Genomic DNA, 57,465 nt, shown 5'->3' with positions numbered 1-57,465 from the left:
TTTTATTCTTGCACAACATCATGGAGTTACTCATGAGGCGTAACACTCCCGTTACACAAAACGAGTATTTGCTTAACGATGGTTCGACGTTAATGTCGACCACCGATACAAAAAGTCATATTACCTATGCTAATTCCGCTTTTATTGAAGCCAGCGGATATAAAGAAGAACATCTTCTTGGTGAGCCGCATAACCTCATCCGCCATCCCGACATGCCTGCCGAAGCGTTTGGTGACATGTGGTTTACCCTGCAGCAGGGCGAGACCTGGACAGGGCTGGTGAAGAACCGTCGTCATAATGGCGATCACTACTGGGTGCGGGCCAACGTGACGCCGGTCTGGCAGGGTGGATCCCTGACGGGCTATATTTCGGTGCGAAATATCCCCGCACGGGAAGAGATCGCAGCCAGTGAAAAACTGTATGCAAAAGTGCGTAATAACGAATTAAAACATTATCGTTTTTATAAAGGACTGTTAGTTCGACGCGGTTTATTTTCCTTTATGTCGCTTTTTAAATGTCTCAGCACCTGTAAACGAATCCATCTTGGTATTGCAACGACAGCGTTACTCTCCTGCCTGGCGGTGTATTTCTTCCCTGATAAACTTGTGCAGTCGGGGAGTCTGGCGCTGCTCTTTTCTGCCCTTGCCTGTTATCTTCACGCGCAGATCGCACGGCCGGTAAAATCTATTGTTCAACAGATGCAGCGCGTGGTTTCAGGACGTAAAACGGACTATTACCATTTTGACAGGATCGATGACATCGGGCTGATGATGCGCCTGGTGAATCAATCAGGTTTGAACCTGAATTCGCTGGTTGACGATGTCGGGGCGCAAATCAGCGGGATTGGCACCATCAGCCAGCAGGTCGCGAAAGAAGGTGCGGCGCTGCAAACGCGCTCTGAAGAAACCGCAGACTTTCTGCAACAAACCGCATCTGCGGTGGAAGAGATCGCCAGCGCGGTGAAGCAGACGGCAGAAACCGCGAATGAAGCGATCCAGATGGCGGATCGCACCAGCGACAGCGCCCACTGCGGTGAAGCGATGATGAAAGAGACCATCGGTATGATGCAGTCCGTGTCGCAGGATAACGGCCAGATCGTCGATATTATCAGCGTTATCGATCGCATTGCCTTCCAGACCAATATTCTTGCGCTGAATGCCGCCGTGGAAGCGGCGCGCGCGGGTGAAGCCGGGCGCGGTTTTGCCGTGGTGGCGGCTGAGGTGCGCAATCTTGCGCAGCACTCCGCGACGGCGGCGAAAGAGATCAAAGCGCTGATCGAGAAAAACGTTGCCAGCGTCAACGCTGGCGTGGAGAAGGTGGTACAAACCGAATCACAGCTGACGGTCATGATCGACCATGTTCTGCAGGTTTCCACCTTGATTAAGGAGATCGGCCACGCCACGCAGGAACAAACCCAGGCGCTGACGCTGATCAACGCCTCCCTCTCCCGTATCGGCGCAATGACCCAGAGCAATACGGGGATGGTGGATAACGTCACTCACGCCGCGAATCACCTGACGCAGCGGACGACGCGCCTGCAGCACGCGATTGCAGTTTTTGGCGGTTAGCCGTTCGGGTACTGCTCGTCAGTCACTTTTTCCAGCCATGTTACCGGGCTGCCGTTTACCGCTTCGGCGATCGCAAGATGCGTCATCGCCGTTTGCGCATTTGCGCCGTGCCAGTGCTTCACGCCGGGTGGGATCCAGGCGATATCGCCCTGATTCAGGATTTCCGCCTCTTTGCCCCACTCCTGTAACCAGCCGCGCCCCTGCGTCACAATCAGCGTTTGTCCCAGGGGATGCGTATGCCAGGCCGTGCGCGCGCCCGGCTCAAAGGTTACGGTTGCCCCGTCGACGCTGGCAGGTTCGGTCGCCTGAAAGGGTGCGTCAATCCGAACAGTCCCGGTAAACCAGGCTTCCGGTCCTCGTACTGAAGGTATTGAACCGCTGCGGATAATTTTCATCTTTTGCTCCTCGTTGACTGTTGCGTTAACAGTAGCGCAAAGCACTCGGCAGCATTAGGGTGCATAATCAGATAGGACACATGACTGAAACTCATAAATAGAACCGCGATGCTAAAAGATAATTTCAACGATCTGCTCTCCTTTATGGTGGTGGCCCGCGAGCGTAGCTTTACGCGCGCAGCGGCGCAGCTGGGCGTCTCGCAATCGGCGCTGAGCCATGCGATGCGCAAGCTTGAGGCGCGATTAGACGTTCGCCTGTTAACCCGCACAACCCGCAGCGTGGTTCCGACACCCGCGGGTGAGCAGCTTTTTTCGCGCCTCAGCCCGCATCTGCTGGAGATCGAACAGGAACTCACGGCGCTTCGCAGCACCCGCGACAAACCCGCAGGCGCTATCCGCATCGTCGCCGGCGAGCACGCGATGGATGCCGTGCTCTGGCCGGTCCTGAAGGCTTTTATGCTGCAATATCCTGACATTAACGTCGAAGTGATGGTCGACAATGGCCTGACAGATATCGTAGATGGCCGCTTCGACGCAGGGGTTCGCCTGGGTGAACAGGTGGCAAAAGACATGATTGCGGTGCGGATTGCGCCGGACATGCGCATGGCGGTCGTCGGCTCCCCGGATTACCTGGCTCGTTTTGGCGTGCCGCTCGTGCCGGAGCAGCTGGGTGAACACCGCTGTATCAATCTCCGCCTGCCCACCCGAGGGGGATTGTATAACTGGGAATTTGAGCGCGACGGGCGCGAGCTTCGCGTGCGGGTTGACGGACAGCTTACGCTGAATAACCTGTCGCAGCGCATCGACGCCGCGGAGAATGGTCTCGGATTAGCCTACGTGCCCGAGTCCTCGGTTCTGGACGCTCTGAATCAGGGACGGCTGGTCAGGGTCCTTGAATCGTGGTGCCCCACGTTTGAAGGATACCACCTCTATTATCCGAGCCGCCGGCAGCACACAACCGCGTTCAGGTTACTTCTCGATGCCCTGCAGCAGCAAAAATTTATACCATCTGGTAATAATTAAGAGAATCTGATGATTAAATAATCAACCTCGCCATTGTTTTGACTAAAAACTCATCACGATTCAGCGTGTTGTGATCCCCGTCTGCTCTGACCACACGATTTCCTTCGACGTGCATCACTTTCGGCACGGTTATATTTTGCGTCGCTTATGAATTGCAGGTAGGATGCCTCGCCATGTTTCGCCTTATCCATACGCAGAATGACTGGGAAGGCGACATGTGTTTGCGCAGAAGCAATCGTTTGTATTGCTTTCTGCCAGGCAGGACTATCACGATAATGGTTCAGACAGGCAAACAGGTAACTCAATGAAAACAAGCAATAAAAGCGCAGCCGATCATCATGCTGCTAAACGTCGCTGGTTGAACTCTCACGAAGAGGGCTACCACAAAGCGATGGGCAACCGTCAGGTTCAAATGATCGCCATCGGCGGCGCTATCGGAACGGGTCTGTTTTTAGGTGCTGGTGCACGCCTGCAGATGGCTGGCCCGGCTCTCGCCCTGGTCTATCTGGTGTGCGGGATCTTCTCTTTCTTCATTCTCCGCGCGCTGGGCGAACTGGTACTGCATCGCCCTTCCAGCGGAAGCTTCGTCTCTTACGCCCGTGAATTCCTCGGTGAAAAAGCGGCTTACGTTGCGGGCTGGATGTACTTCGTCAACTGGGCGATGACGGGTATTGTCGATATCACCGCCGTTGCGCTGTATATGCACTACTGGGGCGCGTTTGGTGATGTGCCTCAGTGGGTGTTTGCGCTTGGTGCGCTGGCGATTGTCGGCACCATGAACATGATCGGCGTGAAGTGGTTCGCGGAGATGGAGTTCTGGTTTGCGCTGGTAAAAGTGCTGGCCATCGTGGTGTTCCTGGTCGTGGGTACCGTCTTCCTCGGCAGCGGTAAGCCGCTGGATGGCAATGCCACCGGCTTCCACCTGATAACCGATAACGGCGGATTCTTCCCGCACGGTCTGCTGCCTGCGCTGGTACTGGTTCAGGGCGTCGTGTTCGCCTTCGCCTCTATCGAACTGGTGGGCACCGCGGCAGGTGAATGTAAAGATCCGCAGACGATGGTGCCAAAAGCCATCAACAGCGTGATCTGGCGTATCGGTCTGTTCTACGTCGGTTCCGTGGTGCTGCTGGTGCTGCTGCTGCCATGGACTGCCTATCAGGCGGGCCAGAGTCCGTTCGTGACCTTCTTCTCTAAGCTGGGCGTGCCTTACGTGGGCAGCATCATGAACATCGTGGTCCTGACGGCGGCGCTCTCCAGCCTGAACTCCGGCCTTTACTCTACCGGTCGTATCCTGCGCTCCATGTCGATGGGCGGTTCCGCGCCGAAGTTCATGTCGAAGATGAGCAAGCAGCAGGTTCCCTATGCAGGGATTCTGGCCACGCTGGTGGTTTACGTCTTTGGCGTGTTCCTGAACTATCTGGTGCCGTCCCGCGTATTTGAGATCGTTCTGAACGTGGCTGCACTGGGGATTATCGCTTCCTGGGGCTTTATCGTGGTCTGCCAGATGCGTCTGCGCAAGGCGATTAAAGAAGGCAAAGCGGCTGATGTGAGCTTCAAGATGCCGGGCGCACCGGTGACCTCCTGGCTCACCCTGCTCTTCCTGTTCAGCGTGCTGGTGCTGATGGCGTTCGACTATCCGAACGGTACCTACACCATCGCGACGATTCCGCTGCTGGCGGTACTGCTGATTGCCGGCTGGTTCGGCGTGCGTAAGCGCGTTCACGAGATCCACAGCACCGCGCCGGTTCATCACGACGATGAAAAACACGACGCACCGCTGGTGGAAGAAACCTCGCGTTAAGCATCCAGAAAGCATTAAAAAGGGAAGGCAAATGCCTTCCCTTTTTTTATCTTACAGCGCGATACGAATGACATCGTCAGGCTGGGTGGCTTCCTGCTGGCGGGTGGATTTTTGTTTCACCGTCACATACAGCGTTTTACCATCGGCAGAAAGCGCCAGGCTGTTCGGGTAGACCGGCGTGTCGAACGTTTTAGTCACCTTATACGTTTTCGCATCAATCACGCTCACCTTGCCGGCTTCACGGTGGGTCACGTAGGCTTCGTTGCGGGCCGGGTTAAACAGGACCGCCAGGGATTCCGGCGCGGCGATTTTCTCGATCACGCTGCCGTCTTTCAGGCTCACTACCAGCACTTCCGGCTGTTTTGAATCAGTCAGGAACGCACGCTGACCGGCAGCGTCGAGGCTCAGGTTCAGATAGAAGTGCTCTTTCCCGTCGTCCTGCACTTTTTTACGGCTGATAATCTTGTTGCTGGCCGTATCAATCGTCACCAGTTCACCGTCCGCATTCGTGGTATAGAGACGTTTCGCCTGCGCATCCAGCGCCAGACCGGTGCTGTAGGTGCCAGTATTGGCAATGGTCTCTTTCAGCTTCAGCGTTGCGCCATCCACGACCCAAATCACGCTCTCTTTGCCGACACCAGTGATGTAAATCGTGTTGCTCGCGTCATCCGCCACCAGCTGGCGCGGCTGCAGCGGTTTGACGGTTTCGCTGCGTTGACGCCCGTCCAGCACCAGACGTCCTTTTACGTCGCCCGTTTTTGCATCAATCGCGGTTACCGCGCCGTTGATGGTGTTGCCAAACCACAGGGTTTGCGTCGCGCTGTCGAGAGTGGCACCAAAGGGTTTCAGATCGCTGTGAATCGCCTGCGTCACGTCCAGCGTGACCGGATCAAGACGGTAAACAACCCCGCCCTTATCGGTTTTGCGGCTTTGCGAGGTCGCCACCCACAGCGCATTCTCCTGCTGGCTCACGGCCATTTCATACGCCCCTTTGCCCACCGCTTTACGCAGCATCTCTTCGGCGGCATGCGCCTGGAACGTCCCGGCGAGCAGTAAAGTGGCAGACAGCAGTGACAGGCTCAGACGCGGCGAGCACAGATGACGTAAAGACATAACAATTCCTTTTCTGAAAAGAGGGGTTTGGGCTGACATCACTTCCTGCAGGCAACGTCATGGCATCGCCTTTTGATAATGAGAATAGTAATCATTAATCAACTAAATGTGGAGTTTTTCTTTCCCACACCACCTTTCATTAACGCAATGTGCGGTTATAGTTTTCAAAACATTTACAAAACCTTTAACATGTATGGACATGTTCCATTTGGTTCGTTTATACACCACAACCGGTTTTATTCATGAAAATCATTTCTGCCCGTAAGGCCTCTCTCCCGCTGCTGCTGGTTCCCGTTACTTTCGCGCCGCTTACCGCTATGAGCGCGGAGGAACAGACCATGATCGTCAGCGCCACGCCGCAAACCGTATCGGAGCTGGATACCCCGGCCGCGGTCAGCGTCGTCAATGGCGATGACATGCGCCACGCCGCGCCTCGCATCAACCTGTCTGAATCCCTCGGCAGCGTTCCGGGACTGCAAATTCAGAACCGCCAGAACTATGCTCAGGATCTCCAGCTTTCGATGCGTGGGTTTGGCGCCCGCTCAACGTTTGGCGTGCGCGGTATCCGTATGTACGTCGACGGTATCCCTGCCACCATGCCGGACGGACAGGGCCAGACCTCCAACATCGATCTCTCCAGCGTGGAGAGCGTTGAAGTGCTGCGCGGCCCCTTCTCTGCCCTGTACGGCAACGCCTCTGGCGGCGTGATTAACATCAACACCCAGACCGGGCAGCAGCCGCCAACCATTGAAGCCAGCAGCTATTACGGCAGCTACGGTACCTGGCGCTACGGCATGAAGGCCACCGGTGCGATGGGCGACGGCACCCACGCAGGTGATGTGGATTACACCGTTTCCACCACCCGTTTCACCACCCAGGGCTATCGCGACCACAGCGGCGCGCGGAAGAATCTGGCCAACGCCAAGCTGGGCGTGCGTATTGATGACGTCAGCAAGCTGACGCTAATCTTCAACAGCGTAGACATGAAGGCCAACGATCCGGGCGGTCTGAGCTATCAGGAGTGGCAGAATAATCCGCGTCAGTCTCCGCGTGGCGATCAGTACAACACCCGTAAGACCATCAAACAGACCCAAGCCGGCCTGCGCTACGATCGCCAGCTCAGCACCCAGGACGACCTCAGCGTGATGATGTACGCCGGCGAGCGTGAAATGACGCAGTACCAGTCGATTCAGGCGAAGTTTCAAAAACCTCCTACTCACTCCGGTGGCGTGATCGACATGCAGCGCCACTATCAGGGCGTGGATACCCGCTGGACGCACCGCGGCGAGCTGCTGGTGCCGGTGACCTTTACCACCGGTCTGAACTACGAAAACCTGAGTGAAGATCGTCGCGGCTACGAGAACTTCGTGATGAGCAACGGCGTGCCGGAATACGGCGTCAAAGGCGATAAACGTCGCGACGAACGCAACCTGATGTGGAACGTCGATCCTTATCTGCAGAGCAGCTGGCAGCTGACGCAGAAACTCTCTGTCGATGCGGGTGTTCGCTACAGTTCGGTCTGGTTTGATTCCAATGACCATTACGTTACGCGGGGCAACGGCGATGACAGCGGTGACGCGAGCTATCACAAGTGGCTCCCGGCGGGCGCCGTTAAGTATGCGGTGACTGACGGGTGGAACCTCTACGCTGCCGCAGGGCGTGGATTTGAAACTCCAACCATCAACGAACTCTCCTATCGTGCGGATAATCAGGGCGGTCTGAATATTGGCCTGAAGCCATCCACGAACAACACCTATGAAGTGGGCAGCAAAACCCGCATCGGCAACGGCCTGCTGACGGCGGCGTTGTTCCGCACCGATACGGATGATGAGATTGTGGTGGACTCCAGTTCCGGCGGCCGCACAACCTATAAAAATGCCGGGAAAACACGCCGTCAGGGTGTGGAAGTTTCTCTGGATCAGCAGTTCGCTGAGAACTGGAAGCTGAAGATGGCGTGGACGTACCTGGATGCCACCTACCGTACTAACGTCTGCAGTGACGCAGACTGTAACGGTAACCGCATGCCGGGGATTGCGCGCAACATGGGCTTTGCCTCGTTTGGCTGGCAGCCGGAGGAAGGCTGGTACGCGGGCACGGACGTGCGTTACATGAGCGACATCATGGCCGACGACGAAAACACCGCGAAAGCGCCGTCGTACACGGTAGTCGGGTTGAATACCGGGTATAAGTTTAACTACGGCAACTGGGGAATGGATGTCTTTGGCCGCGTCGATAACCTGTTCGATAAAGAGTACGCGGGCTCGGTTATTGTCAACGAGTCCAACGGCCGTTATTACGAACCTGCACCAGGCCGTAACTATGGCGTCGGGCTGTCGGTCTCTTATCGCTTCGAGTAAGAAAAAGAAAAGTTTATTTTATTAATGAAATAACCCTCCTGATGGCAATAAGCCATCAGGAGTTATTCACCAAATAAATAATTAGGCGCAGTATATAGTCGCTCTGTTAAATAATCTCTCAGTTAAAATATTGTCGCTGTAAAAGAAAATCCGCTTCATCAATCAACTTATCAATTGCCTTCTGGCTGGCATCCACATCTCTCCGCTCAAGGGCTGAAAGAAGCTCATCATAGTGATACGTTGACGTTTTGATGTCGTTAAGTTCCTGATGCAGGTAGTTCATACAGGGTCCGATGCGCACCCATAACTGTTCAATTAAGGCATTAAGCGTAGGCATTTCCGCATATTGATAAAGCGTAAACCGGAAGATGCGATTTGCATGCAATGCCTGCTGAACGTTTCCATTGCGCATAGCCTCATGGAAGGCCTCTGACATTTTGCGCAACGCCTCCAGCTTGCCGTCTGACATATTCTGGCATGCAGCAGCAACCGCCATCGGCTCAAGCTGTTTTCTGATGGCGTTAATCTCGTTATAACGCTCCAGCGTCACCTCAGGGACCAGAAATGCCTGCGCTGGCGTGGCGTGAAGCGCGCCTGAGGAGACCAGACGTAGCAGCGCTTCGCGGACCGGCGTAATACTGGTGCCTAATTTATCAGCAATCTCTTTCGTAATCAGTCGTGCTCCTGGTTTGAGGGAGCCTGTAATTAACGCCCCTTTCAAACTGTGTTCAACCTGCATGGTAAGGCTAACCCTTTGGGCTTTTTCTAAGTGATCCAAATCAAGCATGTGGAATTCCTGTAGCTAAAACTTAATGCTATTTTTAAACGCCAGTTTTAATAAAACGGCGCCGGTACGATATATCCTGTATCGTCATGCCTGGTGGTGGGAAGTACGTAAAACAGCCAAAAAAAGCAAACATCATTTTTTTATCGTTTTCGGCCTCATCCGGGATGATGGCGCGAAAAACCCTGTCCAGTAATTAAAGACAATATATCGTATCTTCACAAATAAATATGGCGGGAAACCCCGCCATTGTGCTCTTTATTTATTGTCACTCGCGACGCGAATCACGACTTTGCCGAAGTTTCGTCCTTCCAGCAGGCCAATCAGCGCCTCGGGGGCATTTTCCAGCCCGTCCGTCACCTGTTCGCGATAGTGGATTTTCCCCTCCTGCACCCAGCGCCCCATCGCCTCCTGGAACTCATGAATGCGGTGCCCGTAGTCCTGGCCGATGATAAAGCCCTGCATACGAATGCGTTTCTTCAGGATGGTCGCCATCAGGAGCGGGAGGCGATCTGGCCCTTCGGGCAAGCCCGTCGCATTGTAGCCGCTCACCAGACCACACACAGGCACGCGCGCAGAGGTATTCAGTAACGGCAGAACGGCGTCAAACACTTTCCCGCCGACGTTTTCATAATAGACATCAATACCGTTCGGACAGGCGTGTTTCAGCTGGTCGGCAAAATCCGCCGCATGGTGATCCAGACACAGGTCAAAGCCGAGAACCTCAACGGCATGGCGGCATTTCTCTGGGCCACCAGCCACGCCGACCACCCGGCAACCTTTGATTTTGCCGATCTGCCCTACTGTCGCGCCAACCGGGCCGGTCGCCGCAGCCACCACCAGCGTTTCACCCGCTTTCGGTTGCCCGATATCCAGCAGCCCCATATAGGCGGTAAAGCCCGGCATGCCCAGTACGCCCAGCGACCAGGAAGGATGAGACGGATTTTCGCCCAGCTTCACCAGGCCACTGCCGTCCGAAAGTTCATACTCCTGCCAGCCGCTGTAGCCCAGCACCCATTCACCGGCTTTGAAGTCTGGATGGTTTGACTGTTCAACGCGGCTGACCGTTCCCCCCACCATCACCGCACCGAGCTCAACCGGCGGTGAATAGGATGGCGCGTCGCTCATGCGACCCCGCATATAAGGATCCAGAGACAGCCAGACGGTACGAAGCAGAAGCTGCCCCGCACCCGGTTCCGGAACAGGCTGCGTTTCCAGACGAAAATTTTCCGCGACCGGTGCGCCCTGTGGACGAGAGGCCAGCACCCAGCGGCGGTTATGCGAAACAGAGTGATTCATCAGGATCTCCTTCTGGTACAAATGTCATTACAGCCTGGCTCACGTTCAGCGTTATCGCATTAGCATTACGAGCCAGACTGGTTGAGGCGTACAACCAGATAGATGCAGGTTTCATTCGTCTCGTTGATGAACCGGCAGTCATTCGGCGGCCCCAGCTCGAGACAGTCTCCGGCGTGCATCTCGTGGCGCGTATCGCCCTCCTGGAACACCAGCTCACCGGACTGCAGCCAGATAAGCTGACGTGCCAGCGCGTAAGAAGAGGCAGGCATAGGAACATCGCTGCCCGCAGGCAGTTCCACCTGAACCAGGTCGATGGGCAGATCGGTACGGGGAGAAACATGGCGGCGGAGGTAGTGCGTCTGCGGATCGCGCCAGACGGGCTGGTTTGCCAGGCGCAGCAGCTTGCCCTCCTGCATTTCGGCCCGGGCAATCAGCGTTGACATGCTGATGCCAAACGCGCCAGACAGGCGGGCAAGCAAGGTGGCCGTCGGGCTACTGTCTCCGCGTTCTATCTTGTGGATCATCGCGCGCGAGACCCCTGCCCGGTCAGCAAGCTCGGTGAGGGACCATCCGCGAGACTCGCGTTCAAGGCGAATTCTTGCGCTAATCCGTTGATTCATCGTGTCTGTTATGGTGTTCATGACGTCATACTATAGTGTATGAACGGCAATTCAATGGGCTTTTGATAACAAAAAAATATGGCTTATGCCGTAGCGATCGGGGGATACAGTTGTGTAATATCGTAGCGATAACGTAATACTATAGTGAACAACACACAGAGGCTTCATCATGATCGTTCGTCATGCCTGCAAAGAAGACTGCGCTGCGATAGGCGAGATTTACAACCACGCGGTGCTGCATACTGCCGCGATCTGGAACGATAAAACCGTCGATACCGATAACCGAATCGCGTGGTTTGAGGCGCGCACGTTGGCGGGTTATCCGGTTCTGGTGAGCGAAGAAGACGGTGTCATCACCGGTTACGCCTCTTTCGGCGACTGGCGCGCCTTTGACGGCTTCCGTCATACGGTTGAGCACTCGGTCTACGTCCATCCGGCCCATCAGGGTAAAGGGATTGGCCGCACGCTGATGAAGGCGCTGATTAACGAGGCCCGCGCCATCGGTAAACACGTGATGGTGGCCGGCATTGAAGCGCAAAACCATGCCTCGATTCATCTCCATGAGACGCTCGGCTTTGTGACGACCGGACAAATGCCGCAGGTGGGAACCAAGTTTGGCCGCTGGCTGGACTTAACCTTTATGCAGCTGCAGCTGGACGAGCGCAGCGATCCGGACGCTATCCCATGAATCAGTCACTGACGCTGGCGTTTCTGGTGGCGGCGGGCATCGGTCTGGTGGTGCAAAACACCCTGATGGTGCGTATCACCCAGTCCTCCTCCACCATTCTCATCGCGATGCTGCTGAATTCGCTGGTCGGCATTGTGCTGTTTGTCAGTATTCTGCTGCTGAAACAGGGCGTGGCCGGATTCAGCGAGCTGGCCGCAACGGTGCGCTGGTGGACGCTTATCCCGGGGCTGCTGGGGTCGTTTTTCGTGTTTGCCAGCATCAGCGGCTATCAGAACGTTGGCGCGGCGACGACCATCGCCGTGCTGGTCGCAAGCCAGCTGATTGGCGGGCTGGTGCTGGACGTGCTGAGGAGCCATGGTATTCCGCTTCGCGCCCTGATTGGCCCAGTGTGCGGCGCGGTGATGCTGGTCGTGGGGGCCTGGCTGGTGGCGCGACGCCAGTTTTGATCGTTACAGTATGGTGCCGCCTTTCGTCAGCTGTTCCTCACGCGCGTCCATCTCTTCTTTATGCTGCTTGCCGTGGTGCGAAATCGCGGTGCGCAGACGCTGCTGCTGGGTGTAGCGATCTTCACGGCTGAGCTCTGCATCATCGCTTAATTCAATCAGCAGCTCGTTCATATGGGTAATGACGCTCTCTTCGATAGCGGCATCGACGCGGGCGATAACTTCGTTTAAATGTGACATTGTCACTCCTTGTGAATTGCCGGGTGGCGGCTACGCCTTACCCGGCCTACAGGGGGAACCGTAGGCCCGGTAAGCGCAGCGCCACCGGGCACACGATCAGTTCAGCTTCGCTTTCGAGAAATCGCTGCCCATCAGGCTTACGCTGTACCCGGTCACGTTGCTGCGGGTCGCGTAGAACGTTTTCCCGTTGGCCAGCGCGATCCACGGCGCCTGCTGGTAGAAAATCTCCTGCGCCTGGCTATAGAGCTTCGCGCGCTCGGCCGGGCTGCTGGTCAGCTTCGCTTTTTGCACCAGGGCATCATACCCCTTATCGCACCAGCGCGCGGCGTTTGAGCCGGTTTTAATGCTGTTGCAGCCGAGCAGCACGTCGGCAAAGTTGTCCGGGTCGCCGTTGTCGGACATCCAGCCAAACAGCGCGGAGTCATGTTCGCCTTTACGCATTCCGGAGAGATATTCGCCCCACTCGTAGGAGACAATTTTGGCCTTCACGCCAACTTTGGCCCAGTCGCTCTGGATCATCTCCGCAATACGACGCGAGTTCGGGTTATACGGACGCTGAACCGGCATTGACCACAGCGTGACTTCCGCGCCCTTCTCCAGGCCCGCCTGCTTCAGCAGGGCTTTCGCTTTTTCAGGATCGTAGCTGTAGTCCTTCAGGTCTTTATTGAAGCCCAGCATATTTGGCGGGATCGGCGATTTTGCCACCGTGCCCGATCCCATAAAGACCGCATTAACGATGGCCTTCTTGTCGGTCGCGTAGTTAAGCGCCTGACGCACCAGCACGTTATCAAACGGTTTTTTCTCGGTGTTAAACGCCAGATAACCGACGTTCAGCGCATCGACCGAGTGCAGCGTCAGGTCTTTGTTGTTCTTGATGGCGTCAAACTGAACCGGGGACGGCGCAGGAATAATCTGGCACTCGTTGGTCTGCAGCTTCGCCAGGCGGGTTTCCACGTTTGGCGTAATGGAGAAGATGAGATGCTTCGTCGGCACTTCACCTTCCCAGTAGTTCGGGTTCGCAACGTAGCGGATCAGCGAATCCACTTTGTACTGCTGCAGCACGTAAGGCCCGGTACCAATCGGCCAGGTGTCCACGTTCTCAGGCGTGCCTTTTTTCAGCATCGCGTCGGCGTATTCAGCGGAGAGAATCGAGGCGAAATCCATCCCCCAGTCGGCCAGGAACGCGGCGTTGGGCTCGCTCAGGGTGAACTGAACGTGGTAATCATCGACCTTTTTAACGTCCTGGATCAGCTTATCGAGACCCACATCGTTAAAGTATTCGTAGTTGCCCTGCGACACGTTGTGGTACGGGTGTTTAGGGTCTTTCTGACGCATGACCGAGAAAATGACGTCATCAGCATTAAAGTCGCGCGTCGGTTTGAAGTATTTGTTGCTGTTGAACTTCACTCCTTTACGTAGGGTAAAGGTATAGGTCTTGCCGTCCGGTGAAATCGTCCAGGACTCCGCCAGCGACGGCACCGGAGTGTTTTTCACCGGGTCAAAATTGATCAGACGGTTATACAGCACCTGGGAGCTGGCCACAAAAGATGGGCCAGAGCTGGCGATTTGCGGGTTGAAGGACTCGGGAGACGCTTCAGAACAGTAAATAAGCGTATCGTTGTTTGCCGCCCATGCGGCACCGGCTGGTAACAGCGCGCTCAGCGCAAGGGCGAGCAGTGTTTTCCCTGTAGACATGGTTATAACCCTGACAGTTTTATTATATAGGACAGTAATAACAGCACAGGCGTTTTGACCTGGCAAATAACGAAACACTATCAGGTTATTCTAAAGCCGCGTTTTTTGCTGTTTTAACCGCCAGCGTCCAAAAAGGTGATTTGCCTTAAGGGCCATTATTCGTCAAGCACAACCGTCACTTTCTATGCCGCAAGAAATCGGCCCTTTTAGCGTCTCTTCCCCCGTTTGGTTGCTTCCTCGTTTCGTTAAAGTAATGGTGTGAAGAAGTATATGGGATCAAATCGTGGCAAAAACTCTTTTACGCAGCGGTAATCTGGATGACTTTCAGGCCGTTGGCGGCGGCGGACAAGCCGTTTTCGAATCAGCGTTACAAATCCGGGAAGCGCTCCGGTTGCGCAAACAACAGGCCATCGTCGACTGTCTGGCAATTCCTCAGGTCAACGACAGCGGTGACCGCGTGGACTGGTATTCCCCTGTCGAAGGGAGCGTAACCAGCTGGAAAGCGGCCGATGAAGATGACCGTTATCGCGCCCTGCGCTATCTGGAAAACACGCTCGCCAGCGTCGAGTCGTTGAGCAAGAAATGCCTGCAGTCGCCCAAAACCGCGCAGCAGCTTTTTGGTTCTCTGCTGTCGAAGGCGTTTCAGTTCCCGGGTGAAAACTTCCTCTTCCTGGTAGACGGAAAGCCGGTCATCAGCTTCTGGGGGTTTGTAAACCTGAACGAGAGTGCGCGCGACGACGTCCTCGACTGCCTGCGTGAATCGCTGGTCCCTGAGCCTGCTCCCGTTGTCATTGAAGATCCTGAACCGGAACCTGAGCCAGAACCGCTGGTGACCTTTGAACAGGCTGACGAGCCGCTGATCGCCCCTTCCACGGTGGTGCGCATTACGCCGGAAGATCTGTATGAGCCTGAACCGGCCCCGGTCGTGGCGCAAGTCGTTCAGGAAACGCCCCCGGCGATTGTCGCGAAAAAGCGCCGCGTCCCCCTGTGGACGCTGCCGGTTGCCGCCGTGATCGTCGCCGCCATTGCCGCTCCACTGCTGTGGCCAAAACAGTCGCCTTCCGCTGAGCCCGCTCCAGCGCCTGCACCAGAGCCCGTCGAGATTGCGCCAAAACCGATCAAAGCGGTTGAGCCACTGGCGATGAAATTACCGCTGCATCAGGCAGAGGTTGTGGCCAGCAAAGAAAAAGAAGCAGTTCCGGCGCCTGCACAAACAGCCGCTCCGGTGGTGATTGTCGCCATCCCGAAAGATGCCATGGTGATGGAAGCGAATCAGGTAAAAGCGGGATCGACGCGTTTCCTGAACGGCACCTGGCGTGCGGTTCTCGACGTGAAAGATCCGGTCACCGGCAAGCCGCCATCAATGCGCTATCAAATCCAGAACAATAAAGGTTTCGCCCGGGTTGTCCATGGCGATAACGTGGTCTGCCGTGCGGAGGTCTTTTCCGGGCTGCACAGCAATGGCGAGCTGATGATTAAAAGTCGCGGAACCGCCCGCTGCACCGACGGTTCCCGCTACCCAATGCCGGAAGTTGCCTGTAAAGCCGGCACCAGCGATATCGCGGAATGTCGCGCCCGTTATGATGCCAACACCGTCGTCCCACTGACGTTCAAGAAAGCAGGTGCCTGATCCTATGCTGGTTAATCTTTGCGACTATAAACAAAGCGTCACGCTTATTGCCAACAGCGGCGTGCAGTTCCTTGATTTCGGTCTGACGCCGCAGGACACCGCCAGCAACGGGCGCTTCGTACGTAAAACCGCGAACGGCCCGCTGTTGCGCCTCGATTTCGACCTGGTCAACGGTCGCTATACCCTGCCGGGAACGAACGGCGGGCAGCCTGAAGTGGTCAAACCGGAAACCACCATCCCGCTGCATCAGTCTCTGACGGTGCTGGACGGCGTCTGGCTTCCGGTTCCGTTCCTGCGCTTTAACCCACCGCGAACCTTTGTTGAGGGGCCGGATAACTGGGCACGCGTTCAGGTGCGCAGGCTTGATACGCCCGATACGGCAGGCAATACGCACCGCGTCACTCTCGCCCTTGACAGCCAGATCGCTGAACACGCCACGTCAGCCCTGTCCCCGGTTGAAAACGATATTCTCAACGGGACCCGTTTCGCGCTGGCCTGGCGCGATAACGAGGTAGAAAGTTTCCTCGATCAGACCTGGATTGACGGCTGGCTGCGCGAGGCCTTTACCCAGTATGCCGACGGCGTTGAAAACCGCTCAGAACGCGATCTCCAGCAGGCGATGCGCGGATTTGAGTATCAGGCCCACTGGCTCAACGTGCTGACCATGCTCGGTGAACAGCTCACCGTACCGGAAGTGAAATTTGTTACCCATACGCTCAGCACGCCAGCCATTCCGGTTGACCTGATCCTCGACGTGGGTAATACCCATACCTGCGGCGTCATTATTGAAGACCACGGCGATGCGAACGATGGGCTGCGCCAGACCGCCGAGCTGCAGGTTCGCTCGCTCAGCGAGCCGCAATTCCTGAACGAGCCGCTGTTCACCAGCCGTCTCGAGTTTTCGGAAGCGCGTTTTGGCAAGCAGCACTTCTCGGTTGAAAGCGGTCGCGAAGATGCCTTTGTCTGGCCGTCGATTGTGCGCGTCGGTGATGAAGCCCGCAAACTGGCGATGCAGCGTCTGGGAACCGAAGGCAACAGCGGTATCTCCAGCCCGCGTCGCTACCTGTGGGATGAAACCCCGGTCGTGCAGGACTGGCGCTTTAGCCAGATGAACAGCAAAACCCAGCGTGAACCGCTTGCCACCGCATTCCCGCTGATGAACCTGATGAACGATGACGGCGAGCCGCTCTTCACGCTGCCGCAGGACGAGCGCCTGCCGGTCTTCTCGCCGCAGTACAGCCGCAGCACCCTGATGACGCACATGCTGTGCGAGTTGCTGGCGCAGGCGCTGGGACAGATCAATAGCGTCGCCACACGCCTGCGTCTGGGCTTCCCGGCGTCGCCGCGCCAGCTGCGCACCCTGATCCTGACTCTGCCCTCGGCCATGCCAAAGCAGGAGCGCGAGATTTTCCGTCGCCGCATGTTTGAAGCCATCGCCATCGTCTGGAAAGCGATGGGCTGGCACCCGCAGGATGAGGATTTTGTCACCCGCAAACAGCAGGAAAAAAGCGTGGTGCCGGTACCTGAAATCCAGATGGAGTGGGATGAAGCCAGCTGCGGTCAGCTGGTCTGGCTGTATAACGAAGCCATCTCCCGCTTTGGCGGTCAGACCGAAGCCTTCTTCGCCTCCCTGGCCCGCCCGGACCGTGAGCCTGAGCCGGGTAGCCAGCCGGGACGCGCGCTGCGCGTCGCGTCCATCGACATTGGCGGCGGGACAACGGATATGGCGATCACTCATTACCAACTGGACGACGGTTCCGGCAATAACGTCAAAATCACCCCGCAGCTGCTGTTCCGTGAAGGCTTTAAGGTCGCGGGTGACGATACGCTTCTGGACGTGATTCAGCGCTACGTGTTGCCCGCTCTGCAAACGCAGCTGCAGAAATCCGGTATCGCGGATGCCTCGCTGCTGATGGCCTCGCTGTTCGGTGACTCCGGGCGCATTGATACCCAGGCCGTGCTGCGTCAGCAAACGGCGCTGCAGCTCTTTATGCCAATTGGCCATGCCATTCTTGCCGGATGGGAATCCAGCGACGTTGACGATCCGCTGGCCGGTCTGCATGCCACCTTTGGCGATCTGCTGCCTCAGAAGCCGACCCGCAACGTGATGAATTACCTGCAGCAGGCGATCGATCATGCCCTGCCTGCGGGTTCAGACGCTTTCGATCTGTTCGCGGTGCCGCTGCATGTGAACTTCCGCGAAATGCAGGATGCGATGCTGGCCGGGCAGTTTACGCTGGCCTCCCCGCTCCACGCGGTGTGTGAGGCGATTTCCCATTACAGCTGCGATATTCTGCTGATCACCGGACGCCCCGGCTGCCTGCCTGGGGTTCAGGCGCTCATTCGCCACCTGCAGCCGGTGCCGGTCAATCGCATCGTCTGGCTGGATAAATACCAGGTGCACGAGTGGTATCCGTTCAGCCAGCAGGGGCGCATTGGCAACCCTAAATCGACAGCCGCGGTGGGCGCCATGCTCTGCAGCCTGGCGCTCGATCTGCGTCTGCCGCGCTTCAACTTTAAAGCCGCGGACATTGGCGCGTATTCCACCGTGCGCTATCTCGGCGTGCTGGATAACACCGTCAATACCCTGCGCGAGGAAAACGTCTGGTATCAGGATATCGATCTCGATAAGCCCGGCGCGAAGCTTGACGCGCGTCTGCACTTCCCGCTGCGCGGTAACGTCACCCTCGGCTTCCGCCAGCTGGCGAACGCGCGCTGGCCTGCCACGCCGCTCTACACGCTCAGCATTAACTCGGCTGAACTGGCCAAAGCCATTGCCGGTGACGGCGTGCTGAACGTGCGGCTGAAACTCTGCGGCGGCAGCAAGCAGGAAGGCCCGGAGGCCTTCGAGCTGAGCGATGCCTGGCTGCAGGACGGCACGCCGGTTGCGCCTGACGCACTAACCTTCAAACTGAATACTTTGGCCGACCGCCGACACAGCGGCAGCCACTACTGGATCGACAGCGGGAGCGTATACCTGAAATGACAGCGACCACGACCACCACTCAGGCCTTAATCGGGTGGATTAATGAGACGCGCCTGAACGCCCCAGTGCTGGATAACGATGCTGACGCCCTGCTTGCTCGCATCAACGCGGTGCAGGCGCGGGAGCAGGCCATTGAACGCGCCATGACTCGCCAGAGCAGCATTGGGCTTTACGGTCATTCGCAGAGCGCGAAAGCGCACCTGCTGCTGTCTCTGTGCGGCAGCGGCAATGGACGCCTTAACGTAACGCCAGGCCAGCGCACCTTTGACTATTTTTCGCATATCAATCCGGGACATGCCCTGACCAACATGGCCGTCCGCTTCACCCGGGAAACCCCGGAGGTGGCTGATGAGGCGTTCCCGCTGCGTCTGCGTCTGGTCACCGAGGCCGAGCTGGTACAGCTGTTTATTGCCCGCACGACCCTGCACCCGCAGATGCGCGCGGTGGATAAGGCGGTCATTGAGACACGTCTGGAGAAATGGCGCGGGCTGCGCCAGCCGCAGGGCGTGCCCGGTATCACTGCTCAGGAGGTGGGAGCGATTGCCCGCTTCTGGCAAAGCACCGTACCCGCAGCGAAACAGCAAATTGATGATGCCCTCTGGTATGAGTTTGCCCAGCTGGTGCCATCGCTCGATCTCAGCACGCGGGCCAGCGTCTGGTCCCTGCTGTGGGGCGAGCAGCAGGAGTTGACCCAGCAGTGGTTAAAACTGGCCCACGTGCTGCACCAGACCAGCCATGTCAGCGATCTTGCTGCCCCGCTTAGCCTGCTGGTGGACAGCTTTGGGCTGCCGGGTGAAGGATTCCTGACGCACGACGGCACGTTAGACCTTCAGGACGCGCAGGAGACGCTGCTTCATCCGCTGAATGGCGGTGAAATGCTTAACGCCATCAGTATCCCCGTCGATGTGCTGGCCTTCCTGACCCGCGAGCTGGTGTTGCCGGTTGAGAACGGCGCGCTGGATAACGTCGATATTATTGATATTCCGGTTTTTGAAGATAACCGTGCCGACCCGCTACGCCAGGCGAAATCCCAGTGGCTGCTCGAGCATTACCGTCAACAGCTTCAACCTGATGTGCTGGTGATTTGTAACGCGACGGCGCAGCACGAACAGACGGCCAAAAAAGCAAAAGTGTTGATGAACTGGGTGAAGGAGACGCAGCCTGCTGAAGAGTCAGCCCTTCCAGGTCTGGTGTGGGCGATCACCCCGCATGACGCCCGCTTTACCACCCGGCAGAACCTCGACGAAGCCGTACAGCATCTGCTCGGTAAGCCGGGCTTACGCTGGGGCACGCTGCAGGCCCTGGACAGCCACAGCATGCAGCGCGTCATCGAGTGGCTGTCTCAGGCCACGCTGCCCGCGCAGCGACAGAAGCGTCTCAGCACGCTGAAAGGCCTGATGCGACAGGAGCTCTCATCGCTGATGCAAAGCTATCTGACGCCGCTGGTTGAGGAGCCGGGGACAAGACGTGCTCAGGCCGAAAACATGGTGCGCACGCTGCAAAGTAGCGCCGCCCGCCACGGCGAACTTCTTGAAGGCCTGCTGCCGCCACTGAAAGCCTTTGAAACGCTGCTCGCCGTTCAGCAGCCTCGCGAGGAGCAGGTGAACGGGTTGTTTACGGACACCATTGACCTGTTTGCCGAGAATGCACAGGAAAGCAACGGCCTGTTCCAGACAAAAGACAAAGCGCGACTGGCGCACAGAGTCTGGATAAATCATCTGCGCCAGTGGAGCCGCAATGAGGCCGCGGCCGTCCGTCTGGGGCTGGAACCTGCGGTGTTACAGCAAATCGCGGATGTGCTGGTGACCACCAGCTACCGGCTTGATCTGCCTCAACAGCTTCAGCGTATCGTCGAAGCGGATAAAAGTAGCGCTGCGCAACTGCATGCCGTGATGGGCAATTTCATTGGCTGGCTGGGTTACGACCAGACGCCCGTGGCGACGCGTCCGGCAAGCCGCATCCGCAAGGGCCAGGCCATCTTCGTCACGCCAGTGGTCAGTAGCGCCGAGCCTCGTCTGACGCGCCTGGGAGAACAGCCTGTGCATGCGGCCACCGCGTACGTTTACGACTGGCTGGTCGCCCTCTATAGCCGCGCGATAGAGAACATTGATTACCAGCATCCGCATGATGTTCAGCCTGACGCACGTCAGGCACTACAGGCTTTAATAAAGTAGCCGCCCTTCATGCCGGGTGGCGCTGCGCTTACCCGGCCTACATTTTGCAACGATAATAAATTGCACAACGATCACACCGTCATACACTCAGCTAACGTCTGTGCCAGCGCAGACGGGTTTTCCCACGACATTGAATGCCCCGCCGCAGGGATAATTTTTACCTCAACGCCCTTCTGCTCTAGATTTTCCACATCGTCATCCGGCAGAGATAGCTCGCCGAAAATCAGCGTCACAGGGCAAGGAAGTGACAGGAACTGCGCTTCCCATTCCGGTTCAACGCCCGCCACCAGGCTGGATGCACCGCGCCAGACGGCATAAGCGGCATTGCTCTGCAGGCACCCTGCCCACGCTGTTTTTTCTGCGCTGAGCATGGCGTCATAACCTTGCTCCAGAAACTGTTGCTCGGTTTGCGCTGCTATAGACCGGCTGAACATGCCCCCACCCGCGTGAAAATTGGGCTCTGACACCATCAGTCCCTTCACGCGCGTTGCCAGCAGCCCCGCCGTTTCGATAGCAATACTGCCGCCCATGCTGTGGCCGTATAACCAGAAGGCATCCAGTTCAAGATGGTCAATAAGCTCCGCGACGACGTGGGCCTGGTCAGTGGTTTTATAGCTGTAGTGCAGAGGCTTATCGCTGTAGCCGCTGCCGGGCAAGTCGATGAGAATCGCTCTGCGCGAGCCAAACAGCGGGTCACAAACGACGCGGGGATATTCATAGGAAGAGGCGCAGCCCAGCCCGTGAATGAACACCACGGGATCGCCGGTACCGGGCAAGTCGTGCCAGCGCACGGTGCAACCGGCCTGCTGCGAGTAAAAACTGTTCATAAGCACTCCTTTTATGATGCACTGTGTATTTATACAGTTATCACATCAGGAATGCTATGTTCATCTTTTAAAACTGGAAGCGTGCTTCAGAAAAGCGAGACCAGCAGCGCAACGGGAAAGCTCATTGGCCAGGTTGACCCCACCAGGAAAGCGCTGAGCAGGCGGATACGTTTGCGGTCTTTGGAGAGGAACCAGGTAATTAATGCGCAGATGGAAGCCATGATTGCGTAAAAAACCAACATCTTTTGATACAACGTCATTCTGTATACCAGAGCCGAAAAAATAACCGCACGCAATATGCGTCATATGTTGACACAGATCAAGTTTTTTCGTTACAGAATAACCACTTAAAAATTATGGCTAATAACAATTGAGTATCTTACGTAACACATGTGGCGGGCAAGGAGAGCGCCTGGCCGCAAATGCGACCAGGCTGAGCGGATTAGTGTTTGATCATCACATGCCGCACGACCGTATAATCCTCAAGCCCGTAGACCGACATATCTTTGCCGTAGCCGGATAATTTCATGCCGCCGTGCGGCATTTCGCTCACCAGCATAAAATGGGTATTCACCCAGGTGCAGCCGTACTGCAGGCGCGCGCTCAGGCGATGAGCGCGGCCCACGTCTTTCGTCCAGACCGATGACGCCAGGCCGTATTGCGAATCGTTCGCCCAGGCTAGCACCTGCGCCTCGTCGTCAAACTCGGTGACGCTCACCACCGGGCCAAACACCTCGCGCTGAACGATGGCATCGTCCTGTTTTGCCCCCGCCAGCAGGGTTGGCTGGAAGTAGTAGCCTGTCCCCTCTTTTTTGCTCCCGCCAGATACAACGCGGATATGGCCGAGCGCTTTCGCGTCATCGACGGCCTGACAGACGCGAGAAAGATGGGCGGCCGAGCTGAGAGGTCCCAGTTCGGTAGAGGCATCCTCCGGTGCCCCCATTTTAAGGCTGGCGACCGCTGCGCCCAGCTTTTCCACCAGCGCGGCATAAATGCCTCTCTGGGCATAAATACGACAGGCCGCCGTACAGTCCTGTCCGGCATTGTAGAAACCAAACGTCCGCACCCCTTCGACAACCGCATCCAGGTCGGCATCATCAAAGACAATAACCGGCGCTTTACCGCCCAGCTCCATGTGGGTGCGTTTAATGGAGGACGCCGTATGGCCGATGATATGTTCCCCGGTCGCAATCGAACCGGTCAGCGAAACCATGCGGACTTTTTCATGCCCGGTCAGCGGATCGCCGACCGTTTTCCCCCGCCCAAACAGCACGTTCAGAACGCCTGCCGGGAAGATATCTTTTGCCAGTTCTCCCAGCTTCAGCGCGGTCAGCGGGGTGATCTCTGAGGGCTTAATCACCACGCAGTTTCCTGCCGCCAGCGCGGGCGCGAGCTTCCACGCCGCCATCATTAGCGGATAGTTCCATGGCGCAATAGAGGCAACCACGCCCACCGGGTCACGGCGAATCATCGAGGTGTGTCCTTCAAGGTATTCCCCCGCTGCCATGCCGTTCAGGCAGCGGGCCGCCCCGGCAAAGAAGCGGAAAACGTCCACCACCGCCGGGATTTCATCACCCAGAGCGCAATGCAGCGGCTTGCCGCAGTTAAGGGATTCCAGCTTCGCGAAAGTGTCGGCATGTTCTTCGATGGCGTCAGCCAGTTTCAGTAAGCACTCTGCACGGGCTTTCGGGGTGGTTTGCCCCCACTCGATAAAGGCACGATCGGCAGCCCGAACGGCAGCATCGACCTGCGCGGCAGAGGCTTCAGCGATGTCCAGCAGCACTTCTCCGGTGGCGGGATTGTAAACCGGCTGCTTTTCCCCTTCGCCAGTAATCAGTTCACCATTAATCAGCAGTTGGTTTTGCATAGCGTTGTCCTGTTTAAATCGAAGTTATTTCCCGCCACCAGCGATGTTCTCGCCGTCGCGGGTGAGCCACCAGGCTCCCAGAATGGGGAGAGTTGTCACCAGCATCACCAGCAGAGCAACGACGTTGGTGACCGGCACGTCGCGTGGACGCCCGAGCTGATTGAGCAACCACAGCGGTAACGTGCGCTCGTGTCCCGCGGTAAATGTCGTGACGATGATCTCGTCAAACGACAGTGCAAACGCCAGCATTCCCCCGGCCAGCAGCGCGGAACCCAGATTGGGCAGCACCACATAGCGGAAGGTTTGCCATCCGTCGGCCCCGAGATCCATCGACGCTTCCACCAGGCTCCAGGAGGTGCGTCTGAATCGTGCAATCACGTTGTTAAACACCACTACCACGCAAAAGGTGGCGTGTCCGACCACGATGGTGAAAAACCCCGGCTCAAGGTTGATCGTTTTGAAGGCCGTCAGCAGCGCCAGGCCGGTGATGATCCCCGGTAATGCAATCGGCAACAGCAGCAGCAGAGAGATCGCATTCTTGCCAAAAAACTCGCTTCGCCACAGCGCCGCTGCAGCAAGCGTGCCAAGCACAAGGGCAATGGCGGTGGAAAGTGCGGCAATTTGAAGTGACAACGTCACGGATTCGATGATATCGCCGCGCCCCGCCGCCACGCTAAACCACTTCAGCGTCAGCCCCTGTGGCGGAAAGCTGAAGGCGGCGTCTTCGGTGTTGAAGGCATAGGTCGCGATAATCAGCAGCGGGAAGTGCAGGAAGATGACGCCTCCCCACGCTGCCACTTTCAGGAACAGCGGTGCGCGTTCAGAGTGCATCGAATGCTCCCAGACGTTTCACGAACGCCAGATAAAGAGAAATCAGCACGATGGGAACCAGCGTAAACGCGGCGGCCATTGGCATATTGCCGATAGCACCCTGCTGCGAGTAGACCATGTTACCGATGAAATAGCCCGGCGGCCCCACCAGCTGCGGAACGATGAAATCCCCCAGCGTCAGAGAAAAGGTGAAAATTGAGCCCGCCGCAATGCCCGGAATGGCCAGCGGCAGAACGACATAGCGAAAAGTCTGGCGAGGACGCGCGCCGAGGTCGGCTGAGGCCTGCAGCAGCGAGGCCGGCAGGCGCTCCAGCGCCGCCTGGACCGGCAGGATCATAAACGGCAACCAGATATAGACGAAGACCAGAAACCGTCCCAGCCCGGAGGTGGACAAGGTGTTGCCGCCAATCGCCGGGAGCGTAAGGAGTGAGGTCAGGATCGACTCCAGCCCCATATGACTAAGAAACCACTGCGCCACCCCGTCCTTCGCCAGCAGCAGCGTCCAGGCATAGGCTTTGACGATGTAGCTCGCCCACATTGGCAGCATCACGGCGATATAGAAGAAGGCCTTCCACTTGCCGTGAGTATAACGCGCCATGTACCAGGCCATCGGGAATGCCAGGATGGCGCTGGCAATGGTCACCGCAATCGCCATCGTTAACGTGCGCAGGATGATGTCGTAGTTTGCCGGGTTGAAGAGCGCCAGAATGTTCGCCAGGGTCAGGTCCGGCGTGACGGCCATGGTGAAATCGTCAAAGGTGTAAAACCCCTGCCACAGCAGCGTCAGCAGCGATCCTAAATAGACGATGCCAAACCACATCAGCGGCGCGAGCAGAAGCAGGAACAGGCCGAGCGACGGCTTGCGCCAGAACAGTGCGGTCATGCGGCTTAAGCGGCCGCGCGAGGCGGGAGGATGCGCGACACTCATATCCATTTCACCTCTCCTCGTGCAGGCGAATCATCGCCTCGCGTGACCATGACGCCATGACCGCCTGCCCCGGCGCAATGCCGCTCAGCGACGAGGTTTCACTGAGATTAGCCTGGCTCACCAGCAGTTTGGCACCATCGGTGAGCTTTAGCTCCAGACGCGTGGCCGCCCCCTGATACTGAACGGTCTGCACGACGCCCTGAACCTGAACGTCTCCGCCCTCATTAAGGCGAATATGTTCCGGGCGCAGGGAATAGCTGCCTTCCATGCCGCAGATTTTCTGCGCAAGGCCCGCATCGAAGACGTTAGAGGTGCCGACAAAACCGGCAACAAACGGCGTGCGCGGACGCATGTAGAGATCGCGCGGGGTATCTACCTGCTCGATGCGCCCGTTATTGAACACCGCCACCCGATCTGACATGGAAAGGGCCTCGCCCTGATCGTGGGTGACAAAAATAAAGGTGATACCGAGTTCCTGCTGAAGCTTCTTCAGCTCGAACTGCATCTGTTCCCGCAGCTTGAGATCGAGCGCCCCTAAAGGCTCGTCCAGCAGCAGGACGCGCGGTTCATTCACCAGCGCGCGGGCAATGGCGACACGCTGACGCTGGCCGCCGGAAAGTTGCAAGGGTTTGCGGGCGATGGCAAAGCTCAGCCCCACTTTTTCCAGGGCATCACGGGCCTGGGCATGGCGTTTTTTCTTGTCGACGCCTTTGACCATTAGCCCGTAGGCAACGTTGTCGAGGATCGACATATGCGGGAACAGCGCGTAGTCCTGAAACACGGTGTTCACATCCCGCTCCCAGGGAGGCAGCTCGCTCGCCTCTTTGCCGAAGATAGAGATCGTCCCGCCTGACAGCTGTTCAAAACCGGCTATCAGGCGCAGGCAGGTGGTTTTGCCGGAGCCCGAAGGCCCCAGCATGGAGAAAAACTCTCCGTCACGAATCGCAATGGTGACCCCATCCACCGCCCGTACGTCGCCGTACAGGCGGGAAACATTATTAAACTCGACCGCGTACGTCATGTTCTGCTCCCGGGCAATTAACGACCGCCCATGATGGCGATGTAATCCTGCGTCCAGCGGCTGTAAGGGACAAATTTGCCGCCTTCTGCGATGGGGGTTTTCCAGAACATGATTTTGTCGAACTCGTTATAACCGTTTGTTTCGCAGCCTTTATCGCCCAGCAGCGTGCTGGCTTTACACCCTTCCGGAACCACGGGCAGGGAACCAAACCATGCTGCCAGATCGCCCTGCACTTTCGGCGTCAGCGACCAGTTCATCCATTTGTAGGCGCACATCGGGTGTTTAGCCTGCGCGTGGAGCATGGTGGTGTCCGCCCAGCCGGTTACCCCCTCTTTCGGGAAGACGGTGGCAATGGGCTGGTTCTCGGCCTTCAGAGCATTCGCCTGATACGGCCAGGCGCTGGAGGCCACGACGCCTTCATTTTTGAAGTCGCTCATCTGGACGGTGGTGTCGTGCCAGTAGCGGTGGATCAGGGCATGCTGGTCGCGAAGCACCTTAAGCACGGCGGCATACTGTGCTTCGGTGAGCTGGTACGGGTCTTTAATACCCAGCTGCGGCTGCGTGGCTTTGACGAACAGCGCCGCATCGGCGATATAAATCGGGCCGTCATACGCCTGTACGCGTCCCTGATTGGTTTTACCGTCCGGCAGATCCTGTTTAGTAAAGACCACGCTCCAGCTGTCCGGCGGCGTCGGGAAGGTTTTGGTGTTGTACATCAGCAGGTTTGGCCCCCACTGGTACGGCGTACCGTAGACCTTGCCCCCGACGTTAAACCATTCCCCTTTCACAATCCGTTCGTCGAGGGTTTTCCAGTTGGGGATGAGGTCGGGGTTAATCGGCTGGACGCGTTTGCCCATGATCAGTCGCAGGGAGGCGTCACCCGAGGCGGTGACCAGATCGTATCCCCCTTTCGCCATCAGGCTGACCATTTCATCCGACGTGGCCGCCGTTTTGACGTTGACCGCACACCCGGTCTCTTTTTCAAACTGGGTGACCCAGTCGTAGTTTTTATCCGTCTGTCCCCGCTCGATGTATCCCGGCCAGGCGATAATATCCAGTCGACCTTCCCCATCGCCAATGGCCTTGGGGGGTTCTGCGGCTTGCGCTGTCATGATAGTCATGCCGAGCGCACACAGGCTGCTGCGGGCAAAATTTTTGCTCATAAGAGTTACTCCTGTCGCAATGAAATTTAGCGGCAGCCGTGCCGTAAAAATATCTCCCTTATTAAACGTAGACCGCGCAAATGCGCCGCACCGTACGGCTTCAGGAAATTTCATCAAGGTGTGACCGAGGGCGCATTCCCCGTTAACTGGATTATAGACAAGGAGTTAGGCGCGAGAGACGGTATGCAGATTTCCTATGACAGGTCACCGCGAAATATTCGCAGTGCCGTCATCAGGATAAGAATTGATTATTTAAATAACGGAGAAAGGATTATTCCAGCATCGTGCTAATTAATTTTCCTAACTGAATGACCGCCTGCTCTTCCCGCTCTCCCCAGGCCCAGGAGGTATTAAAACGAAAGAATGGCGTCCACGCGTCAGAGGTGGAAAACATCTTTCCGGGGGCAATGCTGATGTGGTGCGTTAAGGCCTTTTCGCTCAGCAGCCCCGCATCCAGCTGCGCCGGAAGCTCCAGCCATAAAAAGTAGCCGCTGTCGTTATGGTGGATTTTGACGCCGGCAGGCATATGGCGTAAAAGTGACTGCCAGGCCTGCTGCTTTCGCTCGGCCAGCGTACGCCGCAGGCGGCGCAGGTGAGCGTCGTAGCGTTTGGTCGCCAGGTAATCCACCAGCGCCAGCTGCATGGGAGAACTGGTTGAGAGCGTGCTCATCAGCTGCAACTGCTGAATGCGTCGCGCGTGTTTACCTGCCGCCACCCAGCCGATGCGAAAACCGGCCACCAGACATTTTGAAAAGGACGAGCAGTGCAGCGTCATGTCCTGACGATCCCATGCTTTCGCCGGGAGCGGCTTGTCGCGGCCAAAATAGAGCTCGCTGTAGACATCGTCTTCAATCAAGGGGACATTGTGCTGCGTTAAGAGGGCCACAAGCTGCGCTTTTTTCTCCGCGCTCAGCGTGAAGCCAAGCGGGTTCTGGCTGTTGGTCATGATCCAGCAGGCTTTAACCGGGTACTCATTCAGCGCCTGTTCAAGGGCATTCAGGTCAATCCCCTCGCGGACGTCTGTCGCAATCGACAACGCCTTAAGCTTCAGGCGTTCCAGCGCCTGCAGCGCGCCGTAGAAACAGGGGTTTTCGACAATCACCCAGTCACCCGGCTCGGTCACCGCCTGCAGGCTAAGATTCAGCGCCTCTAGGGCGCCTGCGGTGATCACGATCTCTTCCGGGGAGATGTTCATCCCCTGCTGCGCGTAACGACGGGCAATGGCGTGGCGGAGATCGACGTTACCCGGCGGCAGGTTCTCAATCACGCTCATCGCCGTCGCGGTTTTACTGACGTTCGCCAGCGAGCGGTTGAGCTGCTGAAGCGGAAAAAGACGGGGATCGGGAAACGCGGAGGCAAAAGGAACAACGGACGGGTCGCGGCTGGCCTGTAAGACGTCGAAGATATAGGTATTAATATCCACCGCTTCATCACGCATCACCTGGGCGGGCGGCGCAGGCTGGTGTGCGGTCGGGCGCGAGGCAACGTAATAGCCCGACTGCGGTCTGGCGACGATGCGCCCCTGACTTTCCAGCATCTGATACGCGTGGCCAACGGTCATAAAACTCATGCCGCTGCTTGCCACCTGCTCTCGCAGGGAAGGCAGCTTATCGCCCGGCAGCCATACGCCAAGCTCAATCTGCGAGATAATTTGTTGCGCCAGACGCTGGTATTTTTTCATAAGATTCTCCTTATGACCGACAGTGTATATCAGCAGGAGAAAAAGAGAAGATTTAGCTAACTGTTATAGTCTGGAAGATGAATTACTTACGGTATTCGGTCACGTGGCTCTGAGCGGAATGCGCGGCGGCCAGGTGGTCGAGCGTGATCATCGGCGATTTGCAAAAGATGCATTTCGCGCCAAACGGGTTTTTCTCAGACACGTCAAAGGCTGAGGTACGGTACTGCGAACCATGGCAGCATGGGCAGCGAAAATGGATATAAGAAGTCATAGGATTCTCCTGAAACGTTAAAACGTAAATTACTAATGGGCCGATTGGGCATAATGGTTTTAAACAAAACGAATCGGAATGTAGATAAAGACCCAAGAGAGGCTGCGGAGAGGCACAACGTGATGAGAACTGCTTTATAAAACTACGTCAGATATTTATTTGGACTCAAAACCAGAAGACCATTAACGCACGGCGCTGACGACAAAGCAAGCGGTTTAATGCGGAAAATTCATAAAAAGAATGTTTTTATTCCACAGCCTCAAGGTATATCAGATGGCCAAAGCGTGAAATTTACGCCAACTGTTATGGTTAAAATTCGCTTTTCTGCGTCTGATAGTCCGAACATCGCCCCTATACCATAACAGCACACCGTTTGACATTGAGGCTGTGCATGTTTGGTTTAGATGCTTTTCACCTTGCACAGATATAGATTAAAAGATTCGAGTTTTAATTAATAAAAGCAATAATTTAACCAAGATAACTTACGAGATCCCGCGTCAGCCCACGCTCAAAAATAAACAAGCTAAATCAATAATATAAAAACCTTTTTGGGGAAGACAATTTTGACGTTTAAAGCTCTTTCATGGTGCAAGATTTACTTTTATTCGATGAATTAACAGCCATTTGCGTACCTCATTCCAGTTCCGAAATTCCATGCTTTATGGCGTGCCATCGTATGTATAATCAACCCTTGTTTCAAATCATGAGCTTTAGATGCACACCTCTTTTTCTCCCTGCCCTATACTCACACTCTGAGTGACTGGAGGTGGACCTTTTGCCCCCCCAAACACGTGAAGAATACCTTGCATATTTTGCCCACGAAACCGATCGCGACATATTGCATATGACCCGGAACTAATAGGGCTCTACAACGTCGCACCCGGTACTAAAGTGCCGCTTCTTAGTGAACTAGACGAGCAACTGAACCTCGACCCAGCATTCTGGGATTACACGCCAGTGTGGTAGGCTAAATCTCCACTGGTCTACGCTAGCATTGAGACTGCATCCGCTGGCCGCCTATTTAAGCCGTTATGGCAACACGGCCGGGCGATTTATTTCTCAGATTATTGGTTCGAGTAGAAAAAGAGTTCTACGAGATACAGCGATATTTCATTCATCGCGCTGACAGCCAGCCTATTTTTATGGAGACGATTGGTAGCACGCCATTGGAACGCAGCGATAAATCTGAAAGTTTTATGATAGTGACATCAGCCTCCGATATAGGATTAGTTGATATCCACGACCACCGTCCATGGGTTCTATCAAATGAAACTGCAGGGGGTAGGATATGCGAAGATGCAGCCATTAAAAATGGCAGAGGAGATTGCCCATGATGGTTTCGTGTCTATGGAGAAATTTATCTGGCATGCTGTAACTCGCGCTGCAGGTTATGTAAAAAATCACTATGCTATCTTAATTAAAGCGATCGACTGAAGCACCACATCTTGATTTATACGATTCACTCTAATAATTCGTCGAATTTACCATGGTAATCATCAAAAAATTTGATGCAGTCATAATAGCAATGGTTCTTTATTTTTTTAAAAGAGCTGAAAAATACACAAATGTATGCAAAAATGGTAAAAATCTAACCATAAAAGGACTTTTTCTGTATGAATAAAGACACCCAGTATGAAATATATACGAAACGACTTTATCAAACATTAACTCAGGCGTATCCGAATGTTCAAGTATTACATAATCAGAAGATTTCCGGTAATCAGATTGATGTATGCTGGAAGCATAATATCGCAGGAGTGGATTATTTAACTTTAGTTGAATGTAAGAATTATAATAAATCTGTAGATTTGAATTGCTATAGACAACTCGTATATAACATGGATTTGTTAAAAGCAAGAGGTGTACTAGTTACAACCATTGGATTTCAGTTAGGTGTTATTGAAGCAGCGAAATGCAGACCGGACGTAAAATTACTCAAAGTCACTTTTGAAACGTCCCCAGGGGAAACCCTTGAATTCGGCTTGAGCCGAGTAAATGATGTATTAGTTATACCTGATCTTATCACCACCCCCCCCAAACAAATAAGCGAATGGAAGAACCTATTAATTAACAACGAAGCTTATGATCTAACCTTGCATAATTCTAGCGGTGAATATATCAGCACAGTTAATGAATTAGTTGTTGAGATGATTTCGGATCATGAAAATAGTGGCTGGGTAACAAAAAAAATAAATGACACTTACATAAAATTAACCTCTGGGGCCTCAATAAAATTAGATGAAATTCATTACGAAGTAATATCTAAAACAATTGACTTTGGTTGTACTTTACAGGCCACAAAAGTTACGGCTCATGTTCATGATATTTTAAACGACACTAAGTTCACTTGCCGTGTAGAGGATTTTTTCTAAAAAATATCTTTCTTGAATCTTTTTGACCGTTTCGTTTATAACATCGCGCCGCTGTAGGAAATTTTGATGTAAAGTCTTGCAGTTGCAAAGAAAAAATCCGGGTGCCTGCCGACATCAGCCAGGCCCCATAAAAAATTGATGAAACACCTTGTAAATACGCACCATTTCCGTGGGGGGTAATTTTTTTATAGATATCAACCTGTAGTTTGTCACGGATATATTTGTGATTGATTTTACAAGGTTTTAAACAAAATTACCGCCAAAAGGATCAGTTTTCCTCATATCCTTGTTACGCATGTCATAAATCCGTTGCGTCAGGCCACACAGGATTATCTACATCAACACGACTTAACAGCACGGTGAACGCTCCCATGCTTCCAGAGCGGCTTTCCCCGCGTCTGTGGCTATGTCATTCTTCACCGCCTGGAAAGCGGAGCAATCACCGCTTCAGCATTCATCATCAGCTCTGCTTTTGTTTCATGCCGCTAGCTGGCTCACTGAAGACTTTCTCGGTCGGTTCGTAGGGTTGCACCTCCCCCCATTTCCCATCTATCGCTTCCTAGTAAAGCTTTGCCCCATACGCCATGCTGTCATCTTCTGACGCGCAGAACGGCAACCATTGCTCACCAATCAAAACCTCACAGTCAATCGCTCCTGTTTCGGTATAAGCCATATTGCGTACATCTAAAATCTCCATGGGGTTTCCTTACAAGATTCGAATGAACAATGACACCGGATAGGAATTCCCACACAATCGAGTTTACTTTAAGCTTGCGAAACGAGAATTGTAACCATGCTAAATTAAAAAAATAGCCATAAGTGTCGCTTGTACAAGTGACTATTATTTTCAATTTATGGTAACTTTTGCGTACGCGTAAATATTAATCCATAAACAAAGCAAATAATTACCTTGCTAATCATTAAGGAAGCTAATGAAAAACATACTCCACCTTTCAGACCTTCATCTTTCTCATACAAATAAAAATGGATTTTACTGGGAAGATGCAAAAAAAGTCTTTTCTAAGCTGATCGAAGACATAAATAAAATAGAGAGCGAACAAAACATAAAAATTGATACTGTTTTTTTTACAGGTGATATGGTGCAGGCCGGTACCAAGGAACAATACATTTTATTTAAAGAGCATATTCTTACCCCGCTAAAACAAAAGCTGAACCTATCGAACATTAATTTTTTCTTTGTCCCTGGAAATCATGATGTCGACAGAAGCAAGGTTCACCTCCTTGAGCGTAACTTAAGAGAAAGCAATAGCAAACAGAATATCGATCAGTATTATGAATTAGTTAACAACAACGAAGAGCGATGGGCGCGCCTTAGTGATTTTAATGAATTCAATGATGAAATGTTAGAGGATTCTAAAACACTCCAACACTCAGGTGTGTTATCAAAAATACATAAAATATCACATAATTTATATTTGGTTTGTTTTAATAGTGCTTGGCTCGCGATGGATGATCTTGACGAGGGAAACTTACAAATCACTGAAAAACAAATAGATTTTATCAAGCGAGCTAGAATACCCCATGATGCTCAAATCATCGGCCTGACACATCATCCTGCAGACTGGCTCGAAACTAATGACAGAGATATTTTCTCTTCTTATCTCGAGAAAAAAATCGATATGTTATTATTTGGTCATATGCACACATTTAAACAAAAATCTGAGTCAAACTTCAGTGAGGACATAACTCTTTTCCTACAAGCAGGCACTCTTGATACTAGAGAGCATTTTTGTGGTTACTCTATTATCTTATTAAGCAAGACTAATGACATAACTGATGGCAGATTACTATACCGTAAATATGATAGGGAAAAAGATCAATTTATCTCCTGGACCGAACGAGCTGTAAATGGGCAAATTGATTTTTCTACTCAGAACGGATTGAAGTTTGATTCAGATAAATTTTCTAAATTTTCAGGTGAAATTGCAGACAACTATGATTTTGATCTCTTAATTAACATTGGCACTCCTGAAGAGCGAAAAAAACGTCTTGTAGATTTATTCACCGAACCCAATTTCGTTGAAATAAACACTGTAGCGTTACCTACTAAAAATGTTAAATCCACATCAGACATTATTAATAGCACGGAAAATTACATAATCTTTGGAAGTAGTAGTTCCGGAAGAACATCCATACTAAAATATATGTTTATTCATAGTTTGAATAAACAATTAAAAAAAGATTATAGTGAATTCAGTTTTTACCTAGATGCCTCAAACCAAAACTTTTCTAGCACATCAGCTATTTTAGGTCACCTCTGCAGACAATACTTCTCTTCTGACTTAACAACAAATTTCGAAGAGAAGGTCAAAAAAATGATAATTGCAGGTGATTCTGTCATTTACATTGATAACATTGACAAACTCGAAGCAAAGCAGCTATCTGTTCTTTCAAAGTTTCTAGTTGAGTATAAAAAATGTCGGTTTGTAATCACAGCTGACTTTATTAATTTACCTAATATTGCATCGTTACTCTCTGAGACCGATAAAAACAGCTTTGTTGCAACATCAATTGGTTCTCTAAGACGTTGCAATGTTAGAGAGATAGTATCTAAATGGCATGATGAAACTTCACAGAATGCAATTTATAAGGAGATCACTCGTACAATAAATAACTCGCAATTACCTCACAACTACTTTATATACTCAATGTTACTTGCTATTTATGAAGTAGATCACGACATTAAAGGCATTCTTACAGAGTCTGACATTATTGAAAACTTCATAGAGATATTGCTCAGAAAACACTTTATGGATACACCTGCAAATAAACCACAATATAAAGAATTACTCCATTTTCTCGGTTTCATTGGAAAATCTCTTTTTGAAAGGCGACAAAACTTCATTGAAAAAAACAGACTATCAGAGCTTGCAATAACTTTCAGTCGTGAAACCATGCATGATTACGATATAAATGATTATATTCAGCCACTAATAGTTAGTGGAATTTTACGTAATTCTGACGAAAAAACATATGAATTTTCTCAACCTTGTTTCTTATATTTTTCAATTGCATACTTCATGGGACATGATAAAGAACTTCAAGAAAAAGTAATTTCAGAGGAGAATTATCTTGAGTTGGATAAGGTCGTTGAGTATTATTCATCTCAAAACGCATCCAACTTGGATCTTTTATATTTTATTAGTAAGCAAACTCAGAGTTTACGAAAAGAGCTCTCAGATACCATGAGCTCTGAAAAAGGCATTGATATTGAGAGTATCAGAATAGAGGAAACCAATACTTTATCCGTATTAGACATGATATCAACAACTTCCGATTTTGAGCGTAAAATTGAGGATCTTAAGGCAGATAGGGCAAGTGATGATGAGCATCTTGACAAAATATCGCCATTGGATGGTAATGATAAAAAAGCTGAATTGAGCAAAAGTTCAAAAGACCATAATAACACATTAGTAAAATTAATTGAGACATTATCTTTATACGCACGAGTTTTTCGCAGCACCGAATTATCAATGGATAGAGAAAACATCCTTAAGATATTCAAGGACTTAGTTGATGGCTACATATTCCATTTAAAATCATCGCTAATCTTAATGGATGAGTCTTTCATACTTCCAATAATACTTCCAGCATTAGAGAAAAAAATATTAGACGATGGATTGTCACAAAAAGACAAGGATCAAATTTTTGAAATATTCAAGTTAATCATATCTTTAACTAAGTCAATGATGCCTAATAATATACAACAAATGATGACTAGTGATTTAGCCACCAAAAAACCAAGAATTGAAAATATTATTAGGGAAGCAAAAAATAATGCACTAAACCCTGTGGAAAAAGCTCTTCTCTCGTATGTCTTAATGGATATTAAAGAAGACAACATAATTAAATTAGTCAACGAACTAATGAAAGACAAGAACAAAGTAGTTAAGGAATCACTATTCTTTAAAATCCATCAGATAATAAGAAGTAACTATGATCTTAAGAGGGAAGATGTACAGACCTTAAAAGCTTTTGCTGTCGCGATTAGCAAGGAGCGAAAAATGATGCCATCGAATAATTTAGCAGATGCATTTAAAGCTCTTGAAAACATTGGACAATAAAAAATGAGCAGCCTCAATTTAGAGGCTGCTTTTAACTAATTATTTCCATTACCATAACTTTTATCGTTCGCTTTTTTATTACTTTCTAAGGTATGTGCATTTGATGCAATAACAAAAGACAACATAGATTTAACGAATTCTAAATGAAGCTCATGATAACATTTACTTTCTTTTCTATTACCAAAATAGTCTCGTTTTATCGAATTCATAAATACCCCCCTTTGTATCCTTACTATAGATTACCAACTTAATAAAACCACAATAAATTGGAAAGTTCCAACTTCTGAAGAAATTACAGCACATTTAAACAAAAAAACAAGTTATTTTTATGTTTCACCTACCAAACAACCACCTCTAAACGATAATGCTAAACACAGTTTTTTCAGATTATTCCCATCTAAACATTTCATACTTCTGACGATTTCCTGTAAGGAGACTCGCATCACAAAATGAGTAATCATTATTGCAAGAAACATGCTTTCTTTTGCAACCCATTGAAATTTAAGAACCAATTTCCAATCCGGCATCATCGGCACAGAGCAATATAGATCTTTTACTATCACCCTTTCTTTCCGTAATGACCTAATTTTACGTCATTTCATTAGCAACTCTTCTTGTCTGAACGCTTAACTGAAACCAAGGAATCAATACATAGCATCTGCCGGACGATGAATCAGCACCAATGACTGGGATATATAAGTTCGAGCAAAATCCGAGTTGGAAATTTATCGACGCTCAGTATTCTAACTGTATTGGTGACGAGTTTTGGCGAAGTATTGGGAAACACTTTCGCAGTTAGGTAACTGTTATAGGTAATTTGGCCCTGTCTGTTCCTGCAACCGAGGGCTGGCGCGACTTAGAATGGCATCGACATAATTACATCGCGGAGTTTTGCATGTTTGGTTTAGATGCTTTTCACCTTGCACGGATACAGTTTGCCTTTACCGTATCCTTTCACATTATTTTCCCGGCCATCACCATTGGTCTCGCAAGCTACCTTGCCGTGCTCGAAGGGCTGTGGCTGAAAACAAAAAATCCGGTCTGGCGCTCGCTGTACCATTTCTGGTCGAAGATTTTTGCCGTCAACTTTGGCATGGGCGTGGTCTCCGGGCTGGTGATGGCCTACCAGTTTGGCACCAACTGGAGCGGCTTTTCACAGTTTGCGGGCAGTATTACCGGCCCGCTTCTGACCTACGAAGTGCTTACCGCCTTCTTCCTCGAAGCCGGTTTCCTCGGCGTAATGCTGTTCGGCTGGAACAAAGTCGGGCCTGGGCTGCACTTTTTCGCCACCTGCATGGTGGCGCTGGGAACCATCATCTCCACCTTCTGGATCCTCTCCTCGAACAGCTGGATGCAGACACCGCAGGGCTATGAGATCGTCAACGGTCAGGTGGTACCGGTGGACTGGTTCGCCGTGGTGTTTAACCCCTCCTTCCCTTACCGCCTGCTGCATATGTCGATAGCCGCGTTCCTGAGCAGCGCCCTGTTTGTGGGCGCATCGGCGGCATGGCATCTGCTGCGCGGCAATAATACCCCTGCCATCCGCGCGATGTTTTCGATGGCACTGTGGATGACGCTGATTGTCGCCCCCATCCAGGCCATGGTTGGCGATATGCACGGATTGAACACCTTAAAGCACCAGCCCGCCAAGATTGCCGCCATTGAAGGCCACTGGGAAAATCCGCCGGGTGAGCCGACCCCGCTGCTGCTGTTTGGCTGGCCGGATATGGAGCAGGAGCGCACCCGCTTTGGGCTGGAGATCCCCGCGCTCGGCAGCCTTATTCTGACGCACAGCCTGGATAAACAGGTACCGGCGCTAAAAGAGTTTCCAAAGGAAGACCGCCCGAATTCCACCATCGTCTTCTGGTCGTTCCGCATTATGGCGGGTCTGGGCATGCTGATGCTGCTGCTTGGGGTGACGGCTCTCTGGCTGCGCTATAAAAAGCGCGTTTATTCTTCCCGATCTTTCCTGTGGTTTGCGCTGTTGATGGGACCATCCGGGTTGATTGCTATTCTGGCCGGGTGGATCACCACCGAAGTGGGCCGCCAGCCGTGGGTGGTCTACGGACTCCAGCGAACGAAGGATGCGGTGTCTGCCCATGGCGATCTGCACATGAGCGTGAGCCTGCTGGCCTTCTTCGTCGTCTATACCTCGGTATTCGGCGTGGGTTACAGCTATATGGTGCGCCTCATCCGAAAAGGGCCGCAGCCGCATGAGTCTTTCGCCACCGAGTCCGACGGACGTCCGGCGCGCCCGCTTTCTGCCGTCACAACTGAACACAAGGAGCAACCATAATGGGTATCGATCTTTCCATTATCTGGTTTGTCATCATCGTCTTTGCCACGCTGATGTATATCGTCATGGACGGTTTTGATCTGGGGATCGGCATTCTGTTCCCGGCAACGCAAAACGCCGACGATCGCGACGTGATGGTCAACAGCGTCGCGCCGGTCTGGGACGGAAATGAGACCTGGCTGGTGCTCGGCGGAGCCGCCCTGTTCGGCGCGTTTCCGCTGGCCTATGCGGTCATCGTTGATGCCCTGACCATTCCGCTGACGTTAATGCTGATCGGACTTATTTTCCGCGGGGTAGCATTTGAGTTTCGCTTTAAAGCCACCCCTGCTCACCGTCCCTTTTGGGATAAGGCGTTTATAGGCGGTTCAATTCTGGCGACGTTTACCCAGGGCGTGACGGTAGGCGCCGTCATTAACGGCTTTACCGTCACCGGTCGGGCCTATACCGGCGGTCCCTTTGACTGGTTTACCGCGTTTAACCTGTTTTGCGGCGCGGGGCTGGTGGTGGCTTATGCGCTGTTAGGCTCGACCTGGCTGGTGATGAAAAGCGAAAACGCATTGCAGCAGCGGATGCGTGAGGTGTCAAAAACGCTGTTAATCGTGCTGCTGGCGTTTATTGCGGCGATCAGCCTCTGGACGCCGCTGGCGCAACCGGCCATCGCTGCGCGCTGGTTTACGCTGCCGAATCTGTTTTATCTGCTGCCCGTCCCGGCGCTGGTCGTGATGTTTAGCCTGTACCAGTGGCGCTGCCTGAATAATCCCGACAGCCATAGCCGTCCGTTTATTCTGACGCTGGGGCTGATCTTCCTCGGCTTTAGCGGGCTTGGGATCAGCATCTGGCCGCATATCATTCCACCGTCGATCACCCTGTGGCAGGCCGCCGCACCGACGCAAAGCCAGGGCTTTATGCTGGTGGGCGCGCTGTTGATCATTCCCGTTATTCTGGTCTACACCTTCTGGAGCTACTACGTATTTCGCGGCAAAGTTCAGCATGGGGAGGGTTATCACTGATGCAACAACCGGTCTGGAAAAGATTGCTGTGGCTGGCCATTATCTGGGGCGGCAGCGTACTGGCGCTGGCTGCGGTCAGTATGCTCTTCCGTATGCTGATGACGGCGGCAGGGTTTAAATCGCATTAACGTCATTCCGGGCAACCGCTGCGTTGCCCGGTACCTCCCCCCGCACTTTCAGATAAACCCCATTAACGCACGGCAGAGTATCGTTACACTGGAAAAAGATTCACAGTATTTATAGTTTGAGAAGAAAAATGAAAAAGCTCATTGCGTTAAGCGTTATTAGTCTTGTCCTTACCGGCTGCGTTAATCCGGGTAAAGCCTCCGTTCAGCCGGAGCAACTTCAGAACCACCGCTTTGTGCTGGAAAATGTAAACGGTAAGGCAGTGAAGAGTGCGACAACGCAACCTGAGATCGGTTTTAGCGCGCTGCCAGATATCAGCCTGGTTAATAACATCAGCATTTCTGGCCAGATGTGTAACCGCTTCAACGGACAGGGGAAATTGTCCGAAGGCGAGCTTAAGGTTAAAACGCTGGCCATGACGCGCAAGCTATGTACTGAACCACAGCTGAATGAGCTGGATCAGGCCATCGGCGACATGCTGCGCAAAGGGGCGCAGGTCGACCTGACTGAAGACCAGTTAACGCTGGCCACGGCCGATAAAACGCTGATGTTTAAGCGTGCAGAATAATCAGTAGTTACCGCAGCTACCAACGGCAAGCGACTGTTCGCTACAGCGTTTGCCATTTGGCAAGGCGCACATCCCAATCGCAGAACCATCCAGCTGACGGGCAACCGACAGCGAACCGCCAATCATTGCGCAGTTAGCCTGACCCGAGCTGGACATCGCCGCTTTCATTCCCGGCGCCACGTGGGCTGCCGTTGCCTGCTGAACGGGCTCACTGCTACATGCCGACAACAATAATGCGGCACACCCTAACCAAAATGCTGAGCGCATGCTCTCTCCCCCATGAATAAAGCGAAACCTATGCATAATAGGCATCACATCCCGTGTCGTCGAGAGCGAAAGTGCGTATTTATGCGCTTCAGAAACAATTTCTCGCAATTTTTTCGCCAAAAGTTTGATCTACTCATTGATGGCGAGAATACCGAGGACACAAAAGCGAAAATCGTAAAATCACCCATTTGCTAGAATACACAGATAATATTCAGGGTTTGTTGCCGTAATACAGACCCCTATTTTTTGCGCAATGTAAGGGTGTTGTCCTATGCAAACTATTGACGGTAATGGTGCAGTTGCCTCAGTCGCGTTTCGCACCAGTGAAGTTATCGCCATCTACCCAATTACGCCAAGTTCTACCATGGCTGAGCAGGCGGATGCCTGGGCGGGTAACGGGTTAAAAAACGTCTGGGGCGATGTCCCGCGAGTGGTTGAAATGCAGTCGGAAGCCGGTGCGATTGCCACGGTGCACGGCGCGCTTCAGACCGGCGCGCTTTCCACGTCGTTTACCTCTTCTCAGGGATTGTTGTTAATGATCCCGACGCTGTACAAACTCGCCGGGCAACTGACCCCCTTCGTTCTGCACGTCGCGGCGCGTACCGTTGCCACCCACGCGCTCTCTATCTTTGGCGATCACTCTGACGTGATGGCCGTACGCCAGACCGGCTGCGCGATGCTGTGCGCCAGCAGCGTTCAGGAAGCTCAGGACTTTGCCTTAATTTCGCATATTGCCACGCTCAAAAGCCGCGTGCCGTTTATTCACTTCTTTGATGGTTTCCGCACCTCTCACGAAATCAACAAAATCGTCCCGCTGGCCGACGATACTATCCTGAATCTGCTTCCGCAGACGGACATCGACGCGCATCGCGCCCGGGCCCTTAACCCTGAACACCCGGTTATTCGCGGCACATCGGCGAACCCCGATACCTATTTCCAGTCCCGCGAGGCCACGAACCCGTGGTACAACGCGGTTTACGACCATGTTGAACAGGCGATGAATGACTTTGCCGCCGCGACCGGCCGGGAATACAAACCCTTTGAGTACTACGGCCATCCACAGGCGGAACGGGTCATTGTGTTGATGGGCTCGGCCATCGGCACCTGCGAGGAAGTTGTTGATGAGCTGCTGACGCGCGGCGAAAAAGTTGGCGTGCTTAAAGTACGTCTCTATCGTCCGTTCTCGGCGAAACATCTGCTCTCTGCGCTGCCGGAGACCGCGCGTACCGTTGCGGTGCTCGATCGCACCAAGGAGCCGGGCGCCCAGGCGGAACCGCTGTATCTGGATGTGATGACTGCTCTGGCCGAGGCCTTTAATCACGGCGAACGTGAAACGCTGCCGCGCGTGATCGGGGGTCGCTATGGGTTATCGTCCAAGGAGTTTGGTCCGGACTGCGTGCTGGCGGTATTCAACGAGCTCAGCGAAGCGAAGCCCAAGCCGCGCTTTACCGTCGGCATTTATGATGATGTGACGAATCTGTCCCTGTCGCTGCCGGAAAACACCCTGCCCTCAACCGCCAAACTTGAGGCGCTGTTCTATGGTCTGGGCAGTGACGGCAGCGTCTCTGCGACCAAAAACAACATTAAAATCATCGGTAACTCCACGCCGTGGTACGCCCAGGGGTATTTTGTCTATGACTCCAAGAAAGCCGGCGGTCTGACTGTTTCCCATCTGCGGGTGAGCGAACAGCCCATCCGCTCTGCGTATCTTATTTCTCAGGCTGATTTTGTTGGCTGTCACCAGCTGCAGTTTATCGATAAATACCAGATGGCCGAGCGCCTGAAGCCCGGCGGTATTTTCCTCCTGAATACGCCATACAGCGCGGACGAAGTCTGGGCGCGCCTGCCGCAGGAAGTGCAGGCGGTGCTAAACCAGAAAAAAGCCCGTTTCTATGTGGTTAACGCCGCAAAAATTGCCCGCGAATGTGGCCTTGCTGCACGTATTAATACCGTAATGCAGATGGCCTTCTTCCATCTGACCAATATCCTCCCGGGCGACAGCGCGCTGGTAGAACTGCAGGGTGCGATTGCTAAAAGCTATAGTAGCAAGGGCCAGGAGCTGGTCGAACGTAACTGGCAGGCGCTGGCGCTGGCGCGCGAGTCGCTGTTCGAAGTCCCGCTGCAGCCGGTCAATGCCGCAAGTCCGAACCGCCCTCCGGTCGTGTCCGATGCGGCGCCTGATTTCGTGAAGACCGTGACGGCGGCGATGCTGGCCGGGCTGGGTGATGCCCTGCCCGTCTCTGCGCTGCCGCCGGATGGCACCTGGCCGATGGGCACCACCCGCTGGGAAAAACGAAACATCGCCGAAGCGATCCCCATCTGGAAGGAAGAGCTGTGTACCCAGTGCAACCACTGCGTGGCGGCCTGCCCGCACTCTGCCATTCGCGCCAAAGTGGTGTCACCGGAAGAGATGGAGGCCGCGCCGACCAGCCTGCATTCTCTGGATGTGAAATCCCGCGATATGCGCGGACAGAAATACGTTCTGCAGGTCGCGCCGGAAGATTGCACCGGCTGTAACCTGTGCGTCGAGGTCTGTCCGGCGAAAGACAGGCAGAACCCGGAGATCAAAGCCATCAATATGATGTCGCGTCTGGAGCATGTTGAAGAGGAGAAGGTCAATTATGACTTCTTCCTGAATCTGCCGGAAATCGATCGTAGCAAACTGGAACGCATTGATATTCGTACGTCACAGCTGATTACGCCGCTGTTTGAGTATTCCGGAGCCTGTTCCGGCTGTGGTGAGACGCCGTATATCAAGCTGCTTACCCAGCTGTACGGTGACCGCATGCTGATTGCCAACGCTACTGGCTGTTCGTCTATCTATGGCGGTAACCTGCCCTCCACGCCGTACACCACTGACGCCAACGGTCGCGGTCCCGCGTGGGCAAACTCGCTGTTCGAGGATAACGCCGAATTCGGCCTGGGCTTCCGCCTGACCGTTGACCAGCACCGCGCACGCGTGATGCGCCTGCTGGAACAGTTTGCCGGGCAGATCCCTGCTGAGCTTAATGACGCGCTTCACGCGGACGCATCGCCTGAAGAACGTCGTGAGCAGGTTGCTGAGCTGCGTCGCGCGCTTCAGGGCGTGGCGGGCGCTGAACAGCTGCTGACCGACGCTGACGCCCTGGTCGAAAAATCGATCTGGCTGATTGGTGGTGACGGCTGGGCTTACGATATCGGCTTTGGCGGACTGGATCACGTGTTGAGCCTGACTGAAAACGTCAATATCCTGGTTCTGGATACACAGTGTTATTCCAATACCGGTGGCCAGGCGTCGAAAGCCACACCGTTAGGCGCTGTGACGAAATTCGGTGAACACGGTAAACGCAAGGCGCGCAAAGATCTCGGTGTGAGCATGATGATGTACGGTCACGTTTACGTCGCGCAAATCTCGCTGGGTGCCCAGCTTAACCAGACGGTAAAAGCCATCCAGGAAGCGGAAGCGTATCCTGGCCCGTCGCTGATCATTGCCTACAGCCCGTGCGAAGAGCACGGCTACGATCTGGCACTCAGCCACGATCAAATGCGACAGCTGACCGCGACCGGCTTCTGGCCGCTGTACCGGTTCGACCCGCGCCGTGCGGACGAAGGTAAGTTACCGCTGGCGCTGGACTCTCGTCCACCGTCAGATGCCCTGGCCGAGACGTTAATGCAGGAACAGCGCTTCCGTCGCCTTAACGCGCAGCAGCCGGAAGTGGCCGAACAGCTCTGGAAAGACGCCGCGGCCGATCTGCAAAAACGTTATGATTTCCTGGCGCAGCTGGCGGGTAAAGCCGAAAAATCGACCAGCGACTAGTTTCTCAGCCCGGCATGTCCGGGCTTTTTTTTGCCATAAAAAAACCCGGTGTATTCACACCGGGCGAATCCAGATAATCAATAAATATCTATTTAGTTTCCTAAATATTATTCACGCGAATTATGGATAAATAATCTTAAAGGCATATAACGCCGCCAAGAATAGCTTAATTAACGCCTGATTAATAATTTTAATTTATTATGTTTTGCATTAATACATTCATCAAACAGATGACCATTACCATTGATTTATTCGGTTTAGATTTTACTTAGTTCGTAACAATTATAATTTATTACTCTTACACAGGAGTGATTTAGCATGAGACAACTTTCTCACTCGGGAAGTTCAACAGGTAATTAAATAAAAACAACTGCAAAGGAATATCACAATGCAAAGAAAAGTACTGGCCCTGATGATTCCGGCTCTGTTAATGGCTGGCGCAACTCATGCAGCAGAGATTTATAATAAAGACGGCAACAAATTAGATCTGTACGGAAAAGTAGATGGTCTGCACTATTTCTCCGATGATAAAGGCGCTGACGGGGATCAAACCTATATGCGTCTGGGCTTCAAAGGCGAAACCCAGATCAACGACATGATGACCGGCTACGCACAGTGGGAATACAACATTCAGGCCAATAACACCGAAGGGTCTGATAACCAGTCCTGGACGCGTCTGGCCTTCGCTGGTGTGAAGGTGGGCGACTACGGTTCCTTTGATTACGGTCGTAACTATGGCGTGCTGTACGACGTTGAAGGCTGGACCGATATGCTGCCTGAGTTCGGCGGTGACTCCTACACTAAAGCCGACAACTTCATGACCGGCCGTGCCAACGGCGTGGCCACCTACCGTAACACCGATTTCTATGGTCTGGTGCAGGGTCTGAATTTTGCGCTGCAGTATCAGGGCAAAAATGAAGACGCCAGCAACAATCAGGAAGGTACCAACAACGGTCGCGACACGCGTCACGAGAACGGCGACGGCTTCGGTATCTCTACTACCTATGACTTCGGCATGGGCATTACTGCGGGTGCAGCCTACACCTCTTCTGACCGTACCAACGAGCAGGTGATGCATACCACAGCGGGCGGCGACAAAGCGGATGCATGGACTGCGGGCCTGAAATATGACGCCAATAACATCTATCTGGCGGCAATGTATTCTGAAACCCGCAATATGACGCCGTACGGTGATAACACCGACGCCGTGGCGAACAAAACCCAGAACTTCGAAGTGACCGCGCAGTACCAGTTCGACTTCGGCCTGCGTCCGACCCTTTCATACCTCCAGTCTAAAGGTAAGGATCTGGGCAACGGTCAGGGCGATCAGGATCTGGTTAAATACGCTGACGTAGGCGCGACCTACTACTTCAATAAAAACATGTCCACCTACGTTGATTACAAAATTAACCTGCTGGATGAAGATGACAGCTTCTACAAAAACAACGGCATCGGCACGGATGATGTCGTCGCGTTAGGTCTGGTTTACCAGTTCTAATTGCCAGAGCCCGCATTATGATGCGGGCTCAATTTTTTTTGAAGTACGTCACAAAAGACAGTTTCAGAAAAGGGTTGGTTGAAGGTAAGTTGAAAGAAAACGGGTTAAACTCAGGTGATAGCCCTTTCGTCACTAAGGATAACAGCGTTGTTTGGTCGTGTATCCCTTGCCGTACTTGCCCTTTTAGCCTTGCTGTGGATGGCGTTAATTTTTGATTTTGCTGATATTGTCGGGCACCTCGGCGCTGTGTTAACCCACCTGGATGGCGGTTAACAGGTTTTCCTGGAAAATAAAAAGCCACCAGCAGTGCCGGTGGCGGATAAACGCACAGGTCGCGTTATTTTTTCACCGGTTGAGGCTTTTTATCACCTGATTCAGGCGCCTCTCGCGGATCGTCTTTTTCAACACAGAGCATAGTCTCTCCTGTTTCAGATAACCACCCTCCACTATAGCCAGGCTGATTAAAGAATGGCCAGGCGGCAATTACGCCTCAACTGTCCCTTTCTTGCGAAAAGAGAGATAGCCAAACACCCCGCTGTCTCCATCCGAGGGATGGTTTACCCCGTCCATTACCTTCACCTCAGAGAAATCGAACGGTGAGACGTTTTCAAAGCAGGCAACATTCACGCCGTATTCGTTTGGATTGGAACGCCGCTGATGGAATGTGTAGATCCCGCACACCGAGCAGAAGAAGTGCCGTGCCGTTCCCGTGTTAAAACGGTACTCCGTGAGCTTATCCTCACCTTTTGTCACAGTAATCCCTGACAGCGGCGCAGAGACGACGACCGCACCCCGCATGCGACAAAAAGAACAGCTGCAGCGCCGCGCGGTATTCAGGCCATCCGTGAGCGCAACGGTAAAGGCCACCGCACCGCAATGGCACTGCGCATTACGACATTCAGCCATAGGCTATACCCCTTTTCTCACCAGCTCGGCGGCTTTCACGAAAACCTCGTCTTCTACACCATCGCCTTTTTGCCTGCCCAGCCTGACCAGCTCATCGACAATACTGTTGCGATGGATCGGTTTCTGCGCTGAAACCAGCCCAATGACGGCGGCCCCAATCGCCAGCCCCACTAATCCGGTTTGTTCATCTTTGTTTTTCATATTCATGCTCCTGGTACAAGAGACAAGCGTAGCAGGAATACGGTAAAACGGAATGCCGGGCACATGCTCTGTGAATATTATTTAAACTGTTCAGGCAGGTACGACTTCTAAAATCGACAGATACGAACGGGTGTCTATTATTTTGTTCAACCTCAGATTGGTCTGTTCAAACAAGGCCTGATACTCAGACTCTGTTCGTGCCCGCCCTCCATCAAAACTTGTTAACAGAAGAAGGTCAATTTCAAATCGTCCCTGTTCATTATTTTCTTTTTTAATAAGCGGCTCAAAAATTAATAGCCGGGAGTTTTCTTTCATAGCCTTTCTGCAGCATTGAAGGATCTGAATGGCCTTCTCATCAGGCCAGTCCATCAAAATATATTTAAGCAGGTAAATGTCCGCTACAGGACAGGCTTCAAAAAAGCTCCCCTCAACGGTCTTCCATCGACGATTATCCTTTAACAGGTGCAGTCGATTCCGCTCAAGCACGTCTTTTTGATCGAAGAGGATCCCCGTTAAGGTCGGATTTCGACGTAAAACGGCCAACAATAAGTTACCCAGCCCACCGGCGATATCGGCAACGACTGCGTTTTGAGGGAACGAATAGCTATCTGCGATGACTTCATTCTCTACGGATGACATAGAGGCCTTACCGGCATGAAAAATGTTGCTGTCAGTCATCGTGTCATCATGCTGCCAGTAGTCGTAAAAAGGCTTGCCAAACAAATCATTAAAAACAGGTTTGCCTTGCAATATTTCATCCATTTTAGCCGCTGGCTGCCAGAATGTTGGGTCTGTCAGCATGAGCACCGCCGCACGCAAGGAAAATTCATGCTCAGAACAGAGGAATTGTGCTGAATGGCTAAGACTGTATTCAGCTTCAGATAATTCGTTGAACACCCCGCGAGAGGACAATAAGCGCATGATCCGATGAAGATAGTCGCCATCGACACTAAGCTCCTCCGCCAGTTGCGTAACGGATTTTTTTCCTTCAACCAGACGATCTGCGACCCCTAATACCGCGACCGCCCGAAGTGCTGCCTGCCAGACAAAACCCATGCTTTGCTCTAACAGACACATTCCCTCTTTACGGCTTAGTAAATCCAGACTATTACGTTGCGACATTTTCTGCTCCTTACCAGTAAAGATGTGCTGAACAACTAAAACGCCGCTAGCAAGCGTAAGTCTGGTAGTGAGCTTTATCCATAATGTCAGAAAGGATTATTTGTGCGGTTTCGTACCGTTTAGCATACAGTCCATTTCAATACGTAAAAAAACAGGGCCACTTACTCCTTATTTTGATTAATAACACCACGACACTATTATTTCATAAATGATTACCATGATAGAAGTAATACCTGTCGCGAGACAGACATTTCATCGTTAGAATCTCGGTGCCAGCCCGTATTTTGGCGTTTTGATATTTGCCGCCCAAATTTTGATATCGTTTTGCAGGAGAATAGTGAAATCAGATTTCAAATGCGTCACCATGCCATTAACGCTGTCCGCATCCACCACTGAAAAATGTTCAATTCTGTTCTGCCCTATCTGAACACAATCATATTTGGCGGGCAGGATTTTACCATTCACATTTAGCGGAAGGTTATTATCACCACAAAGGCCTTCAGTAATATATGACACCAGCAAGTTAGCGGATTTTCGCCCTGGCTGAGAAACACTCACCATGACGGGAAAGCCTTCCGAGGTTTGTGTCATATCATAAAGGACCGCATTTTTGATATACCAGGTATTATATTCCCGTTCCTGAAAAGCAGACCAGGAAGGCGCAGAAAAGACAGACAGCACTGCCAGTATAATAGAATTTATTTTCATGGGATGTTGTCTTCCTTGTTGTTGCACGTATTATTCAGATTGTGCAAAAAACAGCAACCACTTAAGAATAGTCCTACTACTATTGGCAGTGATGGAGGATTAATTAACGACGTGCGATGCGCCCCATTTCTTCGTTCCGGACGTTTACCCGCGTTATTTATCCCGATTCATCGTTCGAATCGCTTCCAGACCGACACGCTGTCCAAATGACAGCTCTAACGTATTTCCATCGGGATCGGCAAAAAAGACATAGTAGCCGACGGGATCGCCTACGTTCTCAGGCGCTTTCCTTAGCACGCCTTCAGCGGTAGCCATCGCGGTTTTTCTGTCAATTTCTTCGCGGGTCGCGCAGGCAATACCCAGATGCCCGAAGCTACCCAGCGGCGTATCGGTCACGGTATCGGCCTGTACAAGAACAAGTGCAAAAGGACGAGTATGGTCGCTAAGCCATGCCACTTTTCTTGCATCAGGCATATCGGGTTCACGCAAATGAATGACCTCCATACCGGCATAGCGACGATAGAAGGCAATACTCTTTTCCAGGTCTCTGACCATAAACGCAACATGAGTGAAACCTACATCAATCTCTTTCATTTTAAGATGTTACTCCCTTATCAACTTGCTGCTGGCATCTTAAAAGCTCAAGTTAACTTGATGTCAATACGTTCATAAAGAAGAAACAGGAGAGAAATGGTAAAGCACCGCCATCATGCCGATGCTGGCCACGACGCTTAAGAAAAAGTAGGTTTTGAAGGGCTGCTTTTGGGTTTTATGGCGAAAAAGCTGCTGGCCCACAATGGCGCCAGGCCAACCTCCTGTCACGCCAAATACCAGCAATGTAGCTTCCGGTACCCTGCGCATCCCTTTACGCGCCGCCATTTTATCAGCGCCATACAGAGCCAACGTCAGCACATTGATCAGCAGAAACCACATCACCACAGGATTCGAGGCCAGAAAGCTACCGATCGCAGCAAAGATCAGGAGTAAGTAACAAAAGCGATTGAGGGTCATAGCACAAGCCAGTGGGTTGTTGAGCGGTTTTGGAAGAGGGATTATACGCTATCTTAGAAATGTTTCAGGGTGAAACGCTGATAGCGGGTTAAACCTCATTCCACCCTCACTTTAACTTTTGGCTTCGACAGGAGAACTTTGAGCAGTTCCTTGAAAGGAAGAGGTTTATAGAAGAAAAAGCCTTGTAAAAAACGGATATGATTGCGCGTGAGGTAATCAAGCTGCTCTTCTGTTTCAACACCTTCCGCCACGATGCTAATTGATAGTTTTTTTGCCAACTCCAGCACCGAATCCAGGATCAACGTTGAATCCTCATTCGCGTTAACCCTGGCAACAAAGCTTTGGTCGATTTTAATGTAATCAATATGAAGCGCTTGCAGATAGGATAGACCTGAGTATCCCGTACCAAAGTCATCCAGGGCAATAGCAAATCCGTTGTTATGCAGCTCATTCAGCGTCCTGACGAGATGTTCATCGATGTGGAGCGGTTCGCGCTCGGTCACCTCAACGACAAGATTAAGATCCTGTTGAATAAAACTGTGTTTGTAGTGGAGGCACTCTTCAACAAAGGTGGACGCAACGATATGAGAAGCGCTGAAGTTCATCCCTACGTGGAACCCTTCTGGCAGCAATGTTGAAATAGAATTCATCTGCTTTGCAACCTGTTTCATTAAACTTTGAGTTAACGGAATAATTAACCCTGATTTTTCAGCGAGAGGAATAAAGGACGCGGGAGAAATAAACCCCGATTGCGGATGCTTCCATCTGGCCAGCACTTCTACGCCACGCAAGGTGCCCTCTTTTCCGCTCACGACGGGTTGGTAATAGGGAATAATTTCATTTTTGTAGATGGCAGTACGCAGAGATTCCTCAGGCGAAATATCCTTAGAGAGATAACGCTGCAAAAGATAAGCAGGAAGAGAGGAAATGAGCAACAGAAATAACAACACCCCACCGGCCTGGTCGAATAATCTCGTCAGGCTAAACAGAGGCGGAGCGTTAAATTGAATCGCGAAAGGAAAATCAGCATCTTTTACCGTTAGTACATCTTTGTTCGAATGGGCTGCCGTCAACACATCGCCTGATTGGCCTAAGATACGATCGCCGACGTTCAGTGAATATCCCACGCCGCGTAATGGCATATTCAATGCATCGCGGATATGGCTGTCACTGATGCTCACCATGATTCGGCTTCCGGCATGATTTGTCTGGTATAAGAGAACCGGCAGGCCGTTGACCGTACTTTTCGCTGGAACGAGTAGTAACGATGCTGCAGGCAGCGCAGAGCCGTTAACCAACAACACGCGGTTTCCTGGTAAGGAGGAGCACCAGACCGCATCTTTTTTCAGAATAACGATCGTTCTCAGGTGTGGTTGTAATGCCGCTTCAGTGCCGAGCCGATACTGTCCTTCAGCATCACACTCATTCTCAGCAAGCTGCATTGCAATCTGGGTCGCATGACGGGCTTCTTTAAGAATGACGTTCATGTTCCGCACGACATAGTGCGCCCCTGCAAAGCTGTCAGCCCGTGCAGAATACCAAACCTGTAAATTGATAATAAAAACGCCCAGCAAAAATATTGCCGTGGCTGCAGCTACGGGGATAGATGCATGGCGCATTTAGGGTTCTCGATTAGAGTGAAGTAACCGCTTCAGCGATGCTGAAGCGATTGAATTGTCATCGTCTTAATCATGGTAGATAACATAATAATTACCATGTCAGGCGTCGAAAATTTTCATTCAGACCCGAATATTTGGTCTGCTCCCATGGCGCAATAAACAACATCATCGAGGGGAAAGATATAAGGCCACCGAATGGCAGCCCTGCTGATACGTTTTCATTAATTTCAGGTAGACTGAGAGCCAGATCAAAACGACACCCTGACACTTCATCGCAAGCCGCTTAAAGCGAGGCCACTTCCGTTTCTGGTAAATCAATGATAACCAGTGTGCCAAAACTGCCTGTTTCGACAGTATGGGGAGTGCCAGCTTTGGCTACATAAAGTTGTCCAGACGTCACAGAGATTTTTTTACCCTTCACGCTCAGCTCCAGACGCCCATCAATGACCAGTAACCCCTCGTCATACTCATGAACCTCTTCAATCACTGAGCGTTCATCCATTCGTAAAACTTTGAGATTCGCAGTTCCAATGCGGCCTAATACATGAGAGTGCCAGGCCTCCGGTAATGCAAGTGCTTCGGTTTTGAGGTCATAAAGCGACATAACGTCATTCCTTTTGATGTTCGTTTAACGCTCTTATGCCATACAAGTTTCCTCCCGTCATAGAACAAATATGGAAAACCAGGACGAGTAATGTGCTATAGGAGGCCTTGAAACCACAGCGCACGCTGACAGTGTTGCAACGCCAGATATAACCTCGCTGCAAAACGTGCTGGTATTCGCCGCCGGAATCCGTACCATACGCGGCATACAATTTTTGCCCCTGCTGGCTCCGAAGGTAGTACTCAATGCAAGAGAATCAAGAGATTAACAAAAAAGAGCAATACAACCTGAATAAGCTGCGCTGATTTTGTCAACTCATTGATATTATTTGTTTTATCAATCTATTCAAGTAGTTATAACATAATAGCATCTCCCTAAAGCTACCCAGAACTACAATTTTAGTGCCCTTTTTTTGCCCCTATTTCGCATTTTTGCCCCCAAATTTGCCCCTAACTTTAGCCAGTGCGCCACCCTTATTCTCCCTGCCCTATACTTTAAGTCTGATATCTGGTTCGAGATTTCTATGTGTGGACGTTTTGCACAAGCTCAAACGCGTGAAGAATATCTGGCTTACCTGGCCGATGAAGCCGATCGCGACATCGCATACGACCCTGAGCCTATTGGACGTTACAACGTGGCGCCAGGCACGAAAGTCCTGTTGCTGAGCGAACGAGACGAGCAGTTACATCTTGATCCTATGTTCTGGGGTTACGCGCCAGGGTGGTGGGATAAACCACCACTAATTAACGCGCGTGTCGAGACAGCGGCCACCAGCAGGATCTTCAAACCTCTCTGGCAGCATGGCCGAGCAATCTGCTTTGCTGATGGATGGTTCGAGTGGAAGAAGGAAGGCGGCAAGAAGCAGCCATATTTCATTCACCGGGCAGACGGTCAGCCGATTTTTATGGCGGCAATTGGTAGCACACCATTCGAATACGGCGATGAAGCAGAAGGTTTTCTCATCGTGACAGCTGCAGCTGACAAAGGTTTGGTCGACATTCATGACCGTAGGCCACTGGTTCTGTCGCCTGAAGCGGCCCGGGAATGGATGCGCAAGGATATAGGCGGGAAAGAAGCTGAAGTGATCGCCGCCGATAGCGCTGTGCCAGCCGATAAGTTTATCTGGCACGCCGTGACGCGCGCCGTGGGTAATGTTATGAGCCAGGGTAAAAATCTTATAAATCCCTTAGTCTGATTTTTTACTATTTCTCTCCTTTTCTCTTTGCATTTTTAAAATCTCAATAAGCGTTGACATTTGCTCATTTTTGCTCTTGCGAATACTTGTTTCAATTTGCTCTCTCTCATGCTTTATAGCTCGTTCAAACAATATGTAAACTCCTGCCATAGTTAATATTAACAATATAAAGGCAGTCCAAGAAAAGTTTAAAACTAAAAAAACAACAGCAAATAACATACTGTACATCGCAGTAAGAGGAACCCAACTGAAATATTTCGATCTGTTTAACATGTTAAGAAAGTCGGGGTCTTTATTAGAGACCAAAATCAAGAATGCCAGTGAAGCATTAGTGACCAGACTGATCCCAAACAGCACGACAGAAAACTGGAGCGAAATTGAAAATTCCGCTGGTTTACCTGCACTGAAGAGGGAAAAGTAAAATGCTATTGATAAAGCTGCAAATCCATTAAAGACCCATAATTGAGCAGCAACAAATGCTTTGCTAAGAAAATACTTGTTAATATCCATATGTTAATGACACCTCGAATCGGGGTACGTCTAAGATGATGTAGACAATAGTATTTGTGTTATCTTATTACTAATAAGTCAGAAAATCTCGTAGTATATCGAGGCGACAACATTTCTCGCTTCATCTGCCATTGCTGCTGAATGCCCTGCCCTGCAAAGTAGAGCGTGCCCTTTCCGCCCTTGGCATTGAGCTGGTCAAGGACCTGCATCAGCTGCGCGCTGTCTTCGCGGGGCGCGTTCTCGTCGAAGAGATTTAGCTGAGCTACACCCTGGCTAAAGAAGTCACCCAACATAATTCCAGCTTTCTGGTACCGGTGACCATCCTTCCAGATTTTGTCCAGGCACTTTACCACAGCGTTGATGATATCGCGGGAATCCTGAGTGGGGGTAAGAAGCTTCATGGACGCACTGTTGCCGTAATACGGCTCGTTAAGCGCAAAGGGAGAGGTTTTCACAAATGCAGAGATGAAGCGGCAATATTGATGCTCACCGCGAAGTTTTTCGGCACCACGCGCCGCATAGCTGCAAATAGCCTGGCGCATCTGTTCGTACTCGGTAACGCGTTCACCGAAAGACCTGCTGCAGACAATTTCCTGCTTTGCTGGTGCAAACTCCTCCAGCTCCAGACATGGTTCGCCGCGCAACTCCCGGACAGTTCGCTCGAGCACTACGTTAAAGTGTTTACGGATAATCCATGTGCTTTGTTCTGAGAGGTCCAGAGCCGTTTTGATGCCCATGGCGTTCAACTTCTTACTAATGCGCCTGCCGACGCCCCAGACATCCTCCACAGGCACAATTGCCAATAACCGACGCTGGCGATCGATATTGGACAAATCAACAACTCCACCCGTCTGCCTCTGCCATTTCTTTGCGGCGTGGTTGGCGAGTTTAGCGAGTGTTTTTGTCTGTGCGATGCCAACCCCAACTGTCAGGTGCGTACGCTTCAGAACGGTAGCGCGGATCTCTTTGCCGAACTCCGTAAGGTCCCGGCAGTTGCGAACACCTGTCAGGTCGCAAAAAGCTTCATCGATACTGTAAATTTCGACGCGGGGGCTCATTTCCTCAAGCGTCGTCATTACCCGGTTCGACATGTCTGCGTACAGCTCGTAGTTGCTGCTGAAGCAAACAACCCCAGCGCGCCGGAATAAGTCCTTTTGCTTGAAGAAAGGCTCTCCCATTGTAATTCCAGCGACCTTAGCCTCGGCACTGCGTGCGATTACACAGCCATCGTTATTCGAGAGAACGACAACCGGGCGCCCTCTCAGGTCAGGCCTGAATACGGTCTCGCATGAAGCGTAGAACGAATTCACATCACAGAGCGCAAACATACTCAGCTCGCCGATTTGACGATGAAAGTAACAACGCCGAACACATTAAGCGTGTCCTCGCTGCCGACAATAATCGGCGAGTAAGCGCTGTTCATAGGATTGAGCTGCACGGTCGGGCGCAGTTGCAGGCGCTTAACAGTGAACTCACCTTCCACCGCGGCGATGACAATGTCACCATGCTCAGCTGTGTGCGAGCTGTCCACCACCAGCAGATCACCATCGCTGATCCCGGCTTCGATCATTGAATCACCTGCGGCTTTGACGAAATAGGTGGAGCTCGGATGAGCGACAAGTAACTCATTGAGATCGATACGCTGTTCAACGTAATCAGCTGCGGGGCTTGGGAAACCACACTGAACTAAGTCACTGAATAGCGGGAGAGCGATAATTTCTCGCAGTTCTGTTGGCCTAATGAAGTCCATTGCGCACACCTCAAATACTGTTTTTATATACAGTAGTTTTCTTTTTGAGGGTTCGCAATACTGCGGATTCCTTATGGCTGTACAAAGCTTCACCGCTTCGCTTGTAAGTTTCTATCTCTCCTCGAATTATAACCTTTGTAAATTTTTCGAGTTCTGACTCAGATGCGTATATTTAGACCAACCCTGAGTGATCTCCGCCAGCAAAAGGCATTGGGCATTACCGGCATCACCGCTACTTACTACCAAACTGGTGTATAACTAACCTACCTTACACTGAAAAATTAGTAGGTTAACCAGCCGTTTATTATCTATTATCATTCCGGCGAATTGATAATCGAGAACAGGAGTAAGAGCTTGCAGATTTGCATGATGGATTATGGCCGGCTGTCGTCAGATGGGAAAACGCTCAAGCTGGACTGTTATGGTATTGGATCATTTGACGTTCTGTCAGGGATCGAACGATATATCAACAATCCTAACTGCTCAGATATTGAAAAAGCCGCGATTCCACCCGGTACTTACTGGATTGTTGATCGACCCACTGGCAGTTTCGTTAACCAGGCGAGAGCTGAAATAATTGATCTGGCACACCTGTATAAAAACCATCACTCTGAATGGTTCGGTTTGTACAGTGCGCAAACCATGAGCGATTACGTCTATGTTAACGGTACGAAACGTGGCAGTTTCAGACTCCATCCTCTCAATACTGATGGTTCTGGTGTATCGTGGGGCTGCATCACCCTTTACAGAGCAGCCGATTTCCAGATTCTTCGTAATGCATTACTCAAACGGAAAAAAGTGACTGTACCCGGCGGAAAAGGATTAATGGCATACGGGCGTATTGATGTACGTGGTGTTCCTGACTTCAGTAAATGTGGTGTGAGATGAAAATCATAATATTCGTTACTTTGCTTATTGTCTGTTTTATCCTCATCCCAGATAGCTGGATTAATGATGTTTTCATGCAACATCTTCGGATATCAGGTGATGGAGAAGAGGCCATGAATAACTATGATTTCACAATAATTTTGATTAAATTTTCTCTGTCCGCATTAATAGCGTTCTTGCTGATAAGACTGAAGAAACTTCTGAAGAAATGATTTTTGGTCATCAGAATTATCGATGCCGCCGCTGCTTGTTCTTTCGATTGGGCCGCGGCGCTAAACTTCCATGACTAAGAAAATTTTTTCTTAAGCTCATCAAGTTCTTTCTGTGTTTTTTCCAACTGCTTAATGACGTAATTGAGAGCCAGTGCTGTATCGAGCATGATAACGTTGTTATCCAGTGCCAACGTATCATCAGCATCAACCCTGTTTCCTTCACTATCAAACCTTGGCGCCGCAGGGACCAGCTTTACGTACTCACTATCAATCTTCATGACGTCCTGAGCGATTACACCCCGGCGAACTCTCTCACGAGGGTCATCGTTGTAGACGTAAGTTGCTGGCAGGAATTTCTTGATATTCTCGTATGACTGATAACCATCATCATATTTAATATCGTGCTTCAGCGTAATGTCACAGTTAGGCTGCTTTTGGAAAATATAGTTACCCGGGATCCCTTGAATGTATTTTTGCGCCTGAGTTCCAGAACGAAACTCCCAAGCCACACCGCTGAAGTTCTGTGAACCATCAGTGTTCTCAAGTGCGGTGCCATCGAGATAAATATCGCGCGCAGTAAGGCCTCCAGCAAACTCCCCCTCACCCAGCGCGAGAAGGATTTTTGCCTTGGCTACTGACTGCAGATCGTCTGGCTGTTCTGTAGGAGTCCTTGAGCTTGAACTGCCGCCCTTGCGGCCTTTAATAGCGGTTGCTATAGCCATATTGCGCCCATAAAAAAAGCCACCCGGAGGTGGCTTATTGAAATGTATTTAATCTAATAGAATTCAACTTTCGTATTCGCTGTCATTAATACTGGCTTCGGCACAGGATTCCCTGCGCTCTGCATTGTTACTTTACATATTTCAGGAACAAGCTTTTCGCTATAATGACAAGTATTCGTTGCTGTATAGCCTTCCGAGTAAACTGATGTGTTTATAATTTTATAATCAAGAGGCTTCCTGTCTTTATCAACATAAGATATTTCGTTGTTAGAAAGGACCTTACCAGAACCATAAAACTCAGAACGTATCAAATTAGAATTATCATCATAAAAATGCTCAGATATTTTCTTACCCAAAAAATAGGTGTCTTTAATTAAGCCATTCGAGTAAAGACTATATCGCAACTCGTCACCATTTTCATTTTTAGTCAAAATATTACATTTTTCATCGAGCTGTATAGAGAAAGGCTTACCATCTCTTTGGCCAACAAGACTTCCATTGCTATTTTTTAGATTTGTTTCATGACCAGACGAAACGTTATCAAGATCTAAGCTTTCGACACAACCATTCTTAGCTAGTCTGATGGCGATTTTA

General features: G+C 51.9%; 52 protein-coding genes and 3 pseudogenes. 22 read left to right on the top strand and 33 right to left on the bottom strand.

What is annotated here, in order from left to right:
* Positions 1 to 32: 32 nt before the first annotated feature.
* A complete protein-coding gene (locus tag AC0TOY_RS01800; RefSeq protein WP_267216390.1) occupies positions 33 to 1,568 on the top strand; it encodes a methyl-accepting chemotaxis protein in 1,536 nt (511 codons plus the stop codon).
* Here AC0TOY_RS01800 and AC0TOY_RS01795 read toward each other — a convergent pair.
* The gene (locus AC0TOY_RS01795; RefSeq protein ID WP_473721425.1) at positions 1,565 to 1,963 is read right to left on the bottom strand and encodes a (R)-mandelonitrile lyase; all 399 of its coding nucleotides are present in this window, start codon (positions 1,961 to 1,963) and stop codon (positions 1,565 to 1,567) included. The two genes, AC0TOY_RS01800 and AC0TOY_RS01795, sit on opposite strands and share 4 nt — an antisense overlap.
* 108 nt (positions 1,964 to 2,071) lie before the next feature.
* Between AC0TOY_RS01795 and AC0TOY_RS01790 the strand changes: the two genes are divergently transcribed.
* On the top strand, positions 2,072 to 2,986 hold the full coding sequence (locus AC0TOY_RS01790) for a LysR family transcriptional regulator (protein WP_157189251.1): 915 nt from the start codon (positions 2,072 to 2,074) through the stop codon (positions 2,984 to 2,986).
* Between the two features lie 304 nt (positions 2,987 to 3,290).
* Entirely contained in the window at positions 3,291 to 4,787 is a 1,497-nt protein-coding gene (gene ansP / locus AC0TOY_RS01785; RefSeq protein WP_024909651.1) for an L-asparagine permease, read from the top strand.
* Positions 4,788 to 4,838: 51 nt separating this feature from the next.
* Here ansP and yncE read toward each other — a convergent pair whose 3' ends face one another.
* Positions 4,839 to 5,900: a 7-bladed beta-propeller protein YncE gene (yncE, locus tag AC0TOY_RS01780; RefSeq protein WP_267216389.1), complete on the bottom strand. Its 1,062-nt coding sequence runs from the start codon at positions 5,898 to 5,900 to the stop codon at positions 4,839 to 4,841.
* A gap of 242 nt (positions 5,901 to 6,142) precedes the next feature.
* Here yncE and pqqU point away from each other — a divergent pair, with 242 nt between their 5' ends.
* Positions 6,143 to 8,257, top strand: coding sequence for a TonB-dependent receptor PqqU (gene pqqU, locus AC0TOY_RS01775; RefSeq protein WP_473721424.1), 2,115 nt, complete (start codon positions 6,143 to 6,145; stop codon positions 8,255 to 8,257).
* A gap of 118 nt (positions 8,258 to 8,375) precedes the next feature.
* On the opposite strand, the gene AC0TOY_RS01770 is transcribed toward pqqU, so the two are convergent.
* The 3 genes from AC0TOY_RS01770 to AC0TOY_RS01760 form a co-directional block, all read right to left on the bottom strand.
* Positions 8,376 to 9,044 (bottom strand): GntR family transcriptional regulator, encoded by a 669-nt coding sequence (locus tag AC0TOY_RS01770; RefSeq protein WP_024909654.1) that lies wholly within the window; start codon positions 9,042 to 9,044, stop codon positions 8,376 to 8,378.
* A gap of 255 nt (positions 9,045 to 9,299) precedes the next feature.
* Positions 9,300 to 10,340: an NADP-dependent oxidoreductase gene (locus tag AC0TOY_RS01765; protein WP_473721423.1), complete on the bottom strand. Its 1,041-nt coding sequence runs from the start codon at positions 10,338 to 10,340 to the stop codon at positions 9,300 to 9,302.
* 65 nt (positions 10,341 to 10,405) lie between these two features.
* A complete protein-coding gene (locus AC0TOY_RS01760; RefSeq protein WP_148768594.1) occupies positions 10,406 to 10,981 on the bottom strand; it encodes a helix-turn-helix domain-containing protein in 576 nt (191 codons plus the stop codon).
* Between the two features lie 148 nt (positions 10,982 to 11,129).
* Here AC0TOY_RS01760 and AC0TOY_RS01755 point away from each other — a divergent pair, with 148 nt between their 5' ends.
* Entirely contained in the window at positions 11,130 to 11,648 is a 519-nt protein-coding gene (locus tag AC0TOY_RS01755) for a GNAT family N-acetyltransferase (RefSeq protein ID WP_032647470.1), read from the top strand.
* Positions 11,645 to 12,094, top strand: a complete 450-nt coding sequence (locus AC0TOY_RS01750; protein WP_008501299.1) for a DMT family transporter — start codon at positions 11,645 to 11,647, stop codon at positions 12,092 to 12,094. The genes AC0TOY_RS01755 and AC0TOY_RS01750 overlap by 4 nt, the downstream gene beginning before the upstream one ends.
* A 3-nt stretch (positions 12,095 to 12,097) precedes the next feature.
* Here the strand turns inward: AC0TOY_RS01750 and AC0TOY_RS01745 are convergent, their stop codons facing one another.
* A complete protein-coding gene (locus tag AC0TOY_RS01745; RefSeq protein WP_008501298.1) occupies positions 12,098 to 12,331 on the bottom strand; it encodes a YdcY family protein in 234 nt (77 codons plus the stop codon).
* Positions 12,332 to 12,427: 96 nt separating this feature from the next.
* The gene (locus AC0TOY_RS01740; RefSeq protein ID WP_024907249.1) at positions 12,428 to 14,026 is read right to left on the bottom strand and encodes an ABC transporter substrate-binding protein; all 1,599 of its coding nucleotides are present in this window, start codon (positions 14,024 to 14,026) and stop codon (positions 12,428 to 12,430) included.
* A 283-nt stretch (positions 14,027 to 14,309) separates the two neighbouring features.
* Between AC0TOY_RS01740 and AC0TOY_RS01735 the strand changes: the two genes are divergently transcribed.
* Genes AC0TOY_RS01735 through AC0TOY_RS01725 form a run of 3 tightly spaced genes read left to right on the top strand, consistent with a single transcriptional unit; the run spans position 14,310 to position 20,816 of the window.
* Positions 14,310 to 15,656, top strand: a complete 1,347-nt coding sequence (locus AC0TOY_RS01735; protein WP_061715043.1) for an SrfA family protein — start codon at positions 14,310 to 14,312, stop codon at positions 15,654 to 15,656.
* Between the two features lie 4 nt (positions 15,657 to 15,660).
* Positions 15,661 to 18,642, top strand: coding sequence for a virulence factor SrfB (locus AC0TOY_RS01730; protein ID WP_048991988.1), 2,982 nt, complete (start codon positions 15,661 to 15,663; stop codon positions 18,640 to 18,642).
* Positions 18,639 to 20,816, top strand: a complete 2,178-nt coding sequence (locus tag AC0TOY_RS01725) for a virulence factor SrfC family protein (RefSeq protein WP_473721422.1) — start codon at positions 18,639 to 18,641, stop codon at positions 20,814 to 20,816. The genes AC0TOY_RS01730 and AC0TOY_RS01725 overlap by 4 nt, the downstream gene beginning before the upstream one ends.
* A gap of 71 nt (positions 20,817 to 20,887) precedes the next feature.
* Here AC0TOY_RS01725 and AC0TOY_RS01720 read toward each other — a convergent pair whose 3' ends face one another.
* The 9 genes from AC0TOY_RS01720 to ymcF form a co-directional block, all read right to left on the bottom strand.
* Positions 20,888 to 21,643: an alpha/beta fold hydrolase gene (locus AC0TOY_RS01720; RefSeq protein WP_024907245.1), complete on the bottom strand. Its 756-nt coding sequence runs from the start codon at positions 21,641 to 21,643 to the stop codon at positions 20,888 to 20,890.
* A gap of 86 nt (positions 21,644 to 21,729) precedes the next feature.
* Positions 21,730 to 21,903 carry a GhoT/OrtT family toxin gene (locus AC0TOY_RS01715; protein ID WP_013096478.1) on the bottom strand — a complete coding sequence of 58 codons (174 nt, stop codon included), beginning with the start codon at positions 21,901 to 21,903 and terminating at the stop codon, positions 21,730 to 21,732.
* Positions 21,904 to 22,085: 182 nt separating this feature from the next.
* The gene (patD, locus tag AC0TOY_RS01710; RefSeq protein ID WP_473721421.1) at positions 22,086 to 23,510 is read right to left on the bottom strand and encodes an aminobutyraldehyde dehydrogenase; all 1,425 of its coding nucleotides are present in this window, start codon (positions 23,508 to 23,510) and stop codon (positions 22,086 to 22,088) included.
* 24 nt (positions 23,511 to 23,534) lie between these two features.
* The gene (locus AC0TOY_RS01705) at positions 23,535 to 24,341 is read right to left on the bottom strand and encodes an ABC transporter permease (RefSeq protein WP_024907243.1); all 807 of its coding nucleotides are present in this window, start codon (positions 24,339 to 24,341) and stop codon (positions 23,535 to 23,537) included.
* On the bottom strand, positions 24,331 to 25,275 hold the full coding sequence (locus AC0TOY_RS01700) for an ABC transporter permease (protein ID WP_473721420.1): 945 nt from the start codon (positions 25,273 to 25,275) through the stop codon (positions 24,331 to 24,333). The genes AC0TOY_RS01705 and AC0TOY_RS01700 overlap by 11 nt, the downstream gene beginning before the upstream one ends.
* A 1-nt stretch (position 25,276) precedes the next feature.
* The gene (locus AC0TOY_RS01695; protein WP_290093121.1) at positions 25,277 to 26,290 is read right to left on the bottom strand and encodes an ABC transporter ATP-binding protein; all 1,014 of its coding nucleotides are present in this window, start codon (positions 26,288 to 26,290) and stop codon (positions 25,277 to 25,279) included.
* A gap of 17 nt (positions 26,291 to 26,307) precedes the next feature.
* On the bottom strand, positions 26,308 to 27,453 hold the full coding sequence (ydcS, locus tag AC0TOY_RS01690) for a putative ABC transporter substrate-binding protein YdcS (protein ID WP_024907240.1): 1,146 nt from the start codon (positions 27,451 to 27,453) through the stop codon (positions 26,308 to 26,310).
* Positions 27,454 to 27,724: 271 nt separating this feature from the next.
* A complete protein-coding gene (locus AC0TOY_RS01685) occupies positions 27,725 to 29,134 on the bottom strand; it encodes an aminotransferase-like domain-containing protein (RefSeq protein ID WP_090416750.1) in 1,410 nt (469 codons plus the stop codon).
* Between the two features lie 82 nt (positions 29,135 to 29,216).
* Positions 29,217 to 29,405, bottom strand: a complete 189-nt coding sequence (gene ymcF / locus AC0TOY_RS01680; protein WP_032645155.1) for a cold shock small protein YmcF — start codon at positions 29,403 to 29,405, stop codon at positions 29,217 to 29,219.
* A gap of 760 nt (positions 29,406 to 30,165) precedes the next feature.
* Here ymcF and AC0TOY_RS01675 point away from each other — a divergent pair.
* A pseudogene (locus AC0TOY_RS01675) lies at positions 30,166 to 30,839 on the top strand (SOS response-associated peptidase family protein).
* A gap of 179 nt (positions 30,840 to 31,018) precedes the next feature.
* Positions 31,019 to 31,777: a restriction endonuclease gene (locus AC0TOY_RS01670; protein ID WP_473721419.1), complete on the top strand. Its 759-nt coding sequence runs from the start codon at positions 31,019 to 31,021 to the stop codon at positions 31,775 to 31,777.
* A 559-nt stretch (positions 31,778 to 32,336) separates the two neighbouring features.
* Here the strand turns inward: AC0TOY_RS01670 and AC0TOY_RS01665 are convergent.
* The gene (locus tag AC0TOY_RS01665) at positions 32,337 to 32,474 is read right to left on the bottom strand and encodes a hypothetical protein (protein WP_473721418.1); all 138 of its coding nucleotides are present in this window, start codon (positions 32,472 to 32,474) and stop codon (positions 32,337 to 32,339) included.
* Positions 32,475 to 32,709: 235 nt separating this feature from the next.
* On the opposite strand from AC0TOY_RS01665, the gene AC0TOY_RS01660 reads away from it, so the two are divergent.
* From AC0TOY_RS01660 to hslJ, 5 genes are all read left to right on the top strand, one after another.
* A complete protein-coding gene (locus AC0TOY_RS01660; RefSeq protein ID WP_473721417.1) occupies positions 32,710 to 35,862 on the top strand; it encodes a metallophosphoesterase in 3,153 nt (1,050 codons plus the stop codon).
* 895 nt (positions 35,863 to 36,757) lie between these two features.
* Positions 36,758 to 38,158 carry a cytochrome ubiquinol oxidase subunit I gene (locus tag AC0TOY_RS01655; protein WP_048991971.1) on the top strand — a complete coding sequence of 467 codons (1,401 nt, stop codon included), beginning with the start codon at positions 36,758 to 36,760 and terminating at the stop codon, positions 38,156 to 38,158.
* The gene (gene cydB, locus AC0TOY_RS01650; protein ID WP_248164810.1) at positions 38,158 to 39,168 is read left to right on the top strand and encodes a cytochrome d ubiquinol oxidase subunit II; all 1,011 of its coding nucleotides are present in this window, start codon (positions 38,158 to 38,160) and stop codon (positions 39,166 to 39,168) included. Before AC0TOY_RS01655 ends, cydB begins: the two co-directional genes overlap by 1 nt.
* The gene (locus AC0TOY_RS01645; RefSeq protein ID WP_008501283.1) at positions 39,168 to 39,296 is read left to right on the top strand and encodes a DUF2474 domain-containing protein; all 129 of its coding nucleotides are present in this window, start codon (positions 39,168 to 39,170) and stop codon (positions 39,294 to 39,296) included. Before cydB ends, AC0TOY_RS01645 begins: the two co-directional genes overlap by 1 nt.
* Positions 39,297 to 39,424: 128 nt before the next feature.
* Positions 39,425 to 39,862 (top strand): heat shock protein HslJ, encoded by a 438-nt coding sequence (gene hslJ / locus AC0TOY_RS01640; protein ID WP_024907233.1) that lies wholly within the window; start codon positions 39,425 to 39,427, stop codon positions 39,860 to 39,862.
* Here the strand turns inward: hslJ and AC0TOY_RS01635 are convergent, their stop codons facing one another.
* Positions 39,863 to 40,129 (bottom strand): putative hemolysin, encoded by a 267-nt coding sequence (locus AC0TOY_RS01635; RefSeq protein WP_024907232.1) that lies wholly within the window; start codon positions 40,127 to 40,129, stop codon positions 39,863 to 39,865.
* A 271-nt stretch (positions 40,130 to 40,400) separates the two neighbouring features.
* Between AC0TOY_RS01635 and nifJ the strand changes: the two genes are divergently transcribed.
* From nifJ to AC0TOY_RS01620, 3 genes are all read left to right on the top strand, one after another.
* Entirely contained in the window at positions 40,401 to 43,925 is a 3,525-nt protein-coding gene (nifJ, locus tag AC0TOY_RS01630) for a pyruvate:ferredoxin (flavodoxin) oxidoreductase (RefSeq protein WP_473721416.1), read from the top strand.
* A gap of 388 nt (positions 43,926 to 44,313) precedes the next feature.
* On the top strand, positions 44,314 to 45,423 hold the full coding sequence (gene ompC / locus AC0TOY_RS01625; protein WP_024907230.1) for a porin OmpC: 1,110 nt from the start codon (positions 44,314 to 44,316) through the stop codon (positions 45,421 to 45,423).
* 147 nt (positions 45,424 to 45,570) lie between these two features.
* Positions 45,571 to 45,696 carry a hypothetical protein gene (locus AC0TOY_RS01620; protein ID WP_265589641.1) on the top strand — a complete coding sequence of 42 codons (126 nt, stop codon included), beginning with the start codon at positions 45,571 to 45,573 and terminating at the stop codon, positions 45,694 to 45,696.
* 64 nt (positions 45,697 to 45,760) lie between these two features.
* On the opposite strand, the gene AC0TOY_RS01615 is transcribed toward AC0TOY_RS01620, so the two are convergent.
* From AC0TOY_RS01615 to AC0TOY_RS01575, 9 genes are all read right to left on the bottom strand, one after another.
* A complete protein-coding gene (locus tag AC0TOY_RS01615) occupies positions 45,761 to 45,838 on the bottom strand; it encodes a hypothetical protein (protein WP_223239581.1) in 78 nt (25 codons plus the stop codon).
* Positions 45,839 to 45,906: 68 nt separating this feature from the next.
* Complete coding sequence (locus AC0TOY_RS01610; RefSeq protein WP_032647497.1) at positions 45,907 to 46,329, bottom strand: GFA family protein; 423 nt, start codon at positions 46,327 to 46,329, stop codon at positions 45,907 to 45,909.
* Positions 46,330 to 46,332: 3 nt separating this feature from the next.
* Positions 46,333 to 46,530: a hypothetical protein gene (locus AC0TOY_RS01605; protein ID WP_023312007.1), complete on the bottom strand. Its 198-nt coding sequence runs from the start codon at positions 46,528 to 46,530 to the stop codon at positions 46,333 to 46,335.
* A gap of 90 nt (positions 46,531 to 46,620) precedes the next feature.
* On the bottom strand, positions 46,621 to 47,652 hold the full coding sequence (locus tag AC0TOY_RS01600; protein WP_473721415.1) for a methyltransferase: 1,032 nt from the start codon (positions 47,650 to 47,652) through the stop codon (positions 46,621 to 46,623).
* A gap of 258 nt (positions 47,653 to 47,910) precedes the next feature.
* On the bottom strand, positions 47,911 to 48,360 hold the full coding sequence (locus AC0TOY_RS01595; protein WP_090416736.1) for a hypothetical protein: 450 nt from the start codon (positions 48,358 to 48,360) through the stop codon (positions 47,911 to 47,913).
* Positions 48,361 to 48,513: 153 nt separating this feature from the next.
* Positions 48,514 to 48,954: a VOC family protein gene (locus tag AC0TOY_RS01590; RefSeq protein ID WP_024907226.1), complete on the bottom strand. Its 441-nt coding sequence runs from the start codon at positions 48,952 to 48,954 to the stop codon at positions 48,514 to 48,516.
* A 72-nt stretch (positions 48,955 to 49,026) separates the two neighbouring features.
* On the bottom strand, positions 49,027 to 49,371 hold the full coding sequence (locus AC0TOY_RS01585; RefSeq protein WP_473721414.1) for a DUF1294 domain-containing protein: 345 nt from the start codon (positions 49,369 to 49,371) through the stop codon (positions 49,027 to 49,029).
* A gap of 95 nt (positions 49,372 to 49,466) precedes the next feature.
* Complete coding sequence (locus AC0TOY_RS01580; protein WP_473721413.1) at positions 49,467 to 50,990, bottom strand: EAL domain-containing protein; 1,524 nt, start codon at positions 50,988 to 50,990, stop codon at positions 49,467 to 49,469.
* A gap of 283 nt (positions 50,991 to 51,273) precedes the next feature.
* Positions 51,274 to 51,594: a cupin domain-containing protein gene (locus tag AC0TOY_RS01575; protein ID WP_090416733.1), complete on the bottom strand. Its 321-nt coding sequence runs from the start codon at positions 51,592 to 51,594 to the stop codon at positions 51,274 to 51,276.
* A 141-nt stretch (positions 51,595 to 51,735) separates the two neighbouring features.
* On the opposite strand from AC0TOY_RS01575, the pseudogene AC0TOY_RS01570 reads away from it, so the two are divergent.
* Positions 51,736 to 51,804, top strand: a pseudogene (locus tag AC0TOY_RS01570) (hypothetical protein); the annotation flags it as partial.
* A 313-nt stretch (positions 51,805 to 52,117) separates the two neighbouring features.
* Entirely contained in the window at positions 52,118 to 52,789 is a 672-nt protein-coding gene (locus AC0TOY_RS01565; protein WP_473721412.1) for an SOS response-associated peptidase, read from the top strand.
* On the opposite strand, the gene AC0TOY_RS01560 is transcribed toward AC0TOY_RS01565, so the two are convergent.
* The 3 genes from AC0TOY_RS01560 to AC0TOY_RS01550 are packed head-to-tail and all read right to left on the bottom strand — an operon-like array spanning position 52,781 to position 55,049.
* Positions 52,781 to 53,299 carry a hypothetical protein gene (locus tag AC0TOY_RS01560; RefSeq protein ID WP_473721411.1) on the bottom strand — a complete coding sequence of 173 codons (519 nt, stop codon included), beginning with the start codon at positions 53,297 to 53,299 and terminating at the stop codon, positions 52,781 to 52,783. The genes AC0TOY_RS01565 and AC0TOY_RS01560 overlap by 9 nt on opposite strands.
* Before the next feature lie 59 nt (positions 53,300 to 53,358).
* A complete protein-coding gene (locus AC0TOY_RS01555; protein ID WP_473721410.1) occupies positions 53,359 to 54,627 on the bottom strand; it encodes a Y-family DNA polymerase in 1,269 nt (422 codons plus the stop codon).
* 2 nt (positions 54,628 to 54,629) lie between these two features.
* Positions 54,630 to 55,049 carry a translesion error-prone DNA polymerase V autoproteolytic subunit gene (locus tag AC0TOY_RS01550; RefSeq protein WP_473721409.1) on the bottom strand — a complete coding sequence of 140 codons (420 nt, stop codon included), beginning with the start codon at positions 55,047 to 55,049 and terminating at the stop codon, positions 54,630 to 54,632.
* A gap of 354 nt (positions 55,050 to 55,403) precedes the next feature.
* Here AC0TOY_RS01550 and AC0TOY_RS01545 point away from each other — a divergent pair, with 354 nt between their 5' ends.
* The gene (locus AC0TOY_RS01545) at positions 55,404 to 55,937 is read left to right on the top strand and encodes a DUF2778 domain-containing protein (protein ID WP_063440026.1); all 534 of its coding nucleotides are present in this window, start codon (positions 55,404 to 55,406) and stop codon (positions 55,935 to 55,937) included.
* A gap of 286 nt (positions 55,938 to 56,223) precedes the next feature.
* Here the strand turns inward: AC0TOY_RS01545 and AC0TOY_RS01540 are convergent, their stop codons facing one another.
* The 3 genes and pseudogenes from AC0TOY_RS01540 to AC0TOY_RS01530 form a co-directional block, all read right to left on the bottom strand.
* The gene (locus AC0TOY_RS01540; protein ID WP_473721433.1) at positions 56,224 to 56,559 is read right to left on the bottom strand and encodes a tail fiber domain-containing protein; all 336 of its coding nucleotides are present in this window, start codon (positions 56,557 to 56,559) and stop codon (positions 56,224 to 56,226) included.
* Positions 56,560 to 56,598: 39 nt separating this feature from the next.
* Positions 56,599 to 56,871: pseudogene (locus tag AC0TOY_RS01535) on the bottom strand (hypothetical protein); the annotation flags it as partial.
* A gap of 53 nt (positions 56,872 to 56,924) precedes the next feature.
* On the bottom strand, positions 56,925 to 57,465 hold a 541-nt coding region (locus AC0TOY_RS01530), incomplete at its 5' end, for a YnfC family lipoprotein (RefSeq protein WP_473721408.1).

The sequence above is a fragment of the Enterobacter sp. PL_is379 genome, assembly GCF_055817355.1.
Note: the sequence above shows the minus strand (reverse complement) of the source record. Positions and strands in the feature narration are given on the sequence as shown.

Excerpts from the sequence above, each read along its gene's own strand:
- AC0TOY_RS01800 (WP_267216390.1), top strand. The coding sequence starts at position 33 with ATGAGGCGTAACACTCCCGTTACACAAAACGAGTATTTGCTTAACGAT.
- AC0TOY_RS01795 (WP_473721425.1), bottom strand. The coding sequence starts at position 1,963 with ATGAAAATTATCCGCAGCGGTTCAATACCTTCAGTACGAGGACCGGAA.
- AC0TOY_RS01790 (WP_157189251.1), top strand. The coding sequence starts at position 2,072 with ATGCTAAAAGATAATTTCAACGATCTGCTCTCCTTTATGGTGGTGGCC.
- ansP (WP_024909651.1), top strand. The coding sequence starts at position 3,291 with ATGAAAACAAGCAATAAAAGCGCAGCCGATCATCATGCTGCTAAACGT.
- yncE (WP_267216389.1), bottom strand. The coding sequence starts at position 5,900 with ATGTCTTTACGTCATCTGTGCTCGCCGCGTCTGAGCCTGTCACTGCTG.
- pqqU (WP_473721424.1), top strand. The coding sequence starts at position 6,143 with ATGAAAATCATTTCTGCCCGTAAGGCCTCTCTCCCGCTGCTGCTGGTT.
- AC0TOY_RS01770 (WP_024909654.1), bottom strand. The coding sequence starts at position 9,044 with ATGCTTGATTTGGATCACTTAGAAAAAGCCCAAAGGGTTAGCCTTACC.
- AC0TOY_RS01765 (WP_473721423.1), bottom strand. The coding sequence starts at position 10,340 with ATGAATCACTCTGTTTCGCATAACCGCCGCTGGGTGCTGGCCTCTCGT.
- AC0TOY_RS01760 (WP_148768594.1), bottom strand. The coding sequence starts at position 10,981 with ATGAACACCATAACAGACACGATGAATCAACGGATTAGCGCAAGAATT.
- AC0TOY_RS01755 (WP_032647470.1), top strand. The coding sequence starts at position 11,130 with ATGATCGTTCGTCATGCCTGCAAAGAAGACTGCGCTGCGATAGGCGAG.
- AC0TOY_RS01750 (WP_008501299.1), top strand. The coding sequence starts at position 11,645 with ATGAATCAGTCACTGACGCTGGCGTTTCTGGTGGCGGCGGGCATCGGT.
- AC0TOY_RS01745 (WP_008501298.1), bottom strand. The coding sequence starts at position 12,331 with ATGTCACATTTAAACGAAGTTATCGCCCGCGTCGATGCCGCTATCGAA.
- AC0TOY_RS01740 (WP_024907249.1), bottom strand. The coding sequence starts at position 14,026 with ATGTCTACAGGGAAAACACTGCTCGCCCTTGCGCTGAGCGCGCTGTTA.
- AC0TOY_RS01730 (WP_048991988.1), top strand. The coding sequence starts at position 15,661 with ATGCTGGTTAATCTTTGCGACTATAAACAAAGCGTCACGCTTATTGCC.
- AC0TOY_RS01725 (WP_473721422.1), top strand. The coding sequence starts at position 18,639 with ATGACAGCGACCACGACCACCACTCAGGCCTTAATCGGGTGGATTAAT.
- AC0TOY_RS01720 (WP_024907245.1), bottom strand. The coding sequence starts at position 21,643 with ATGAACAGTTTTTACTCGCAGCAGGCCGGTTGCACCGTGCGCTGGCAC.
- AC0TOY_RS01715 (WP_013096478.1), bottom strand. The coding sequence starts at position 21,903 with ATGACGTTGTATCAAAAGATGTTGGTTTTTTACGCAATCATGGCTTCC.
- patD (WP_473721421.1), bottom strand. The coding sequence starts at position 23,510 with ATGCAAAACCAACTGCTGATTAATGGTGAACTGATTACTGGCGAAGGG.
- AC0TOY_RS01705 (WP_024907243.1), bottom strand. The coding sequence starts at position 24,341 with ATGCACTCTGAACGCGCACCGCTGTTCCTGAAAGTGGCAGCGTGGGGA.
- AC0TOY_RS01700 (WP_473721420.1), bottom strand. The coding sequence starts at position 25,275 with ATGGATATGAGTGTCGCGCATCCTCCCGCCTCGCGCGGCCGCTTAAGC.
- AC0TOY_RS01695 (WP_290093121.1), bottom strand. The coding sequence starts at position 26,290 with ATGACGTACGCGGTCGAGTTTAATAATGTTTCCCGCCTGTACGGCGAC.
- ydcS (WP_024907240.1), bottom strand. The coding sequence starts at position 27,453 with ATGAGCAAAAATTTTGCCCGCAGCAGCCTGTGTGCGCTCGGCATGACT.
- AC0TOY_RS01685 (WP_090416750.1), bottom strand. The coding sequence starts at position 29,134 with ATGAAAAAATACCAGCGTCTGGCGCAACAAATTATCTCGCAGATTGAG.
- ymcF (WP_032645155.1), bottom strand. The coding sequence starts at position 29,405 with ATGACTTCTTATATCCATTTTCGCTGCCCATGCTGCCATGGTTCGCAG.
- AC0TOY_RS01670 (WP_473721419.1), top strand. The coding sequence starts at position 31,019 with ATGAATAAAGACACCCAGTATGAAATATATACGAAACGACTTTATCAA.
- AC0TOY_RS01665 (WP_473721418.1), bottom strand. The coding sequence starts at position 32,474 with ATGGAGATTTTAGATGTACGCAATATGGCTTATACCGAAACAGGAGCG.
- AC0TOY_RS01660 (WP_473721417.1), top strand. The coding sequence starts at position 32,710 with ATGAAAAACATACTCCACCTTTCAGACCTTCATCTTTCTCATACAAAT.
- AC0TOY_RS01655 (WP_048991971.1), top strand. The coding sequence starts at position 36,758 with ATGTTTGGTTTAGATGCTTTTCACCTTGCACGGATACAGTTTGCCTTT.
- cydB (WP_248164810.1), top strand. The coding sequence starts at position 38,158 with ATGGGTATCGATCTTTCCATTATCTGGTTTGTCATCATCGTCTTTGCC.
- AC0TOY_RS01645 (WP_008501283.1), top strand. The coding sequence starts at position 39,168 with ATGCAACAACCGGTCTGGAAAAGATTGCTGTGGCTGGCCATTATCTGG.
- hslJ (WP_024907233.1), top strand. The coding sequence starts at position 39,425 with ATGAAAAAGCTCATTGCGTTAAGCGTTATTAGTCTTGTCCTTACCGGC.
- AC0TOY_RS01635 (WP_024907232.1), bottom strand. The coding sequence starts at position 40,129 with ATGCGCTCAGCATTTTGGTTAGGGTGTGCCGCATTATTGTTGTCGGCA.
- nifJ (WP_473721416.1), top strand. The coding sequence starts at position 40,401 with ATGCAAACTATTGACGGTAATGGTGCAGTTGCCTCAGTCGCGTTTCGC.
- ompC (WP_024907230.1), top strand. The coding sequence starts at position 44,314 with ATGCAAAGAAAAGTACTGGCCCTGATGATTCCGGCTCTGTTAATGGCT.
- AC0TOY_RS01615 (WP_223239581.1), bottom strand. The coding sequence starts at position 45,838 with ATGCTCTGTGTTGAAAAAGACGATCCGCGAGAGGCGCCTGAATCAGGT.
- AC0TOY_RS01610 (WP_032647497.1), bottom strand. The coding sequence starts at position 46,329 with ATGGCTGAATGTCGTAATGCGCAGTGCCATTGCGGTGCGGTGGCCTTT.
- AC0TOY_RS01605 (WP_023312007.1), bottom strand. The coding sequence starts at position 46,530 with ATGAAAAACAAAGATGAACAAACCGGATTAGTGGGGCTGGCGATTGGG.
- AC0TOY_RS01600 (WP_473721415.1), bottom strand. The coding sequence starts at position 47,652 with ATGTCGCAACGTAATAGTCTGGATTTACTAAGCCGTAAAGAGGGAATG.
- AC0TOY_RS01595 (WP_090416736.1), bottom strand. The coding sequence starts at position 48,360 with ATGAAAATAAATTCTATTATACTGGCAGTGCTGTCTGTCTTTTCTGCG.
- AC0TOY_RS01590 (WP_024907226.1), bottom strand. The coding sequence starts at position 48,954 with ATGAAAGAGATTGATGTAGGTTTCACTCATGTTGCGTTTATGGTCAGA.
- AC0TOY_RS01585 (WP_473721414.1), bottom strand. The coding sequence starts at position 49,371 with ATGACCCTCAATCGCTTTTGTTACTTACTCCTGATCTTTGCTGCGATC.
- AC0TOY_RS01580 (WP_473721413.1), bottom strand. The coding sequence starts at position 50,990 with ATGCGCCATGCATCTATCCCCGTAGCTGCAGCCACGGCAATATTTTTG.
- AC0TOY_RS01575 (WP_090416733.1), bottom strand. The coding sequence starts at position 51,594 with ATGTCGCTTTATGACCTCAAAACCGAAGCACTTGCATTACCGGAGGCC.
- AC0TOY_RS01565 (WP_473721412.1), top strand. The coding sequence starts at position 52,118 with ATGTGTGGACGTTTTGCACAAGCTCAAACGCGTGAAGAATATCTGGCT.
- AC0TOY_RS01560 (WP_473721411.1), bottom strand. The coding sequence starts at position 53,299 with ATGGATATTAACAAGTATTTTCTTAGCAAAGCATTTGTTGCTGCTCAA.
- AC0TOY_RS01555 (WP_473721410.1), bottom strand. The coding sequence starts at position 54,627 with ATGTTTGCGCTCTGTGATGTGAATTCGTTCTACGCTTCATGCGAGACC.
- AC0TOY_RS01550 (WP_473721409.1), bottom strand. The coding sequence starts at position 55,049 with ATGGACTTCATTAGGCCAACAGAACTGCGAGAAATTATCGCTCTCCCG.